The organism is Micromonospora sp. DH13 (assembly GCF_020873825.1).
In the GTDB taxonomy this organism is placed as follows: domain Bacteria; phylum Actinomycetota; class Actinomycetes; order Mycobacteriales; family Micromonosporaceae; genus Micromonospora; species Micromonospora haikouensis.
On record NZ_JAHWGR010000024.1, the window covers coordinates 1 to 57,671 of the forward strand.

The window sequence follows — 57,671 nt, forward strand, 5'->3', positions numbered from 1 at the left end:
ACCCCGCGCCGGCCGGGTGCCCGGCCAGCGCGGGGTGGCCCGGACCCGGCCGTCGGCGGTCACCAGCAGGGCGGCGTACCCGTCGAGGGCGGCCAGCCAGTCCAGGGCGTCCGGGCCCCCGGCGACGGCAGCCGTGGCGTACACGTCGGCCCACAGCAGGTCGGGGCCGACCACGGTGACGGATCGGACGGCCCCGGCGGGCCGGCCGGCGCGCGGGTCGGTGATGTGCGCGCCGCGCCGGGCGGTGCCGGAGGTGGCGACCGCCCCGGACGCCCGCTCCAGCACGTCGAGCAGGTGCCCCGGGGACTGCGGGTCCTCGACGCCGACCCGCCACGCCGGCCGGTCGGGCGCGGCGCGCAGCAGCACGTCGCCCCCGGCGTTGAGGCACACGTCGTGGTCGGCCAGGTCGGTCAGCCACCGGGCCGCCCGTTCGACCGCCCAGCCCTTGACCAGCCCGGACGGGTCGAAGCCGACGCCGCCGCGCGGCAGCGGCAGCCGCCGGGCGTCGAACCGGCCGCCGGTGCGCAGCCGGGCCAGCTCGCACAGCTCGACCACCTCCCGCACCGCCGGGTCGGCGGTGGCCGGGTCGGGCGACCGGCCGGCGAGCCGGCCGAGGACGCTGTCCGGCCGGTACGTGCTGAACGTGTCGTCGGCCGCGCGCAGCTCGGCGAAGAACGCCTCCACCCGGGCGGCGACGGCCTCGTCGCGCACCCCGGGCCCGCGCAGGTGCACGCTCACCGGCAGTCCCATCACCTGTTCCACCCAGGCCCGCCGGCCCGGCTCGGTGGTCGTGGCCATCGTGTCCACCTTCCCGTTCACAGGTGCGCCGCGTCGATGGCGGCCTGGAGGGACTCCCGGTAGCCGTCGCTGGTGACGGTGGCCCCGGAGACCGTGTCGATGTCGGCGCTCTGCGCGGCCAGGGCCGACTGCCGCAGGATCGGCACCGCGTAGTCGTTGATCTGCTGGTCCCGGTGGTTGCCGTCGGGCACCTGGAGCGCGGTGACGTCGGTGATCTTCCCGCCGGAGACGGTGATCCGGACCTGCACCGGCCCCCACCGGGTCTGCGCCACCGACCCGTCGTACCGCCCGGCGCCGGTGCCGGACGAGCCGGTGTCGGCGTCGGTGCCCGACGGGCCGGTGTCGGTGCCGGTGGTGGACGAGCCGGTGCTGGCGTCGCCGCCCGTGCCGGCGGCGATCGCGCTGCTCTCCCCGCCCACCCCCATCGTGCTGGTCTTGTAGCTGAACAGCAGCACCAGCGCCGCCACGGTGGACAGCAGCCACACGGTGATCCGTCGCATGGAAACCCCTTCGCGCCTGTCACCAGGCAAAACGTTCGTGGTGGGTGTGCTCGTCGGGCACCCCGGCGGCGCGGGTGGCGGCCCGTGCCGCGTCGACCCAGCCGTCCGGGCCGCAGAGGAAGACGTCGTGGTCGGCGATGTCGGGGGAGAGCCGGCGCAGCGCCTCGGCGTCGGTCGCCCCCTCCGCGTACGCCGGCAGCCAGGCGGGTCGCCCGGCGCGCGGGCCGACCAGGTGGTGCACCACCACCCCGCGCTCGGCCGCGAGCCGGTCCAGCTCCGCGCGGAAGGCGATCTCCTCCTCGGTACGCGCGCGGTAGAGCAGCACCGCCTGCCCCGGGGCGTACGGCAGTTCCCACAGCAGCGCCAGCAGCGGCGTGACGCCGACCCCGCAGGCGAACATCGTGATCCCGCCGCCGCGCCAGTGCTCCCCGGTCAGCCGCCCGTACGGGCCCTCCAGCAGCACCCGGGTGCCGGGGCGCAGGGCGGCCACCCGGGCGCTGCCGTCGCCGAGGTCCTTCACGGTGATCCGCATCAGGTCCCCCGACGGGGGCGCCGACAGCGAGTACGGGTGGGCCCGGGACCAGCCGGGGCCGTCGAGGAACCGCCAGGAGAAGAACTGCCCCGCCCGCACGGGCAGCCGGTGCAGGTCCCGCCCGCGCAGCCACACCGACGTCACCCCCGGCGCCTCGGGCACCACCGCCGCCACCTCGACCCGGTGTCGCAGGGAGCGCCACGCCGGCAGCCCCAGCCGGAACACCAGCACGCTGCCCAGCGCCAGCAGGTACGCCGTCCACCAGTACGCCCGCGCGACGGGTGAGGCGACGAAGTCCGCGCCGGTCCAGAGCTGGTGCGGCAGCGCCAGCGCGATCCCCAGGTACGCGTACAGGTGCAGCAGGTGCCAGGACTCGTAGCGCAACCGGCGGCGGGCCGCCCGCACCGACGTGACCACCACCAGCACCAGCAGGCCCAGCGCGGCGGTGGCCAGCAGCATCCCCGGGTACCCGGTGACCAGCAGCCAGAACTGCGTGACGACGTCCTCGCGGGCGGTGCCCGCGTACCCGATGGTGGTCAGCGCCACGTGGGCCAGCAGCAGGTGGAACGAGGCGAAGCCGGCGAGCCGGTGCCAGCGGGCGATCCGGTCCTGGCCGAAGCGCCGCTCGACCAGCGGCACCCGGGCCATCAGGACCACCTGGATCAGCATCAGGTCGGCGCTGAGCAGGCCGGTGAGCCGGCCGGCGGAGGTGAGGCCGGTGGCCACCCCGGACAGCAGCTCCTGCACCCCCCGGTCGGCCGTCCAGAGGGCGGTGACCACGAGCAGGCTGAGCGCGGCGGCGACGCCCGCCACGTCGGCCCACCAGCCGGGGGCTCCCGGCGGGACGAGGCGGGCCGGGGCCGGTCGTTCGGCGACGGCGGCGCTCATCCGTCGATCGTTTCGGTACGACTGACGTTCATGGGGTCCACCCTGCGGCGGTGACCTCGACCGGCCCCTTGTGAAACCTGTGCGCGTACTGAGAATCCCGGCGGTCAGCGGCCGGCGGCGGCAGCGCCGGTGACCACCGCGTCGGGCGCGGGCGGCACGGTCTGCCGCCCGGGCGGGGCGGCCCGGGCCGTCTCGGCCAGCACCACCCCGAGCAGCACCAGCGCGCCGCCGCCGAGCTGGGCGACGTTGAGCGCCTCGCCCGCGCCGATGACCACCCAGGCGACCGCCGCGGCGAGCACCGGCTCCACCATGCCGACGATCCCGACGCTGGTCGCGGGCAGGTGCCGCATCGCGCCGGCCACCAGCAGGTACGGCACGACCGAGCCGAGCACCACCACGTACGCGCAGAGCAGCGCGACCGGCACGCCCCCGGCGCGGCCGGTCAGCGGCTCCCAGCCGCCGGTGCCGGCGGTGACCGCGCGGGTGATCAGCCCGGCCACGGCGGACCCGCCGAACGCCCAGGTGCACAGCGACAGGGTGTCGCGGCCCTGCACGCCCCGCGCCCCGAGCACGTAGTAGCCGGCCAGGAAGACCGCCGCGCCCACGCCGGCCAGCACGCCCAGGCCGTCCAGCCGCAGCCCGCCCCACACCTCGGCCACGCAGCCCAGCCCGACGAGGCTCAGCGCCAGGCCGACCCAGAGCCGGGGACGGACCCGGTGCCGCTGGCCGAACCGGGCCCAGAGGGCGACCAGCAGCGGGGCGGAGTACTCGAACAGCAGGCCGATCCCGACCGGCAGCCGGGAGATGGCGACGAAGTAGAGCATCGGCACCAGGAAGAAGCCGGTCAGGCCGTACCCGATCAGCAGCGGCAGCTGCCGGGCGGTGACCCGCAGCCGGCGTGCCCCCGGACGCAGCGCGACGCTGAGCAGCAGCAGGATGGCGACCGCGCCCAGGGCGCGCAGCAGGGTCAGCTGCTGCGCGTTCAGGCCGGCCCGGAGCACCAGCTTGGAGACCGTGCCGTTGACGGCGAACAGGGCTCCCGAGCCGAGCACCATGGCGACACCGAGGGCGGGGCGGGGAGTCGTCACCAGCAGAGGCTAGCGTCGCCGCCTGTTTCGGCACGCCGGCCTGCCACACGTTGCGTTTTCGTCGGGCGCGGGGTGTACTGTCAGCAGTAGTTAGAACGAGTGTTCGATTGCCTCGAACGCCCGTTCCAACAACCCGGGGTGGTGTTTCGCGGCGCCGGCCCCGGGCGGTGCGGCTCCGCGGGCCGCACCTGGGTCCCGGGCAGTCGCGAGTCCGGGTCCGTCAGGCAGGAGCGTCGCCCGCCGCCCACGACCCCCGGGCGGCGGGCGACGAACCCGCCGGTATCGCCGGCCGGGTGTGGTGTGGGGAAGCGTCCACACCCGGCCGGCCCCACCCGGTGCGTCTTCCTCCGCACCACCCGACCCGGCCCGTGCCGGCGGCCCCGGCCGCCGTGCCCGGCCCCGGCCACGTGGAGGAGACAGCCCATGCCGACCAACTCGGCCCAGCCACCGACGGTGCCGGCGCACGTGCTGCCGAACCGCACCCCGGCCCAGCTCCTCGCGGTGGCCCGGCACGGGCTGGCGGAGGCCGCCCGCACCCGCCCCGACGGCCTGCGCTACGCCGCGGCCCACCTCGCCGCCCTCCGCGCCGCCGCGGCCGTGCTCGCCGCCCGCGCCCGCCCCGCGCCGGCCCGGCGACACCGCATCACCAGCGTCTGGGTCCTGCTCTGCACCGTCGCCCCCGAGCTGGACGAGTGGGCCGCCTACTTCGCCGCCGGCGCGGGCAAGCGCGCCGCCGCCGAGGCCGGCATCCCCCGGGTGGTCAGCGCCCGGCAGGCCGACGACCTGCTCCGGGCGGCCGAGCAGTTCGTGACGGTGGTGGAGACCTCCCTCGGGCTGACCCACCAGCCGGCGCTCGACGGCCTCGCCGCCTGACCGCGACCGGCGCCCACCCACCCAGCACGGCACTTCGGCACTTCGGCACGGCACTTCCGCACGGCACTTCGGCAACGACGGGCGAGGCACGACAGGGGGTAGGTCCGATGGCGGGCCGCATGGTGGTCGGTTCCGCCGCACTGGCCGGCCTGGTCCGTCCGGCGAGCGCGCCGGACCCGGCCGGGGCGCACCGGATGCTGCCGGTGGCCGCCGAGCTGACCGGCCTGCTGCCCAGCCGGGGGCTGCGTCGGGGCAGCACGATCGCGGTCGCCGCCGGCCAGCCCCGGCACAGCGGCGGCACCTCCCTGGTGCTGGCGCTGCTCGCCGAGGCGTCCCGGGCCGGCTCGTGGTGCGCCGTGGTGGGGGTGCCGACCTTCGGCGCGGGGGCCGCGGCCGAGGCCGGCATCGCCCTGGACCGGCTCGCCCTGGTGCCGCAGCCCGGGCCGGACTGGCCGACCGTCGTCGCCGCCCTGATCGACGGGGTGGACGTGGTGGTCGCCGCCGTGCCGGCCACCGTCTCCGCCTCCGTGGCCAACCGGCTGGCCGCCCGAGCGCGGCAGCGCGGCAGCGTGCTCGTCCCGTACGGCCGGTGGGACGGCGCGGACGTCACGCTGCAGGTGGTCCGGGGCGTCTGGGAAGGGCTGGGCCAGGGCCGGGGCCGGCTGCGGCGGCGCGAGGTCACCATCTGCGCCCGGGGGCGGGGCGCGGCGGCCCGGCCCAAGGAGATCAAGGTCTGGCTTCCCGGAGACGCGCTCACCCGGGTCATCCCCCGCCCACCCGTCGCGTCGGGCGGCTCCGCCACCGGCCGCTCGGCCGCCGGCCGGCTCCGCCCCGTCCCGCCGTCGTCGGTTGCGCCGCGGTCGGTCGAGTCACCGCCGTCGCCCGCCGCGTCGTCACTGTCGTCGGCCGTCCCACTGTCGTCGGCCGTCCCGCTGTCGTCGGCCGTCCCGCTGTCGTCGGCCGTCCCGCCGTCGGCGGACGCACCGCCCCGCCGGGGCACGCTCACCATGGTCGGCCCGGCGTGACCGAGGCGCCGGTGCGGACGCTGCTGCTCTGGTGCCCCGACTGGCCGGTGCTCGCCGCCGAGCTCGTCGACGGGGTGCCGGCGACCGGGGCGGTGGCCGTGCTGCACGCCAACCGGGTGGTCGCCTGCTCCGAGGCGGCCCGCGCCGAGGGCGTCCGCCGGGGCCTGCGCAAGCGGGAGGCGCAGGGGCGCTGCCCCCGGCTGACCGTCGTCGACCACGACCCGGGGCGGGACGCCCGGGCCTTCGAGCCGGTGGTCGCCGCCGTCGAGGAGTTGGCCGCCGGCGTCGAGGTGGTGCGCCCCGGCGCCTGTGCGCTGGCCGCCCGGGGCCCGGCCCGCTACCTGGGCGGCGAGGAGACGGCCGCCGAGCGGATCATCGAGCACGTCGCCCAGACCTGTGCGGTGGAGAGCCAGGTGGGCATCGCCGACGGGGTGTTCGCCGCCGGCCTGGCGGCCCGGGACGGGCGGGTGGTGCCCCCCGACGGCACCCCCGGCTTCCTGGCCTGCCTGCCGGTGGAGGCGCTCGGCCGGCCGGCCCTGGCCGACCTGCTGCGCCGGCTCGGCGTACGCACCCTGGGGGGCTTCGCCGCGCTGCCGGCCGGGGACGTGCTGGCCCGGTTCGGGTTCGACGGCGCGCTGGCCCACCGGCTCGCCGCCGGCCGGGACCACCGGCCGTTGGCCGTCCGTCGGCCCCCGGCGGACCTGGCCGTCACCGCCGACCACGACGAGCCGATCGACCGGGTCGACGCCGCCGCCTTCGCCGCCCGGGCGCTAGCCGAGCGGTTGCACGACCGGCTCGCCGCGCACGGGCTGGCCTGCACCCGGCTGGGCATCGAGGCGGTCACCGCCGACGGCCAGGAGCTGCACCGCGTGTGGCGGCACGACGGGCTGCTCACCGCGGCGGCCGTCGCCGACCGGGTGCGATGGCAGCTCGACGGCTGGCTCACCGGCAGCGCCGGCCGCCCCGGTGCCCGCCCGACCCATCCGACGGCCGGGATCATCCGGCTGCGCCTGGTGCCCGACGGGGTGCTCGCCCGGGCCGACCTGCAACCCGGGCTGTGGGGGGAGACGGGCGAGGAACGCGAGCGGGCGCACCGGGCGCTGAGCCGGGTGCAGGGCCTCCTCGGCCCCGAGGCGGTGGTCACCGCGGTGCTCGGCGGCGGCCGGTCACCGGACGACCAGGTGCGGCTGGTGCCGTGGGGCGACGAACGGCTGCCCGCCCGCCCCGGCGAGCCGATCGGCCCTGCCCGGGGCGGGGCGGCCTCGTTGGGGCGGGGCACGTCGCCGCCGTGGCCGGGTCGGCTGCCGCCGCCTTCGCCGGCCGTGGTGCTGCCCGCCCCGCTCGCCGCGACCGTCCACGACGCGGCCGGCGAGCCGGTCGGGGTCAGCGCGCGGCTCCAGCTCACCGCCACCCCGGCGCGGCTGGCCGTCGGCGCGGCCCGCCCGGTGGAGATCGTCGGCTGGGCCGGCCCGTGGCCGGTGGACGAGCGCTGGTGGTCCCCGGCGGAGGCCCGCCGCCGGGCCCGGTTCCAGGTGTGCCTGGCCGACGGGGCGGCCCTCCTGCTGGCGGTCGAGTCCGGCCAGTGGCTGGTGGAGGCGATCTATGACTGACCGCCCGGACCTTCCCGCCGCAGATCTTGGTACGTTTCGGCCCCTCCAGGGGCCGAAACGTACCAAGATCTCCGTGTCACGGGGTGCGCGGTGAGCTTTCACAATCCCGGGATGGGCTGGGGGGAGCTGGAGCGGGTGCTCTCCGGGCGGGGCGGCGAGCCGGGTCGGAGCAGAGAGCAGGGCGGCGCGGGCGGGCGGCACCTGTGGGCCGTGGACCCGCCCGTGGTGGATCCCCTCGCCGTCGACGCCGACGGGGGCGACGGCCCCGCCTGGAGCCGCCGCCGGGGCCGGTACACCCCGCCGGAGCCACCCCACCACACCGGCGGCGGGCCGGGCGGTGGCGGGCCGGGCAGCGGTGCCGTGCCGTACGCCGAGCTGCACGCGCACAGCAACTTCAGCTTCCTCGACGGGGCCAGCCACCCCGAGGAGCTGGCCGAGGAGGCGGCCCGGCTCGGGCTCACCGCGCTCGCCGTCACCGACCACGACGGCTTCTACGGCGTGGTGCGCTTCGCCGAGGCGGCCCGCGCGCTGCACCTGCCGACGGTCTTCGGCGCGGAGCTGTCCCTCGGGCTGCCCGGCCCGCAGAACGGCGAGCCCGACCCGCTCGGTGCGCACCTGCTGGTGCTCGCCCACGGCCACGAGGGATACGCGCGGCTCGCCGCCACCATCTCCCGGGCCCAGCTGCGCGGCGGCCAGAAGGGCCGCCCCGACTACGGGGAGCTGGAGGAGGTCGCCGCCGAGCTGCGCGACCACGTGCTGGTGCTCACCGGCTGCCGCAAGGGGCACGTGCCGGCCGCGCTGCTCACCGCGGGCGTCGACGCGGCGGCCCGGGAGCTGGACCGGCTCACCGCGCTGTTCGGCGCGGAGACGGTGGCGGTGGAGCTGACCGACCACGGGCACCCGGTCGACGGCGACCGCAACGACGCGCTCGCCGAGCTGGCCCGCGCCGCCGGGCTGCCCACGGTGGCCACGAACAACGTGCACTACGCCACCCCGGGCCGCCGCCGGCTGGCCACCACCCTGGCCGCCGTGCGGGCCCGGCGCAGCCTCGACGAGATCGACGGCTGGCTGCCCGCCGCCGGCACCGCCCACCTGCGCGACGGGGCGGAGATGGCGGCGCGGTTCACCGCTTACCCGGGTGCGGTGGCGCGGGCCGCCGAGTTCGGCGCGGAGCTGGCGTTCGACCTGCAACTGGTCGCGCCGAAGCTGCCGGCGTACCCGGTGCCGCCGGGGCACACCGAGATGAGCTGGCTGCGCGAGCTGACCATGGCCGGGGCCCACGAGCGGTACGGGCCGCCCGCGGCCCATCCGGAGGCGTACGCGCAGCTCGACCACGAGCTGCGGATGATCGACGAGCTGGGCTTCCCCGGCTACTTCCTGGTGGTCTACGACATCGTCGCGTTCTGCCGCGCGCAGGACATCTACTGCCAGGGCCGGGGGTCGGCGGCCAACTCGGCGGTCTGCTACGCGCTGCGGATCACCAACGTGGACGCGGTGCGGCACCGGCTGCTGTTCGAGCGGTTCCTCGCCCCGGAGCGCGACGGGCCGCCCGACATCGACGTGGACATCGAGTCCGACCGCCGGGAGGAGGTGATCCAGCACGTCTACGCCCGGTACGGCCGGGAGCACGCCGCCCAGGTCGCCAACGTCATCTCCTACCGGCCGCGTTCGGCGGTGCGGGACGTGGCGAAGGCGTTCGGCTTCTCGCCCGGCCAGCAGGACGCCTGGAGCAAGCAGATCGACCGCTGGGGCTCGGTCGCCGCGGTCGACGCCGAGGACGTCCCCGAGCAGGTCGTGGCGTACGCGAACGAGTTGCAGACGTTTCCGAGGCACCTGGGCATCCACTCCGGCGGGATGGTGATCTGCGACCGGCCGGTGATCGAGGTCTGCCCGGTGGAGTGGGGGCGGATGCCCGGCCGCAGCGTGCTGCAGTGGGACAAGGACGACTGCGCCGCCGTCGGGCTGGTCAAGTTCGACCTGCTCGGCCTCGGCATGCTCTCCGCCCTGCACTACGGCTACGACATGATCGGCGAGACCCTCGACCTGGGCGACATGACCCTCGACGACCCCGAGGTCTACGACATGCTCTGCCGGGCCGATTCGGTGGGGGTGTTCCAGGTGGAGAGCCGCGCCCAGATGGCCACCCTGCCCCGGCTGAAGCCCCGCGAGTTCTACGACCTGGTGGTGGAGGTGGCGCTGATCCGGCCCGGCCCGATCCAGGGCGGCTCGGTGCACCCGTACATCCGGCGGCGCAACGGCCAGGAACCGGTGGCGTACCCGCACCCGCTGATGCGCAACGCGCTGGAGAAGACCCTCGGCGTGCCGCTGTTCCAGGAGCAGCTGATGCAGCTCGCCATCGACCTGGCCGGCTTCGACGCGGCGGAGGCCGACCAGCTGCGCCGGGCGATGGGGGCGAAGCGGTCGGTGCAGCGGATGGCGCGGATCGCCGACCGGCTCTACGCGGGGATGGCCGAGCGGGGCATCGCCGGGGAGCTGGCCGACGACGTCTACCGCAAGCTCACCGCGTTCGCCAGCTACGGCTTCCCGGAGAGCCACGCGATGAGCTTCGCCTACCTGGTGTACGCCAGCTCCTGGCTGAAGCGCTACCACCCGGGCCCGTTCCTGGCCGCGCTGCTCAACGCCCAGCCGATGGGCTTCTACTCGCCGCAGACCCTGGTCGACGACGCGCGGCGGCACGGCGTGCAGGTGCGCCGGCCGGACGTCAACGCCAGCGGCGCGAAGGCGGTGCTGGAATCCACCCCGGAGACCCGGTGGGGGAGCGTGCCGGGCGAGCCGCCGCACGCGTGGGGGCTGGGCGGTCCGGCGGTGCGGCTCGGGCTGGGCGGCGTGCGTACCCTCGGCGATCCGGTTGCCGAGCGGATCGAGGCGGAGCGGGCGGCGCACGGGCCGTACCGCGACATGCCGGACCTGGCCCGGCGCGTGGGCCTGTCGGCCGCGCAGCTGGAGGCGCTGGCCACCGCCGACGCCTTCGCCTGCTTCGGTCTGACCCGGCGGCAGGCGCTCTGGGCCGCCGGGGCGGCCGCCCAGGACCGGCCGGGCCGGCTGCCGGGCACGGTGACCGGCGCGACCGCGCCGACGCTGCCCGGCATGGACGCGGTGGACCGCCTCGTCGCCGACGTCTGGGCGACGGGCCTGTCGCCGGAGAGCCACCCGGCCCGGTTCCTGCGCGACCGGCTCGACGCCCTCGGCGCGGTGCCGATCGCCCGGCTGGGGCGGGTGGAGCCGGGCCGGCGGATCCGCGTCGGCGGGATCGTCACCCACCGGCAGCGGCCGGCGACCGCCGGCGGGGTCACCTTCCTCAACCTGGAGGACGAGACCGGCATGCTCAACGTCACCTGCTCGCCGGGGCTGTGGCAGCGCTACCGGAAGGTGGCGCGCACCAGCGCCGCGCTGGTGGTGCGCGGCCGGTTGCAGCGGCACGAGGGGGTGACCAACCTGACCGCCGACCGGCTCGACCCGATCGAGCCGCCGGTCGCCCCGGCCTCCCGCGACTTCCGCTGACGGTGCAAGGAAGGGCACCTTGTTAACGCTTTCTGCATAGCAGGGGCCCCCTGTTAACACCGCCGGGGCTGACTAGGCTCGACCGTGTGGAGCAGACCAGTACCCGGTTCACCGGCCCGCCGTTGACCCCCCGTACCGCCGTCATCTGGTCGGTGCTCCGGGCCGAGCTGGAACGCCGCGCCGGCGACCGGCTCACCGTCCTCGACGTGGGCGGCGGCACCGGCGGCTTCGCCGTGCCGCTCGCGCAGGCCGGGCACCGGGTCACCGTGGTCGACGCCAGCCCCGACGCGCTCGCCGCGCTCACCCGCCGGGCCGCCGAGTCCGGCGTCGCCGACCGGGTGCGCGCCGTCCAGGGCGACGGCGACGCCCTCGCCGGGCTGGTCGAGCCGGCCAGCGTCGACCTGGTGCTCTGCCATTCCGTACTGGAGGTCGTCGACGACCCCGCGCCCGTGGTGGCCGCGCTGGTCACCGCGCTGCGCCCGGGCGGCGCGGCGAGCGTGCTGGTGGCCGGGCAGGCCGCCGCGGTGCTCGGCCGGGCGATGAACGGCCACCTCGACGTGGCCGCCGCCCTGGCCGCCGACCCGGCCGGCACCGCCGGCCCCCGCGACACCCTGCGCCGCCGCTACGACGCCGACCGCGCCGCCGCGCTGCTGGCCGCCGCCGGTCTCACGGTCGAGGAGATCCACGGGGTACGCGTCCTGGCCGACCTCCTCCCCGCCGCCGTCGCGGACGGCCAGCAGGCCGCCGTGGTCGAGCTGGAGCGGGCCCTGGCCGCCCGGCCGCCGTACCGGGACCTCGCGGCCCAGCTGCACCTCTTCGCCCGCCGCCCGGCATGACCGCCGCCGTCCCGCCCCCGCCCGGGGAGCCCGCGCGCAGGGCCGCCGTCCCGCCCCCGCGCCCGCCCGCCGATCCGCTGGCCCCGGTGCCGCCCCGCTACGGCGGGGCGAGCCTCGCCGACGTGCTGCCCAGCGCCCTGGCGGTGCTCGGCGTGCCCGGGGCCGTCGACCTGCTCGGCCTGACGCCGGCACTCGCCGGGGTGCGGCGGGTCGCGGTGCTGCTGGTCGACGGGCTCGGCTGGTACCAGATCCCCACCGCCGCCCCGCACGCGCCGACCCTCGCCGGGCTGGCCGCGACCGTCGGCCGCCCGCTCACCTGCGGCTTCCCGTCGACCACCCCGACCAGCCTGGTGACGCTGGGCACCGGGGCCGCGCCCGGCGCGCACGGGGTGCTCGGGTTCCGGGTGCGGGTGCCCGACACCGACCGGGTGCTCAGCCACATCGAGTGGACCGGCGACCCGGAGCCGCTGCGCTGGCAGCCCGTCGCCACCCAGCTCGAACGCGCCCGCGCCGCCGGGGTCGCGGTGACCGTGGTGAGCCGCCCCGAGTACGCCGGCAGCGGGCTCACCCTCGCCGCCAACCGGGGCGGCGACTACCGGGGCGCCGCCGACGCCGCCGCGCTGGCCACCGCGATGCTGACCGCGCTGCACGCCGGGGCCGGGCCGACCCTGGTCTCCGGCTACCACCCCGACCTGGACCGGCACGGCCACCTCTCCGGCGTCGACTCGGCGCCGTGGCGGGCCGCCGCGGCCGGGGTGGACGCGCTGCTCGCCCGGCTGGTCGACGGACTGCCGCCGGACGCCGCGCTGCTGGTCACCGCCGACCACGGCCAGCTCGACGTGCCGCCGGCCGACCGGATCGACTTCGACGCCGACGACCGGCTGCGGGCCGGGGTGCGGGTGCTCGCCGGGGAGCCCCGGGTCCGCTACCTGCACGTCGCGCCGGGCGCGGCCGAGGACGTGGTGGCCGCCTGGTCGGCCGTGCTCGGCGACGCGGCCCGGGTGCTGCGCCGCGAGGAGGCGGTGGCGACCGGCTGGTTCGGGCCGGTGCCCGAGGCGCACCTGGGCCGCATCGGCGACGTGGTGGTGGTCTGCCGGGGCACGTCCGCCGTGGTCGCCACCCGCTCGGAGCACCCCATGGACTCCCGACTGGTGGCCTACCACGGGTCGGACACGGCCGCCGAGATGACGATCCCGCTGCTGGTGGTGCGCGGCTGAGCGGGGCGGCGCGGCCCCGGGGGCCGCGGCGTGTCGTACCCGGGGGCTAGCCTGCGGGGATGGGTCGCAGTCAGTCGTTGCCGCGCGGCGGCGACCCGCGCTTCGGGCCCGACGGCGACGACTCCGGCAGCCCGATCCTGCACGTCGACATGGACGCCTTCTACGCCTCGGTCGAGGTGCGCCGCCGCCCCGAGCTGCGGGGCCGGCCCGTCGTGGTCGGCGGGGTCGGCCCGCGCGGCGTGGTCAGCGCCGCCAGCTACGAGGCCCGCCGGTACGGCGTCCGCAGCGCCATGCCGATCATGCGGGCCCGGGCGCTGTGCCCGCACGCGGTCTACCTGCCGCCCGACTTCGCGCAGTACACGGCGGCCTCCCGGGCGGTGATGCAGATCCTGCGGGACGTCACGCCGCTGGTCGAGCCGCTCTCGCTCGACGAGGCGTTCCTCGACGTGGCCGGGGCCCGCCGGTTGTTCGGGCCGCCCGCCGAGATCGCCCGCGGCATCCGCGCCCGGGTCGCCGAGGAGCAGGGGCTGACCTGCTCGGTGGGGGTCGCGCCGAGCAAGTTCGTGGCCAAGCTCGGCTCCACCCGGGCCAAGCCCGACGGGCTGCTCGTGGTGCCGGCCGACCGGGTGCTCGATTTTCTGCGCCCCCTGCCGGTCGACGCGCTGTGGGGCGTGGGGGAGCGCTCCGCCGAGACGCTGCGCCGGCTCGGGCTGGCCACCATCGGCGACCTGGCCGAGGCGCCGCGCGGCATGCTCCGCAAGGCGCTCGGCGAGGCCGCCGCGGCCCACCTGCACGAGCTGGCCTGGGGGCGCGACCCGCGCCGGGTCAGCCCCGAGCAGGTGGAGAAGTCGATCGGCGCGGAGGTGACGTTCGACGCGGACGTGGCCGACCCGCTGGAGATCCGCCGGGCCCTGCTCGCCCTCGCCGAGAAGGTCGGCGCCCGGCTGCGCCGGGCCGGGCAGGTCGGCCGCACGGTGTCGATCAAGGTACGCATGGCCGACTTCCGCACGGTCAGCCGGTCCCGCACCCTCGACGTGGCGACCGACACGGCGCGGGAGATGTTCGACACGGCGTGGGCCCTCTACACCGTCCTCGACCCCGGTGAGCGGATCCGCCTCGTCGGGGTGCGGATGGAGGGTCTCGCCCCGGCGGGCGAGACGCCGCAGCAGCTGACGCTGGGCGCTCCCGAGCGCGGCTGGCGGGAGGCGGAGGCCGTGGCGGACGCCGCCGCCGCCCGATTCGGGCGTTCCGTCATAGGTCCGGCGAGCCTGCTCGGCCGGCGCGATCCCGGGCGAAACGAAAATCCGCCCCGCCCATAGGTCGTCCCGCTTTCCGACGCGCGACCCCCCTCGTAGACTTGTCGTTAAGCAGCCGGTTGGCTGCCACGGTCTGTCGGTCCGACCGGGCCGACCAGCGTGACCGGGGAGGAGTGCCGTGCCGCTCTCGGAGCACGAGCAGCGGCTGTTCGAGCAGATCGAGCGGTCGCTTGCCGAGGACCCAAAATTCGCCTCGGCCGTGCGTGCCAGCGATCCGCGCTTCCACGCGCGGCGTCGTCTGCTCGTCGCTGCCGGCGCGATCATCGTTGGCCTGGCTCTACTGGTCTACGGTGCGGTGATCAAGACCCCGCCGCTCGCGGTGGTGGGTTTCGTCATCATGCTGGGTTCGGCGGCGTACGCGGTGCAGTCGCACCGCAAGGCGCAGTCCCCCGACCTGCACGTGGTCGGGGGGACGACCACCAGCCGACGCCGCCCGCGCGGGCGGTCCGGCCGGCGGTCGTCGTTCGTGGATCGGATGGAGGACCGGTGGCGGCAGCGCCCGGAGGGGCACCGCTGACCCGGTTCCACCGCTGATCCTCGGTCCCGCCGGCCTGGCGGGACCACGCTGATCCGGCCCGCCGACGGCGGGCCGCTGCTTCCTGCCCGCACCCGGAGCCACGGGCGCTGCTTCCGCGTGCGGAGCGCGCGTTCGGTGGCCGCTTGCGGTGGAATCACGTCGGCGTGTCGTGTGCTGGAAGCAGCCAACGTTCTCGGCTGCCGCCCGGCCAGCCCGCCGTCCGCCAGCCCGCCAGCCCGCTCGCCAGGGCCAGTCTCCGACGACGGGAACGGCGTTGCCGGACGGGGGTCAGCGGCCGGTGCGGGTGGCCAGCAGGCGGCGCGGGCTCCAGCGCAGCAGCCGGTAGCGGGCGTCGCCCGTCCTGGCCACCAGCCGGGAGGACGTGTTGCCCAGCGCGGTGCGCCAGCGCAGCAGCACCGACGGCGGCAGCACCGCCGCCAGCAGCCGCGTCCGCCGGTCGGTCCGGGTGGCGAGCGCGCCCCGGACGGCGCGTAGCGCCGGGTGCAGCTCCCCGCCCGCGAGCGGGGTGCGGGCGTACCGGGCCAGCTCCTCGGCGCGGCCCAGCAGCCGCACCGCCGTGGCGGCGGAGGCGTCCTCGCCGACGGCCTCGGTGACCAGGCGCTCGGCGGTCGCCCGCGGCGTCTCCGTCCGGTCCACCCGGACCCGGTAGTCGACCAGGGTGTCGAGCAGCTCGTCCCAGGCGGCGTGCGCGTCCGCCCGCGCCCGGTCGGGGTCCAGCACCACGGTGACGGACCGGCCCGGTTCGCCGGCCGGGCCCGCGCCGGCGTCCACCGTGGCCGGTGCGAGCGCCACCGCCGGCCGGGCGGCCCGCCGGCGGCGCAGCGCCATCCGCCGCAGCGCCGGCACGGCGAGCAGGGCCAGCAGCGCCAGCGCGCCGGCCGCCCACCACGGCCACACCGGGGCCTGCCGGGTCGGATCGTTCGCCCCGACCGCCAGGCCGGCGTCGGTGTCCTGGTCGGCGGCGTCCGGGTCGGTGGCTTCTGGCGCCGCCTCCGGGTCGTCGGGGGCGGCCGGGGCGCCCGGCTCGGTGGCCGCCGGCTCCGGCGCGTCGGTGTCCGGTGCCCACGCCGAGCGGGTCGAGCCCTGCACCCCGTACGCCGGGGTGGCGTCGAACGGCACCCAGCCCATCCCGTCGAAGTAGACCTCCGTCCAGGCGTGCAGGTTGCGGTTGGTCAGCACGTACCCCTCGTCGGTGCGGCCGGTGCCGTTGGTGAAGCCGAACGCCACCCGGGCCGGGATGCCGGCCGACCGGACCAGCCACGCCATCGCCGCCGCGTACTGCTGGCAGAAGCCGGCCTTGTTGTTGAGGAAGTCGACGATGTCCTGACCGCTGGTGCCGCCCTTCGTGGTCAGGCTGTAGGTGAAGCCGTTGTCCGCCGAGAAGTGGTCGTAGATCGCCCGGACCTTGTCGTAGTCGGTGCTGCGGCCTCGCACAAGGTCGGCGACCAGGGTGTCGACCTGCTCGACCGGTGGGGTGGCGGTCTGCTGGAGCCGGATCGGGTGGTCCGAGGGCAGCGACGGGGCCCGCCGCAGCGCCGTCGGGGTGTACGTCGACCGGACGTAGTCGAACGAGTAGCGCTTGCCGCGGGAGTTCTCCCGGTTGGAGAAGACCACCTGCTGGTTCGGGTCGTAGAGCCAGTTGCCGCTGAGCTCCTCGGTGCGCACCGGCTCGGCGTAGGCCGGCAGCAGCGGCATGTTGAGGTTCTTCGAGACCTCCACGGTGGCCCGGTATTGTGCCCGCTCGACGCCGTTGCCGGTGCCCGAGCGCTGGGTCGGGTCGGGCAGGTCCCGGGTGACGGGCCGCCCGGTCGGGTTGCGCACCCGGAAGCCGTCGGGCCGCAGCTCGTCGGCGACGCCGTAGCGCAGGTAGAACGGGTTCGGCTCGGTGGTGGTCACCGTGACCATCTCGTAGACCTCGGACTGGTTGAGCTGCCCGCTCAGCGAGGCGAAGAGGTCGATGCGGCCCGGGTTGCCGCCCTGGCCGTTGCCCGACCCGGTGCCGGTGCCTGCGCCCACGGCGTTGAGCAGGCCCCCGGTCATCCCCGGCACCGCCAGCGGCAGCGCCACCGCCAGCACCACCCCGACCACGGCGAGCCGCCGCCCGGCGGCGGCCAACGGCGAGGACTCCCACACGTCCACGTCGCGGCCGTCCCCGGTGAACCGGCGGCCGAACCGGCGCACCCGGTCGACGTTGTCGGTGACCAGCAGCCACAGGTAGCCGGCCGCGCCGACCACGAACGGCACGGCGGGGACGCTGTCGACGTAGACGGCGACGGGCACCGAGTAGATGGCCAGCATCGGCAGCCCGGCCAGCGCCGGGCGGCGCAGGCCGACGGCGAGCACGTCCACCACCACGGCCACCCCGCCGATGCCGAGCACGCTGACGAACAGCAGCGGGTCGGTGTCGGGCACCTTCACCCCGTACGAGCGCATGTCCACCACGGACGCGCTCAGCAGCTCGCCGAAGTGGGCGAACGTGCCCGGCGTCGGCAGGAACGCCACCAGCTCGGTGCCGGCGGGGAAGAGCCAGGCCAGCGCGAGCGTCAACCCGCCGAGCATGCCCAGCACCTGCCCCCACAGCGGGGCCCGGACCAGCCGGGTCAGCGCGGCCACCCCGGCGACCACGGTGACCGCGATGGCCGCCTGGATGAGCCAGGTCCAGCGCTCGAAGATGGCCGACAGCGGGGCGGCCGCCAGCAGGGTCGCGGCGGCGGCCACGAAGCCGAGGTTGCGGGTCGCGGTCACGGGGGAGCCTTTCGGGGTCATCTTCCCGCCGGGGCGGGCCGGCAGGTGCGCCCGACCCGGCGGATCGTCACTTGACGCCGCCGGCCACGGTCTCGGCCAGCGCGGCCCGCAGGGCGAACCCCTGCGAGCCCCGGCCGGCCTGCGGCCACAGCGCGGGCAGCCGCGCGCCGTGGTCGACCCCGACGACCCGCCACCCGCTCTGCAGCAGGGCGAGCGCGGCGGCGCCGTGCGCGTGGTCGGCCTCGGCCCGGGCCCGGGGCGCGAGGTGGAGCCAGGTGGAGCTGTCCAGCAGGAAGCCGACGCAGGTCGCGCCGTTGCCGCGCAGGCCGGCGAGCAGCTCCGCCTCGGCGGTGCTCACCGCGCCGAACAGGCCGATGATCAGGCCGCCGTCGCCGCGCTGGCGGACCTGCCGCACCAGCGTGGTGATGTCGCCGCGCGGGTCGAGGCGGACCTCGGCGAGCTGGTCGAGCAGCAGGCCGTCCCCGGCGGCCTCGGTGGCGTCGACGTCCGCGCCGTCGCCGGTGACCAGGCGCAGCTTGTAGCCGGCCTGGCGCAGGTGCACGGCGATGCTGGCCGCCGCGGAGACCGCCCACTCGAAGCTCGCCGTGGGGCCGTCGCCCCGGTGGCCGTAGCCCCGGGTGTCCAGCACCACCGTCGCCCGGCTCTCCCAGGGCTGCTCCTCGCGGCGGACCATCAGCTCACCGGTGCGGGCCGTCGACTTCCAGTGCACCCGGCGCAGGTCGTCGCCCATCCGGTACTCCCGGGTCGCCGCGTCGTCCTCGCCGTGCACCGCCACCGACCGGGCGCGGCTGGAGCCGCTGCCCGCGTACTCGCCGGGGAGCCGGACCGAGGGCAGCGGGGTGACCTGCGGGATCACCGTGAGCTGGTCGACGCTGGGGAACGACCGGGTCAGCTCGCACAGCCCGAACGGGTCGGTGAGCCGGACCACCAGTGGGCCCACCTCGTACCGGCCGCGCACGTCCGCGCGGACCGTGTACGCCACGGAGCTGGCCTGGTGCGCGCCGAGCCGCTCCAGCACCACGCGGGGCCGGCTGCCCAGGGCGTACGGCAGCCGGTCCTCCAGCAGCAGCGTGCCGGTGGGCAGGCGGGACATGTTCTGCAACCGCAGCACCACCCGGGAGCTGGCCCCGACCGGCACCCGGTGCGGGTCCAGCGACCGGTTGCAGGCCAGCTTGTAGCGGCTGCGCCCCACGTACGCGGCGGCGAGCAACGGCAGGACGGCGAGCAGCACGGCCACCCGGAGCAGGTCCTTCTCGCCGAGGATGACGGCGGAGACCGCCGCGGCGAGCGCGGCGGCCAGGAACGAGCGGCCACGGGTGGTCAGGCCCCGGAGCCCGTCGCGCACGCTCACCGCCTCCGCGGCTCGTACGGGGCGCGGCCGTTGCCGTCGGCGGCGGGCCGGTTGTCGTACGGGGACCGCTGGCGGTCGTGCGGCAGCGGCAGCCGGTGCACCAGCTCGGCGACGATCGCGTCGGTGGTGCGCCGGGCGAGCTGCGCGTCGGCGGTCGGGATGATCCGGTGGGCGAGCACCGGCACCGCGAGCGCCTGCAGGTCGTCGGGGAGGACGTAGTCGCGCCCCTCCAGGGCGGCGACGGCGCGGGCGGTGCGCAGCAGCTGGAGGGTGGCCCGGGGCGACGCGCCCAGCCGCAGGTCGGGGGCCTCCCGGGTGGCGGTGACCAGGTCCACCGCGTACTGCTTCACGGCGTCGGCGACGTGCACCTCGCGGACGGTGGCGATGAGCCGGCGCACCGTGTCGGCGTCGGAGACCGCCCGCAGCTCCTGCAACGGGTCGGCCGCGCCGTGCCCGTCCAGCATGGCCAGCTCGGCCTCCGGCCCCGGGTAGCCCATCGCGATGCGGGCGGTGAACCGGTCGCGCTGCGCCTCGGGCAGCGGGTAGGTCCCCTCCATCTCGATCGGGTTCTGGGTCGCGATCACCATGAACGGGGTCTGCAGCTGGTAGGTGACCCCGTCGACGGTGACCTGCCGCTCCTCCATGCACTCCAGCAGGGCGGACTGGGTCTTCGGCGAGGCCCGGTTGATCTCGTCGCCGACGACGAGGTTGGCGAACACCGCGCCGGGGCGGAACTCGAAGTCGTGCGTCTCCTGGTTGTAGACGCTGACGCCGGTGACGTCGCTGGGCAGCAGGTCGGGGGTGAACTGGATGCGCCGTACCGAACAGTCGATCGACCGGGCGAGGGCCTTCGCCAGCTTGGTCTTGCCGACGCCCGGGACGTCCTCGATGAGGAGGTGGCCCTCGGCGAGCAGGACGGCCAGGGCGAGGCGGACGGTCGCCGTCTTGCCCTCGATGACCTGCTCGATGTTGGCCACGATGGCCTCGCTGGCGGCGCGGAACTCGTCGTGCGGCAGCAGACCGCCCACCTCGTCCCAGGTCTGTTGTGTCACGGGCCTCCTCCTCGTCGCCACGACGGCAGCTCTGTTAAGAGCACCTGGACCCGCCGTTGGGTTCGCGACGGGAGAGCCTCGTCTGCCGCAGAAATCTCACTGGCCTCTCAGGCTAACCATGTTTGTCGTGAACGCCGAACCCCGCAGCAAGTCGGTCGGTTACGCCCGGAATATTCGCCCGACGGGGGAAACGTATCGTCACCCACCGTGAGGGGGGTGTCCCGCGTCCCACCTTGCGGCGGCGGGCCGCGTGCCCGGCGGGCCGGCGGGGTACACTGCCCGACATGGCCGGAGTCTTCCTGCTTCTTACCGGGCCGTGCTGATGCGCTGACGCGCGACAGCACGGCGGCCCCTCCTGCGCGAGGGGCTTTTTTGTGCCCTCCGCCGGGCCGCCCGGCGAGCCGGGATCGCCGGCCGGGTCGGCGGGCCGACACCGCCGGACCCGGCCCGGCGACGCCGCGACGAAGCGAACGAGGAGAGACGATGAGTGAGGCAACTGCGGCGGGCGACATCCCCCCGTACCGGTACACCGCGGCCCTGGCCGAGGAGATCGAGCAGCGCTGGCAGGACACCTGGCAGCGGGAGGGCACCTTCCACGCCCCGAACCCGACCGGGCCGCTGGCCGACCCCGGCCACCCCCGGGCCGGCGCGAAGAAGCTGTACGTGCTGGACATGTTCCCGTACCCGTCGGGGGCGGGCCTGCACGTCGGGCACCCGCTGGGCTACATCGGCACCGACTGCTTCGCCCGCTACCAACGGATGGCCGGCCGCAACGTGCTGCACGCGATGGGCTTCGACGCGTTCGGCCTGCCCGCCGAGCAGTACGCGGTGCAGACCGGCACCCACCCCCGCACCACGACCGTGGCCAACATCGAGCGGTACAAGGCGCAGCTGCGCCGGCTGGGCCTGGCCCACGACGACCGCCGCTCGGTGGCCACCATCGACACCGACTTCTACCGCTGGACCCAGTGGATCTTCCTGCAGGTCTTCAACTCCTGGTACGACGCGGACGCCCGGAAGGCCCGGCCGGTCGCCGAGCTGATCGCCGAGTTCGCCGCGGGCGAGCGCCCGACGCCGGACGGCCGGCCGTGGGCCGAGCTGACCGACGCCGAGCGGCGGACGGTCGTCGACGGCCACCGGCTGGCGTACGTCTCGCAGGCGCCGGTGAACTGGTGCCCGGGGCTGGGCACCGTGCTGGCCAACGAGGAGGTCACCGCCGACGGCCGCTCCGACCGGGGCAACTTCCCCGTGTTCAAGCGCAACCTGAAGCAGTGGATGATGCGGATCACCGCGTACGGTGACCGGCTGCTGGAGGACCTGGACGCCCTGGACTGGCCCGAGCCGATCAAGCTGATGCAGCGCAACTGGATCGGCCGGTCCACGGGCGCGCACATCGACTTCGCCACCGACCGGGGCCCGGTGCGGGTGTTCACGACCCGTCCGGACACCATCTTCGGGGCCACCTACATGGTGCTGGCCCCCGAGCACGAGCTGGTCGACGCGCTGGTGCCGGCCGCCTGGCCGGACGGGACGAGGGACGCCTGGACCGGCGGGCACGCCAGCCCCCGGGCGGCCGTCGAGGCGTACCGCAAGGCGGCGGCGGCCAAGACCGACGTGGAGCGGCAGGCCGACACGAAGGAGAAGACCGGCGTCTTCGTCGGCGCGTACGCCACGAACCCCGTCACCGGCGGGCAGATCCCGATCTTCATCGCCGACTACGTGCTGGCCGGCTACGGCACCGGCGCGATCATGGCGGTGCCGGCGCAGGACGAGCGGGACTGGGCGTTCGCCGAGGTCTTCGAGCTGCCGATCGTGCGTACCGTGCAGCCCGCCGACGGCTTCGCCGGCACGGCGTACACCGGGGACGGGCCGGCGATCAACAGCGCCGCGCCCGAGCGCGGCCTGGACCTGAACGGCCTGGGGGTCGCCGACGCCAAGGCGGCGATCATCGCGTGGCTGGAGGCCAACGGCCACGGCGCCGGCGCGACCACCTACCGGCTGCGCGACTGGCTGTTCTCCCGCCAGCGCTACTGGGGCGAGCCGTTCCCGATCGTCTACGACGCCAGCGGCGCGGCGATCGCGCTGCCCGAGTCGATGCTGCCGGTCGAGCTGCCCGAGGTCGACGACTTCTCGCCGAAGACGTTCGACCCCGACGACGCCGACAGCAACCCGGAGACCCCGCTGTCGCGCCGCCGCGACTGGGTCGAGGTGGAGCTGGACCTGGGCGACGGGCCGCAGCGCTACACCCGCGAGACCAACGTGATGCCGCAGTGGGCCGGCTCCTGCTGGTACGAGCTGCGCTACCTGGACCCGACCAACGCCGAGCGCTTCGTCGACGCGGAGAACGAGCGGTACTGGATGGGCCCGCGCGCCGAGGGCGACTGCGGCGGCACCGACCTGTACGTCGGCGGCGCCGAGCACGCCGTGCTGCACCTGCTGTACGCCCGCTTCTGGCACAAGGTGCTGTACGACCTGGGCCACGTGTCCAGCTTCGAGCCGTTCCGCAAGCTGTTCAACCAGGGCATGATCCAGGCGTACGCGTACACCGACGCCCGGGGCTCCTACGTGCAGGCCGAGGAGGTCGTCGAGCGCGACGGCACCTGGTTCCTGGGCGAGGAGGAGGTGCGCCGCGAGTACGGCAAGATGGGCAAGTCGCTGAAGAACGTGGTGACCCCCGACGACATGTGCGCCGCGTACGGCGCGGACACCTTCCGGGTGTACGAGATGTCGATGGGCCCGCTGGAGGTGTCCCGCCCGTGGGAGACCCGGGCGGTCGTCGGGTCGTACCGGTTCCTGCAGCGGGTCTGGCGGGCCGTCGTCGACGAGCAGACCGGCGCGACGCGAGTCACCGACGACCCGGCCGACGACGCCACCCGGCGGCTGCTGCACAAGGTGGTCGACGGGGTCCGGGGCGACATGGAGGGGATCCGGTTCAACACCGCGATCGCCAAGCTGATCGAGCTGACCAACGCGCTGACCCGGCTGCCGGCCACCCCCCGCGAGGTGGCGGAGCCGCTGGTGCTGATGCTGGCCCCGTTCGCCCCGCACGTCGCCGAGGAGCTGTGGCGGCGGCTGGGCCACGACGCCTCCCTGGCGTACGCGGACTTCCCGACCGCCGACCCGGCCCTGCTGGTCGCCGAGACGGTGACGTACCCGGTGCAGATCAACGGCAAGGTGCGCGGCCGGATCGAGGTGAGCGCCGACGCGTCCGAGGACGACGTGCGGTCGGCGGCGCTGGAGGCGGTGGCGGGCGCGCTGGCCGGCAAGGAGCCCCGCAAGGTCATCGTGGTGAAGGGCCGCATGGTCTCGGTCGTCGCCTGAGGTGCAAGGAGGGGCCCCTTGTTAACGCATTCTGCATAGCAGGGGCCCCTTCCTAACGCCCCGTTGGCGGGGGTGCGGTCGCGGCGGGGGCGTCAGGCGAGGGCGTGTCAGGCGGCGGCGCGGCGGCGGCGTTCCGCGCGCCACCAGCGGTGCAGCAGCACCGCGCTGGCGATCAGGCCGAGGCTCGCGGGGGCGGCGGCGTACCAGTTGACGTCGCCGGGGGAGGTGGCCGCCGCGCCGAGCGCCGCGTAGCCGAACGCCGTCGGGGCGGAGGCGAGGACGCTGCCGGCGAGGTACGGCAGCACCCGCGCGCCGGTGGTGCCGTAGCCGTAGCTGACCAGCCCGTACCCGGAGATGGGCAGCAGCCGGACCGTGGCCACCCCCAGCACGCTCTGCCGGGCGAACCAGCCGTCGAGGCGGGCGAGCCGTCCCCGGACCCGTTCGGCGACGAACTCCCTGCCCAGCGCCCGGCCGACGGCGAAGCCGAGCGCGGCGGCCAGCAGCGCCGCGCCGAGCGCGTACGCCGCCCCTTCGAGGGGGCCGAAGATCGCGCCGACGGCGAGCGTGACGAAGGTGCGCGGCACCAGGGCGACCAGCAGCAGCGCCCCGCCGACGATCGCGGCGACCGGGGCGTATCCGCCGAGGGAGTCGGCGAGCCGGGGCAGCGCCGCCGGGTCGGGCCGGGGGAGCACCGGCAGCAGCGCCGCCAGCCCGGCGAGCAGGAGCAGCAGCAGGGCGAACCGGCGCGCCGGCGGCTGCCCGAGCAGCCGCCGGGCGGCGGCGAGCAGCCGGCGCGGGGCCCGGGTCATGCGCGGCCGGGCCGCGGCAGCCGCCGGGCGGCCCGGATCATGCCCGGGCGGCGGCCACCGCGGCGCGGCGCTCGGCGCGGAGCCGGTCGGCCCAGGTGTCGTCCAGCGGCGGGAGCTGGTGCGCGCCGGTCGCCCAGCGCAGCAGCAGGTCGGCCAGGGCCGGGTTGCGGGCCAGGGCCGGCCCGTGCGAATACGTGCCGAGCAGCTTGCCCCGCCACGCGCCCTCGGTCGCGCCGTCGTTGCCGACCCCGGCGGTGACCCGGGCCAGCGGGGACACGCCCGGCCCGAGGTGGGTGCGCCCGCCATGGTTCTCGAAGCCGGTGAGCGCCGGCACCCCGAGCCGGGGGTCGATGTCGCCGGCCAGCTCGCCGACGGCCCGCGACGGGCCCCGGTCGGAGGAGAGATCGAGCAGCTCCAGCCCGGCGCACTGGACGCCCTTGGCGAAGAACGAGGTGCCGAGGAGCTGGTAGCCGGCGCAGACGCCGAACACCACCGACCCCTGGGCGACGGCGCGGTGCAGGCCGCCGTCGGCCCGCAGCCGCTGCGCGCCGAGCGCCTGCGGGCCGTCCTCGCCGCCGCCGATGAGGTAGATGTCGGCGGTGGCGGGCAGCGCCTGGTCGGAGCGGACCTCCAGCACCTCCACGGGCATGCCGCGCTGCTGGGCCCGGCGGGCCAGGATCAGCATGTTGCCCCGGTCGCCGTAGGTGGACAGCAGGTCGGGGTAGATCCAGACGATACGCAGGCTCTCAGTTGACACGGTCCAGCTCCGCTCGGATGTCCTGGAAGGCGGTGTAGTTGGCGATGACCTCCAGCCGGCCCGGCGGGACCGCCCGGACCGCCTCGCCGAACGTGCGGACGTGCTGGAAGGGCACGCCGTTGACGTCGAGGCGGACCGCCAGGTCGTACGCCCGGTCGCCGGTGATCAGCACCTGCCGGCCGCGCAGCGGAGCGAAGTCGACGTCGAAGAGCCAGGAGGTGTCCAGCCCGTCGGGGTCCCGGGCGTTGATGGAGAGCAGCGTCGGCGCGAAGTCGGCCATGTCGAACGCCTCCAGCCAGCTCGCCGGGTTCTTCGCCAGCAGCAGCCGGATGTTGCGCCCGTCGCGGTCCACCTGGGCGTAGCGGCCGGCGATGGAGGTGACCGCGCCGAGCCGGGAGACCGCGTCGACCGGGCGGACGCCGAACTCGGCGGCGACGGCGAGGGCGGTGGCGGCGTTGCCGAGGTTGACCTTGCCGGGGAGCTGGAGCACCACCTTGTGCCAGGCGCCGGTCGGGTCGAGCACCCCGTCGTCCTCGACGGCCCACTGCGGATCGGGCCGGCGCAGCGGGCAGCCGCTGCACCACCACTGGTCGCCGTTGCGCGCGATGGTGTGCCCGCACTCGGGGCAGACCCACGAGTCGTCGTGCCAGCGCTGGCCGGCGCTGAACCAGGTGACGTGTGGCGGCCGGATGCCCCGGGCCGGGTCGCCGGGCGGGGTGGCCGCCCACACGACCATCGGGTCGTCGGCGTTGGCGACCACCCGCACGTCGGGGTGGTTGACCAGCGCCGCACGCCAGAGCTGCGCCATCATGGCGACTTCCTTGGCGCGGTCGAGCTGGTCGCGGGAGAGGTTGAGCAGCGCCACCACGTGCGGCTCGGTGGCCTCCAGGACCTGGGCCAGGTAGTGCTCGTCGACCTCCAGCACCGCGTACGGAGTGCTGCCGGCCTTGGCCAGCGCCGAGGTGTGGCCGGTGGGCATGTTGGCGCCGAAGGAGTTGGTGGCGACCCGGCCGAGGACGCCGACCGCCGCCGTTGTCAGTCGGGTGGTGGTGGTCTTGCCGTTGGTGCCGGAGACGAGCGCGATGGCGCGCCCCGCCGAGAGGTGGGCGAGCAGGTCGGGGTCGATCTTCAGGCCGATCCAGCCGCCGATCACCGAACCGTCGCCACGACCCGCGGCCCGGGACAGCGCCGCGGCGGTCCGCGACACGGAGCTGGCCACCTTTGCCCGCAGGGGCATCTTCGCGTCCGTCACGCGAGCGAGGTTACCGGACCGCCGCCCCCGCCAGATCGCCGCCGACGGCGAACCGTTCGGCCGGGCCACCCGGGCGGACGGCCGGAGCGCGGTCGACCGGATGGAGTCGATCTATGTCGGGTAGTGGACGCCGGGGTGGGGGCGCCGCGGCCCTCCACTTCGCTCCACCCCTTCTGACGTGCTGTTTTGTCGCCGACGGCGACGCGCCGCGCGGGCGATTCTGGTTGCAGGTGGAGGGAAGTGGAGTAGAGTGGGGACCAATGGTGAGGCCGGGAGGGCCCACCGGCCCGGGGGGAGCGGCGCCGCGAACGCCGCTGCAAGGGCGAGGGGGTTGGGCCGATGTTCCTCGGCACCCACACCCCGCGCCTGGACGACAAGGGCCGGTTGATCCTTCCGGCGAAGTTCCGGGATGAGCTGGCGGGGGGTGTCGTGATCACCAAAGGGCAGGATCGCTGTCTCTACGTCTTCCCGATGCCCGAGTTCCAGCGCATCGCCGACCAGTTGCGCGCGCAACCCATGACGAACAAGGCGGCCCGCGCCTACAGCCGGGTCTTCTTCGCCAGCGCGCACGACGAGGTCCCGGACAAGCAGGGGCGGGTCACCGTCCCGGCGCACCTGCGGGCGTACGCCGGGCTCGACCGTGACCTGGTGGTCATCGGCGCGAGCACGCGGGTGGAGGTCTGGGACAAGGCGGCCTGGGAGGCCTACCTCGCCGACAGCGAAGACGACTTCGCCGACATCGAGGAGGGGGTGCTGCCCGGCGGTCTGTAGGGCGTGACGACGCCCGACGTACTGCGAGATCTCCAGCCGCTTTCGAGTTCCTGGCACCCCTTCCCCGGTGCCAGGCGCACGATCTCCCGGAGGGCCGCGGCCTCCGGTGGGCGGGAGCGGATGGGGATCTGGCGGTACGACGGAGGCGTCGTCCGACGACAGGCGCGGAGAGAAACGGACGGTTCAACCGGTGGGGGTCGACATGGGGGAGCTTCGCGGCACGCACGTGCCGGTGCTGCTCGAGCGGTGTCTCGAGTTGCTGGCCCCCGCGCTGGACAGGGGCGACCGCACGATCCACGTCGACGCCACGCTGGGCCTGGCCGGTCACGCCGAGGCGGTGCTGCAACGGCATCCGCGCACGGTGCTGATCGGGCTGGACCGGGACACCGAGGCCCTCGCCCACGCGCGGGTCCGGCTGGCCCGGTTCGCCGACCGGGTCCACCTCGAGCACGCCGTCTACGACGAGCTGCCCGAGGTGCTGGCCCGGCTGGGTTACCCGGCGATCGACGGCGTCCTGTTCGACCTGGGCGTCTCCTCGCTCCAGTTGGACGCGCCCGACCGCGGGTTCGCCTACGCACAGGACGCGCCGCTGGACATGCGGATGGACCAGACCCGGGGGGTGACCGCCGAAGAGGTGGTCAACACCTACTCCCACCCGGATCTGGCCCGGGTGCTGCGGGTGTACGGGGAGGAGAAGTTCGCCCCGAGGATCGCCTCGGCGATCCTGCGGGAGCGGGAGCGGGCCCCGATCACCTCGTCGGCGCGGTTGGCGGAACTGGTCAGGGAGAGCATTCCCGCACCGGCCCGACGAACCGGGGGACACCCGGCCAAGAGAACGTTTCAGGCTTTACGGATCGAGGTAAACAGGGAGCTGGCGGCGCTGGAGACGGCGCTGCCGGCCGCTCTCGACAAGCTCACCGTGGGCGGTCGCATGGTGGTCCTGTCCTACCACTCGCTGGAGGACAGGCTCACCAAGGCGGCCCTCACCGACCGGGTCCGCAGCAAGGGCCCGGTCGACCTCCCGGTCGAACTGCCCGGGTCGGGTCCGACGTTCCGGCTGCTTAGCCGGGGCGCGGAGCTGCCCGGGGAGGCGGAGGTCGCCGCGAACCCGCGTGCCGCGTCGGTGCGGCTGCGGGCCGCGGAACGGATCGACCCGGACGCGGAGCGACAGGGGCGGGCCGACCGCGAACGGCCCCGCCGGCGGGTCAGGGCGATGCACCAACCGGGGACCGGATCGGCGGATCCGGGGTCGACGGGCGCAGGGACGGACGAAGAGGGGGAGGGAAGAAGAAGATGAACGCTGACAAGCGCGACGGCCGGGACACCGGCGTCGGGCAGCGCGCACCGCGGTCGGGGGGCCGGATCGCGGCGCAGCGGACCACGCGGGCCGGGATGCCGGCTCCGGGGGCCGGCCGGCTCGACCGGCAGGGGGAGACTCGCGCCCGGGGGGCGCGCGAGTTCCCGACCAACGGCAGCGCCGCGTTGCGCCCGACCGAGCGGGTCAGCCCGGTCGAGCGGGCCGGCACGACCGAGCGGGCTCGTGCGGCGGCGAACCCGTCGCCGCGGCTGCGGGTCGCCCCGCCGCCGCCGGTGTCGGTGCCGCGGGCGCCGTTCGTGGCGCTGATCCTGGTGCTGGTCGTCGGCGGGGTGCTCGGCATCCTGCTGGTCAACACCAAGATCAACGAGAACTCGTTCCGGCTGGAGCGGCTCCAGCAGCAGCAGGCCAAGCTCGACGTGGACCAGCAGCAGCTGGACAAGGAGATCGCCGACGCGAAGGCGCCCGGCAACCTCACCGCCACGGCCCGCCGGCTCGGCATGGTCGAGGCGGAGGAGCCGGCGTACATCCGGCTGCCGGACGGCCGGGTGATCGGGGTGCCGCAGCCGGCCAACGGCCAGCCGTCGGTCACCAGCCAGCAGGGTGCGGGGGGCTGATCGGGGTGCCGCCGAGAGCTGAGGAACCGCGCCGGGACCCTTCGGGCTCCCGGCGCGGTTCGTCGCGGGCCACCGGCGGGCGGGGCGAGCCGCGCACCGGCGAGCCCGGCGTGCAGGGCATCTCCGACGCGCGGGCGTACACCCCCCGGGGGCGCACCGTCCGCGAGGAGCGCCAGGCGGCGGGCCGGCCGACCGCCGGGGGCGCCGAGCAGCGGCGTACCCCGCGGGGCGGCCGGGCCGGCGGCGACCCGTTCCGGCCGGCGTTGCAGGTGCTCGACGGTGGCCGGGCCGGCGGCGGTCGCGCCGGCCGCCGGGAACCCGTCCCGGCCGCGCGCGCCGCGGTGGTCCGGACCGTGCCGACCCGGGCACGGCCCGACGACGACGATGACGCGCCGCGCCCGCCGCGCCGCCGGCCCGCCGGGCGCGGCCCGCGCCGCCCTGCCCGGCCCGCCGCCGGGCGGTCGCCGCGCAAGCCCCGCAAGCCGCCCCGGCTGGCCGACCCGCGCCGCCGGCTGCGCCTGGGCACCCTGCTCGTCCTCGCGCTGTTCGCCACCATCGGCGTCCGGCTGGTCTTCCTCCAGGCGGTCGACACCCCGGCGTACGCCGGCGGCGGTCTCGCCGACCGGGTGATCCGGATCGACCTGCCCGCCCCCCGGGGCGCGATCTACGACCGCACCGGCGCCCCGCTGGCCAACAGCGTCGAGGCCCGGTACGTCTTCGCCGACCCGACCCGGGTCAGGGACCGCACGGAGACCGCGCGGGCGCTGTCGCCCCTGCTCGGCCGTCCGGCCTCCGAGCTGGCCGAGCGGATGAAGCCGCGCACCCTGGAGAACGGGAAACCCTCCCAGTTCGAATACCTGGCCCGGGGCGTCGACGTCCCTACCGCCAAGAAGATCGTGGCGCTCGACCTGTACGGCATCGGCGTGCACCGCGACGAGCGGCGCGAGGTGCCCGGCGGCGACCTGGCCGCCAACCTGATCGGCTTCACCAGCCAGGACATGGTCGGCCTGGAGGGCCTGGAGGCCCGCTACGACGACCTGCTGCGCGGCGAGATCGGCCGCCGGGTGTACGAGGCCGGCCAGGGCAAGCTCGACGCGCCGATCCCCGGCGGCTACAGCAGCACCACCCTGCCCAAGCCGGGGAGCTCCCTGCAGTTGACCATCGACCGGGACCTGCAGTTCAAGGCGCAGCAGGTGCTCAAGAGTCAGGTGGCCAAGGTGCAGGGCAGCGTCGGCGTCGCCATCGTCCTCGACGTGCCCACCGGCGAGGTGCTGGCCCAGGCCAGCCACCCCACCTACAACGCGGCGAAGCCGCAGGAGAGCGAGCCGACCGACCGGGAGGACGCGGCCACCAGCTTCGTGGTCGACCCCGGCTCCATCCACAAGGCGATCACGTTCGGCGCGGCGCTCCAGGAGGGGGTGATCACCCCCGACACGGCGCTGCCGATCCCCGACACCATCGTCCGGGGCGACACCACCTTCCGCGACACCCACCCGGCGAACGGGCGGCTGATGAGCCTGCCGGGGATGCTCGCGTACTCGTCGAACGTCGGCACCATCGAGATCGCCGACAAGCTCGGCCCGGACCGGCTGATCGACTACCAGAAGCGCTTCGGCCTCGGCCAGCCCACCGGCGAGGGCATCCCGGGGGAGGCCAGCGGCCGGCTGCTGCCCGCCCAGTCGTGGAGCGGGTCGTCGTACGGATCGGTGCCGATCGGGCACAGCGTCGACGCCACCCCGCTGCAGATGGCCGCCGCGTACGCCGCGATCGCCAACAACGGCACGTACGTCCAGCCGCACCTGATCAAGGAGGTGATCAGCGGCAAGGACGGCAGCCGTACGCCGGGCAAGGCGCCGGTCACCCGGCCGGTGCTCAGCCCGGCCAACGCGAAGGCGCTGCGCACCATGCTGGAGGCGGTCACCACCGTCGACGGGGCCACCGGGCTCGCGGCGGCGGTGCCCGGCTACCGGGTCGCCGGCAAGACCGGCACCGGCATCCGCTACGTCGACGGCAAGCAGCAGCCCGGCGAGGTCGGCTCGTTCATCGGGATGGCGCCGGCCGACAATCCGCGCTTCGTGGTGGCGGTCTTCGTGTGGAGCCCCGGCGGCGGGGGCGGGGCGGTCGCCGCGCCCGCGTTCCGCGACATCATGGGCTTCACGCTCAGCCGCAACCGGGTCCCGCCGTCCGGCGCGCCGGCGCCCAAGTTCGAGGTCTTTCCGCGCTGACCAGGCGCGGCGGGACATCATCGGTTGATGGGGACGAACCACCGGGGCGGCTGTACGGCCGGAACCGGACGACCGGGTAGGGTCTGACGCCGTGCCCGGCAATCCACGCCCCCGTACCGTGACCGGACTCCGGCTCGGCGAACTCGCCGACCGGCTCGCCGTCGAGGCCCCCGAGGGGGCCGCCGACCAGGTGGTGACCGGGGTGACCCACGCCAGCCAGGAGGTCCGCCCCGGCGACCTGTACGCGGCGCTGCCCGGCGCCCGCCGCCACGGCGCGGAGTTCGCCGCCGCCGCGGCGGCGGCCGGCGCGGTGGCCGCCCTCACCGACCCGGCAGGCGCGCCGGCCGTGGCCGCGGCGGGCCTGCCGGCGCTGGTGGTGCCCGACCCCCGCGCGGTGCTCGGCGCGCTCGCCTCCGCCGTCTACGGCGACCCCACCGCAGGCCTGACCGTCATCGGGATCACCGGCACCGCCGGCAAGACCTCCACGGCCTACCTCGTGGAGTCGGGGCTGCGCGCCGCCGGCCACGTCACGGGCCTCATCGGCACGGTGGAGACCCGGCTGGGCGACCTGGTCGTCGACAGCGTGCGCACCACCCCGGAGGCCACCGACCTGCACGCCATGCTCGCCGCCGCCCGGGAGCGCGGGGTCACCGCGCTGGTCATGGAGGTCTCCAGCCACGCCCTGGCCATGGGCCGGGTCGGCGGGGTGCGATTCGCCGTCGGCGGCTACACCAACTTCGGCTCCGACCACCTGGACTTCCACGCCGACTCGGCGGACTACTTCGCGGCGAAGGCGCAGCTGTTCGACGGGCGCTGCGCCGTCGAGGTGCTCAACCACGACGAGTCGGCGCTGCGCGCGCTGTACACCCCCGCCACGGTCAGCTACTCGGCCGCCGGCGACCCCACCGCCACCTGGTACGCCACCGATGTCGACGGCGAGGGCTACGCGCAGCGGTTCACCGCGCACGGCCCCGGCGGGCTGACCGTGCCGGCCGGGGTCGCGCTGCCCGGGCGGCACAACGTCGCCAACGCCCTGCTGGCCATCGCCGCGCTGGTCGGCGCGGGGGTGGACGCGGCCACGGCCGCCGCCGGGGTGGCCGCCTGCGGCGGGGTGCCCGGCCGGCTGGAGCTGGTCTCGGCGGCCGGGCCGGTGCGCGGCGTGGTCGACTACGCGCACAAGACCGACGCGATCGTGGCGGCCCTGGCCGCGCTGCGCGAGCTGAGCGCCGGGCGGCTGATTTGCGTCATCGGCGCCGGTGGCGACCGGGACCGCGGCAAGCGGCCGGAGATGGGCGCCGCCGCCGCCCGGGGCGCCGACGTGGTGCTGGTGACCGACGACAACCCGCGCACCGAGGAGCCGGGCGCGATCCGGGCGGAGGTGCTGGCCGGGGCGCACGCCGCCGCCACGCCGGCGCGGATCGTCGAGGTGGCCGGCCGGCGCGCGGCGATCGACGAGGCGGTCCGGCTGGCCGCCCCGGGGGACGTGGTCGCCGTGCTCGGCAAGGGGCACGAACGTGGGCAGGAGGTGGGCGGCGAGGTGTTGCCGTTCGACGACCGTACGGAGCTGGCCGACGCGCTGCGCGCCCGCTTCGGGGACCTGGCGGGCCGGCGATGATCCCGCTGACGCTGGCCGAGGTGGCCGAGGCTGTCGGCGGTCGGCTGGTCGCCGCCGACCCGGCCGCCCGGGTGACGGGCCCGGTGGAGTTCGACTCGCGCAAGGCCGGGCCGGGCGCGCTGTTCGTGGCGTTCCCCGGCGAGAAGGTGGACGGCCACGACTACGCCGCCGGTGCCGTGGCCGCCGGCGCGGTGGCGGTGCTCGGCACCCGGCAGGTGCCCGGGGTGCCCATGGTGCTCGTCGGCGACGCCCTCGACGCGATGGGCCGGCTGGCCCGCGCGGTCGTGGACCGGCTGCCCGCGCTGACCGTGATCGGGCTGACCGGTTCGTCGGGCAAGACCACCACCAAGGACCTGATCGCCCAGCTCACCGCGCGGCTCGGCCCCACGGTGGCCCCGCCCGGGTCGTTCAACAACGAGCTGGGCCACCCGTGGACGGCGCTGCAGGCCGACGCGGATACCCGCTTCCTGGTGCTGGAGAAGGGCGCCCGGGGGGTGGGGCACGTGCGCTACCTGTGCGAGGTGGTGCCGCCGCGCATCTCGGTGGTGCTCAACGTCGGCGTGGCGCACCTCGGCGAGTTCGGCTCGGTGGAGAACATCGCGCTGGCCAAGGGGGAGCTGGTCGAGTCGCTGCCCGCCGACGGGCTGGCCGTGCTCAACGCCGACGACCCGCTCGTCGACGCGATGGCCGCCCGCACCGCCGCCCGGGTGGTGCGCTACGGCGAGGCCGCGCACGCCGACGTGCGGGCCGTGGACGTGACGCTGGACGGGCGCGGGCGCGCCGCGTACACCCTGGTGACCCCGGAGGGGAGCGCGGCCGTGCGGCTCGGGCTCACCGGCCGGCACCAGGTGTCGAACTCGCTGGCCGCCGCGGCGGTGGCCCGGGAGCTGGGCATGCCGCTGGCCGAACTGGCCGCCGCGCTGGGCGAGCTGGGTCTGGTCTCCACCCGGCGGATGGACGTCTTCGAGCGCCCCGACGGCGTGACGGTGATCGACGACTCGTACAACGCGAACCCGGCGTCCACGGCGGTGGCGCTGCGGGCGCTCGCCGGGATGCGCGGCGCGGGACGGGCGGTCGCGGTGCTCGGCTACATGGCCGAGCTGGGGGAGTACGAACGACAGGGGCACCTGGAGGTCGGCCGGCTCGCGGCCGAGCTGGGTGTGGACCGGCTGCTCGTGGTGGGCGAGCCGGCGGCGCCGATCCACGAGGGCGCGACAGCGGTAGAGGACTGGGGAGGAGGATCGGTGCTGCTCACCGATCAGGCGGCGGCCGTCGAGGTGCTGCGGAGTGAACTACGGGCGGGCGACGTCGTCCTGGTGAAGGGCTCCCGGTACCGCACCTGGGAGGTGGCCGACGCGCTGCGCGCCGACGCCGCGGACGGGGGTGCCGCCGCATGAGGGCGGTGATCGTCGCCATCGGCGTGGCGTTCCTCGTCTCGCTGTTCTGCACCCCGATCGCGATCAAGGTGTTCGCCCGGCTCAAGGCCGGCCAGCCGATCCGATCGAACCTCGGGCTCGCCAGCAACGAGGGCAAGAAGGGCACGCCGACGATGGGCGGCGTGGTCTTCATCCTGGCCACGGTCATCGCGTACGTCGCCGGGCACCTCGCCCTGACCACCCTGCCGGACGCGCAGATCGCCCAGGTCGAGCCGACCATCACCGCGCTGGTCCTGCTGGGCCTGATGGTGTTCTCCGGCGCGGTCGGCTTCATCGACGACTTCCTGAAGGTCCGCAAGCGCAACAGCGGCGGGCTCAACAAGCGGGGCAAGCTGGCCGGTCAGATCCTGGTCGGCGCGGCCTTCGGCGTCGTCGCGCTCTACTTCCCCAGCAGCATGACCGACGCCAGCGGGGCGGCCACCAACACCGAGACCGTGGGCGCCACGACGCTGAGCTTCATCCGGGACATCCCCGCGCTGGACGTCACCAAGATCGGCGCGGTGGTCATCTTCATCTTCGTGGTGATGGCGGCGACCAACGGCGTGAACCTCACCGACGGCCTGGACGGCCTGGCCACCGGCGCGTCGGTGATGGTCCTCGCCGCGTACGCGCTGATCGCGTTCTGGCAGTACCGGCACTGGTGCGCCGACCCGTCGTACACGGCGAACCCGGACAACTACTGCTACACGGTGCGGGACCCGCTGGAGATCGCGCTGATCGCCGGGGCGGCGGCCGGGGCCTGCGTGGGCTTCCTGTGGTGGAACACCTCGCCGGCCCGGATCTTCATGGGCGACACCGGCGCGCTCGGCCTGGGCGGCCTGATCGCCGGCATGGCGATGTCCACCCGCACCATCCTGCTGCTGCCGATCATCGGCGGGCTCTTCGTGATCATCACGATGTCGGTGGTCATCCAGATCATCTCGTTCCGCACCACCGGCAAGCGGGTGTTCCGCATGTCGCCGCTGCAGCACCACTTCGAGCTCGCCGGGTGGAGCGAGGTCAACATCGTGGTCCGGTTCTGGATCATCGCGGGGATCGGCGTGGCCATCGCGCTCGGCCTGTTCTACAGCGACTTCCTCGCCGCGATGGGCTGATCCGCCGGCCGGGCCCGCGCGACCCGACGCGGCCGCCCGTCCCCGCGCGCCGGCGCGGCGCGCCAGGCGTTAAGAAGGGGCCCCTGCTATGCAGAATGCGTTAACAGGGGGCCCTTCCTTTCGCCCGGCGACACGCCGACCACGGCGTTCGGCCGGAACGGGCCGCTCGCATTCGCGATGATGGGCGGGTGGGGGAGGACCGAGGCACCAGCGCGACAACGACCGACACGTCCGGACGACGCGGCCCGGGGGGCGGCCGGGGGGTCGACCCGCCGGCCGCCGCGCCGGGTTTCGGCCTGGACGCCGCCGGCGGGCTGGCCGCGCTGCGCGGCCTGCTGGCCCGGCCCCTGGCCTCCTACTATCTGCTGATCTCCAGCGCCGGCCTGCTGCTGGTCATCGGCCTGACCATGGTCTTCTCGGCCACCAGCGTGAAGAACTACGCCGAGGAGGGCAACGCCTTCGCCGACGCCACCCAGCAGGCGATCTTCGCGGTGATCGGGGTGGTGGCGTTCTGGGTGTGCCAGCGGCTGCCGGCGAGCACCTACCGGTCGGTGGCCGGCACGGCGCTCGGCGTCGCCGTGGTGCTGCTGCTGGTGCTCAACCTGCTGCTCGCGCTCAACTCGTTCTTCGGGGTGAAGCGGGTGGGGCCGCTGGAGGCCAACCTGCTGTGGCTGTTCGTCGGCGGCGTCCAGCTCCAGCCCTCCGAGCTGGCGAAGTTCGCGCTGGTGCTGTGGGGGGCCGACGTGCTGGCCCGCAAGGGCGCCCGGCTCGGCTGGTGGAAGGAGCTGGCCACCCCACTGTTCCCCGTGGTAGCGCTGCTGTTCGTGCTGGTCGGCTACAACGACGTCGGCACGATGCTCTGCCTGCTTGCCCTCGTCGTCGGCCTGCTCTGGGCGGCCGGCGTGCGCACCAAGGTCTTCGCCGTGCTGTCGGTGATCGGGCTGGTCGGCATCGGGCTGCTCGTCGCCGCCGCCTCGCTGGGCGCGGGTTCGGGGGCGAAGGGGCAGGAGAACTACCGGCTGGCCCGGCTCACCACCTTCGTCAACCCGCCGCCGCCGCAGGAGTGCTTCGCCGAGCAGTGCTACCAGGTCGCCCAGGCCCGCAACGCCATCGAACACGGCGGCTGGTTCGGCGTCGGGCTGGGCAAGAGCAGCTTCAAGTTCGGTTGGCTGCCCGAGGCGCACAACGACTTCATCTTCGCCGTGCTGGCCGAGGAGCTGGGCGTGGTCGGCTGCGTCGTGCTGATCACCCTGTTCGCGGTGCTCGGCTACACCGGGCTGCGCATCGCCCGGCGGGTGGAGGATCCGTTCCGTCGGCTCGCCGCCGCCGGGGCCACCACCTGGCTGGTCGGGCAGGCGATCATCAACATCGGCGGGGTGACCGGCCTGATGCCGCTGACCGGCGTGCCGCTGCCGTTCATCTCCGACGGCGGAAGCGCCCTGGTGGTGACCATGGCGGCGATCGGGATGCTCGCCTCGTTCGCCCGCTGCGAACCCGACGCGGCCCGAGCCCTGCATGCCCGTCCGCCCGCCCGGTGGGTCCGACTACTCTGGGCCCCGTTGCCGCCGCTTCCCGGCCGGCGCCGTCGCCCGGCGCCGCCACCGGCGGACCGTGGGTCCGTACCCCGGTCGCGGGCGCGGCGCGAGGACGACCAGGCCGCATCCCGTGGCGCCCGGCCGGACCGGGCCCGGGGTGGGACGGCGAGCGAGAGGAGACGCTGATGGGTCCGCTGCGTTCGGTGGTGCTCTGCGGAGGAGGCACGGGTGGCCACATCTACCCGCTGCTCGCCTTCGCCGACTGCCTGCGCCGACACGACCCGGGCGTCCGGATCACCTGCCTCGGCACACCCAAGGGCCTGGAGAACGAGCTGATCCCGCCGGCCGGCTACGACCTGCGGCAGATCCCGGCCTACCAGCTGCCCCGGTCGGTCAACATGAGCCTGGTCCGCACCCCGGACCGGATGTGGAAGGCGGCCCGCGCGGCGGGCAAGGTGATCGACGAGGTCCGGGCCGACGTGGTCGTCGGCTTCGGCGGGTACGTCTCCGTGCCCGGCTACCTGGCCGCGTGGCGGCGCGAGCTGCCGATCGTCATCCACGAGGTGAACGTGCCGCCGGGGGTGGCCAACCGGCTCGGCATGAAGTTCACGAGCAACGTCGCGGTGGGCTTCCCGCACCAGCCGGCGCAGGCCGAGGCGCTGCGCGACGCCCGGGTGGTCGGGGTGCCGCTGCGCCGGGGCATCGCCGGGCTGGACCGGGCCGCCAACGCGGCCGCCGCCCGCGCCCACTTCGGACTCCGGCCGGACCTGCCGGTCCTCTTCGTCGCCGGCGGCTCGCAGGGCGCCCGGTCGATCAACCTCGCCGTCGCGGGCGCGGCCAAGGAGCTGGCCCGGCACGGCGTGCAGGTGCTGCACGTGATGGGCGCCCGCAACGAGCCGGTGCCGATCCCCAGTGACCTGCCGGTGCCGTACGTGACGCTGCCGTACCTGTCCCAGATGGAGATCGGCTACGCCGCCGCCGACCTGATGCTCGGCCGGGGCGGGGCGATGACCTGCGCCGAGGTCGCCGCGATCGGGCTGCCCACCGTCTACGTGCCGTACCCGCACAGCAACCAGGAGCAGAAGCGCAACGCGCTGCCCGTGGTGGAGGCCGGCGGCGGGCTGCTCGTGGACGACGCCGAGCTGACCCCGGCCTGGGTGGAACGCACGATCATCCCGCTGATCCGTGACCCGCACCGGCTCGCCGCGATGGGCGCCGCAGCGGCGGCGTACGGGCGGCGCGACGGCGACGAGGCGCTGCTGAACTTCGTCTACGAGGCGGTGGCCCGATGAGGGGCCGGGCCGTCGCGACCGGAAGGTTCCCGTCATGAACACCGCGCAGTTCACCCCGGCCGGCACGCTGACCGCCGAGGACCTGGGCCGGATCCACCTCATCGGCGTCGGCGGCGTCGGCATGAGCGGGCTGGCCCGGCTCTTCCTCACCCGGGGCCTGCCGGTCTCCGGCAGCGAGCTGCGGGAGTGGCCGTCGCTGGCCGGGATGCGGGCGCTGGGCGGGACCATCCACATGACCCACGAGCCGTCCAACCTCGACGGCGTCGACACGGTCGTCTACTCCTCGGCGATCCCGCAGGACCACGTGGAGATGGTGGAGGCGCGGCGGCGCGGGCTGCGGGTGCTGCACCGCTCCGAGGCGCTCGCGGCGGCGATGACCGGCCGGCGCACGGTGGCGATCGCCGGCACCCACGGCAAGACCACCACCACCTCGATGGTGACGATGGTGCTGCAGCAGGCCGGCGCCGATCCGTCCTTCGTGATCGGTGGGGAGATCTCCGAGGTCGGCTCCGGGGCGCACCACGGCACGGGCGAGCACTTCGTGGTCGAGGCGGACGAGAGCGACCGCTCGTTCCTCATCTACCGCCCGTACGTCTCGGTGATCACCAACATCGAGGCCGACCACCTCAACACGTACGGGGACCTGGCCACGCTGGAGGCGGCGTTCGCCGAGTTCGCCCGGCTCACCGACCCCGACGGGTTCATCGTCACCTGCGCCGACGACCCGGGCGGGCGGCGGCTGGCGCAGACGCTGCGGGCCGAGGGCCGTCGGGTGCACACGTACGGCGAGGCGGCCGACGCCGACCTGCGGCTGAGCGACGTCGTCTCCTCCGCGCAGGGGGTGCGCTACCTCGCCGAGATCGACGGGCGGTCGCTGGGCGAGTTCCGGCTGCCGGTGCCCGGGCGGCACATGGGGCTCAACAGCGCGTCGGCGGTGCTCACCGCGTACCTGCTGGGGTTGCCCGTCGAGGCGGCGGAGGCCGCGCTCGCGGCGTTCCCCGGGGTGCGGCGGCGCTTCGAGCGCAAGGGCGTCGCCGACGGCGTGCTGGTCTACGATGAGTACGCCTACCACCCGACCTCGATGACGCTGGCGATGCGGACGCTGCGCGAGGTGGCCGGCGAGGGGCGGCTGATCGTGGTGTTCCAGCCCTACCGGCTCTACCGCACCCGCGACCTGCAGGCGGAGATCGCCGCCGCGCTCGGCCTCGCCGACGAGCTGGTCCTGCTGGAGGTCTTCGGCCCCGGCGAGCTGCGCCAGCCGGGGGAGGGCTCGGCGGCACTGGTGGAGGCGGTGCCGCTGCCGGCCGACCGGAAGGTCTTCGTCGGCTCCTGGGAGGACGCGCCGGTCGAGGTGGCCCGCCGGGCGCGCCCGGGCGACGTGGTGGTGACGATGGGCGCCCCGCCGATCTCGCTGATGGGCGACGAGCTGCTGGCGGCCCTGTCGGCCCGCGCCGGTGACGCCGCCGGCGGTGCGGGCGGCTCGGCGGCCACCGCCGGATGAGCCCCGGTCCGGCGCGCGGCCGCACGGCCGGCGCGGACCCGGGCGGCGGCCGGCGGGGGCCGGTGCGGCGCTGGCAGCTGGTGCGGGCCGGCTCGGACGCGGTGCCGCCGTCGACCCGGCGGTTCATGGCCCGGGCCCGGCAGCGCCGGATGCGCGCGGCGCTGCCCTGGGCGGTGACCGCCGGGGTGCTGGCCGTGGCCGCGCTGGTGGCCTGGACGGTGCTCGGCACCGGGCTGCTCGGCGTGCGTGAGGTGCGGGTCGAGGGCGCCGAGCTGGTCACCGCCGTGGAGGTCCGCGAGGCCGCCGCCGTGCCGGACGACCAGCCGCTGGCGCGGGTCGACCTGGCCGCCGTCGCCCGGCGGATCGGCACCCTCGCCCCCGTGCAGCGGGCGACGGTCACCCGGGACTGGCCGGACGCGCTGGTGGTGCGGGTGGTGGAGCGCACCCCGGCGGCGGTGGTGCCGCAGGGCGAGCGGTTCGCCGTGGTCGACGGGTCCGGGGTGGTCTTCCGGTCGCTGCCCCGGCAGCCGGAGGGCCTGCCGGTGGTGCGGGTCGGCCAGCCGGGCCCGGCGGATCCGGGCACCCTGGCCGGGCTGGAGGTGCTGGGCGCGCTGACCCCGGAGCTGCGCGGGCAGCTGGTGGAGGTCGGCGTCGAGGGGCTGGCCCGGATCAGCCTGCGGCTGCGCGGCGACCGGACCGTCGTCTGGGGCGACGCCACCCGGGGGGCGGACAAGGCCCGGGTCGCCACGGCCCTGCTCGGTCGGAAGGCCGACACGATCGACGTGAGCGCGCCGGACGTGGTCACCTTCAAGTGACCGGCCGGTCAGCGGCCAGCCCGTGGTGGCGCCGGGTGGCGCGGGTCGGTCGGTGGCGTGGGCCGGAAGATGAGGCGTGGCCCTCTCCGGCGGCGACACGCCGGGCGGGTCCTTGGCTCCGGGCGTGGGGCCGCTTACGTTGCCCCGAAGAGGATCAGTAGTTGACATAACAGTAAGCCTCTAGTAGAGGGTGAGGGTTCACCTCTCGCCTCGTTGGGGGCCCGGCCGTGTCGGCGCTGGTCTGGCCAAGCCGTGTGGGGTCGGCCCATGCCAATCTCGAAGGGAAAGGACCGGAGATGACACCTCCGCACAACTACCTGGCGGTCATCAAGGTCGTCGGCATCGGGGGCGGCGGCGTCAACGCCGTCAACCGGATGATCGAGGTTGGGCTCAAGGGCGTCGAGTTCATCGCGATCAACACCGACGCGCAGGCGCTGCTGATGAGCGACGCCGACGTCAAGCTGGACGTGGGGCGCGAGCTGACCCGAGGGCTCGGCGCGGGCGCCAACCCCGACGTCGGCAAGAACGCCGCGGAGGACCACCGCGACGAGATCGAGGAGGTGCTCAAGGGCGCCGACATGGTCTTCGTGACCTGCGGCGAGGGTGGCGGCACCGGCACCGGCGGCGCGCCGGTGGTGGCCAACATCGCCCGCAAGCTCGGCGCGCTGACCATCGGCGTGGTCACCCGGCCGTTCTCGTTCGAGGGCAAGCGTCGCCAGGTGCAGGCCGAGGCGGGGATAGACGAGCTGCGTAACCAGTGCGACACGCTGATCGTCATCCCCAACGACCGGCTGCTGGCGCTCGGCGACCGCAACATCAGCATGATGGACGCGTTCCGCACGGCCGACCAGGTGCTCCTCTCCGGTGTCCAGGGCATCACCGACCTGATCACCACCCCGGGTCTGATCAACCTGGACTTCGCCGACGTCAAGAGCGTGATGAGCGGCGCGGGCAGCGCGCTCATGGGCATCGGCAGCGCCCGGGGCGAGAACCGCGCGGTCGAGGCGGCGGAGGCGGCCATCTCCAGCCCGCTGCTGGAGCAGAGCATGGACGGCGCGCGCGGCGTGCTGCTCTCCATCGCCGGCGGCTCCGACCTCGGCCTGTTCGAGATCAACGACGCGGCGCAACTGGTCACCGACGCGGCCCACCCGGACGCCAACATCATCTTCGGCGCGGTCATCGACGACGCCCTCGGCGACGAGGTGCGGGTCACCGTCATCGCCGCCGGGTTCGACGGCGGGACGCCGGCGTACAAGCCCGAGCCGAGCCGCAAGAGCAACCAGAACCAGCCGGCCCAGCCGACCACGCCGTCGCCGCCCCCGGCCACGATGCCGGCGCCCTCGCAGTCGCCGCGGCGGGTGCTCTTCGACGACGTGGACGTGCCGGACTTCCTCAAGAACGGATCCTGACGGCCGGAGATGACCGACGTGAACCCGACGGTGCGCCCGGAACCGGGGCACCCCGACCGCCGGGCCGAGCTGGCGGCCGGGCTGGCCCGGGTCCGGTCCCGCATCGCCGACGCCTGCGCGGCGGCGGGGCGGGACCGCGCCGAGGTGACCATGGTCGCGGTGACCAAGACCTATCCGGCCTCCGACGTGCTGGCCCTGGCCGGGCTCGGCGTGGTCGACATGGGGGAGAACCGGGACCAGGAGGCCGCCGGCAAGGCCGCCGAGGTGGCCGCCGCCGGGGCGACGCCCCGCTGGCACTTCATCGGGCAGTTGCAGCGCAACAAGTGCCGGTCGGTGGTCCGCTACGCCGACGTCGTCCAGTCGGTCGACAGCGTCCGGCTGGCCCGGGCGCTCGACGGCGCGGCCCAGGCGGGCCGGGACCGGCCCGTCGACGTGCTGGTGCAGGTCAGCATCGACGCCGACCCGGACCGGGGCGGGGCGCTGCCGGGCTCGGCCGACGCGGACGTCGGGCTCGGCCCGGTGGCCGAGGCGGTGGCCGGCGCGGTGGGGCTGCGGCTGGCCGGGCTGATGGCGGTGGCGCCGCTGGGCTGGGAGCCGGAGCGGGCGTTCGCCCGGCTCGCGGAGGTGGCGCAGGCGTTCCGCGCGGCCCATCCGGAGGCGGTCGCGCTCTCCGCCGGGATGAGCGGGGACCTGGAGGCGGCGATCCGACACGGCGCGACACATGTCCGCGTCGGCAGCGCGTTGCTCGGAATGCGTTCCACGCTGCGGTAGCCTGACCCGCGAGAGAAGCAAATTACATCAGTGTTGTTTCAGGAGCGGCGTCCCGTCGTCAGGGGGCGCGGCCCACGACCGCGAATCGTGGGCCGGGGATTGCTGTTCCGGTCCGGTGGGCAGGTTGTCCACTCGCGAGAAGCGACACGGCACGGGGGCGCGTGCCGCACGGCGGACGGAAGGGCGCGGGATGGGTGCACTGCGCAAGGCGGGGGTCTGGCTCGGTCTGGTCGAGGAGGACGACGAGCGGGCGTACGACGACGGTGGCTACGAAAAGGGTGGCTACCGGGAGTCGTCGCGCTACCGGCAGGGCCGGTACGCCGAGGAGTTCGCCGACGACGACGATGACGATGCCGACGAGCCGCCGGCGCCGCGGCCCCGGGCCGGCGAGCGGGGTCGGCTGACCGAGCGCTCCGCCACCCGTCCGCTGGACTCCGACCGGGACCGGGCGGACTCCGACCGGCCGGAGCGCGCCGAGCGGGTCGAGCGACCCGACCGGTCCAGCGTCCGGTCGATCACCCGCAGCTCCGGCGGGGAGGGCTCCGGCGCGCTCACCTACCACACGCGGGACAACCTCGCCCTGGCCCCGCAGGCCCAGCCGAGGGAGCGGGTGGCCCCGGTGGAGGAGGAGCAGCGTTACCAGATCACCACGCTGCACCCCACCACCTACCGCGAGGCCCGCACGATCGGGGAGCACTTCCGCGACGGCGTCCCGGTGATCATCAACCTCACCGAGATGGACGAGGCCGATGCCCGCCGGTTGGTCGACTTCGCCGCCGGGCTGGCCTTCGGGCTGCGCGGTACGATCGAGCGCGTGACCAACCGGGTGTTCCTGCTCTCACCGGCCAACGTCCAGGTCACCGCGGAGGACAAGGCCAAGATCGCTGAGGGTGGGTTCTTCAGCCTGAGTTAGCCCCGCCCGACCGAGGGACGTCGCCTGCTGTGTTGTCGATCCTGCTGCAAGTGCTGTACCTGATTCTGTATGTCTTCCTGATCATTCTTCTGGCCCGGTTTGTCCTCAGCGCGGTCCTCGCCTACGGGCGCCGCTGGCAGCCCGGCCGGGGAGCGACGGTGGGGCTGGAATCCGTGTGGAGCGTCACTGATCCGCCTCTCAAGGCGTTGAGGCGTGTGATCCCTCCGCTGCGAATTGGTACCGTGAGCATCGACCTGGCCTCCCTTGTGCTCCTGGTTATCCTGTTCGTGCTGATGGAGTTCGTGTTGAAGCGGCTGATCCTCGGGTGATGAAGACCCGCAGGTCCAGCCCGCTACGCGGCCGCAACTGACCCGAGGAGTTTCGATGCCGCTGACCCCGGCCGACGTCCACAACGTCGCCTTCAAAAAGCCGCCGATCGGCAAGCGGGGGTACGACGAGGAGGAGGTCGACGCCTTCCTGGACGAGGTCGAGCGTGAGCTTGCCCGTCTGATCGAGGAGAACAACGAGCTGCGCGCCCAGGTGGAGCGCGGCGGTCGCGGCGGTGCCCCCGCCGGTCCGGGCGGCGACGCCCGGCTCGCCGCGGAGCTCAACGACGTCAAGGCCCAGCTCGACCGGGTGCAGCGCGACAAGGTGGCCGCCGAGCAGGCCGCCCGGGCGATGCAGGCCGAGCTGGAGCAGGTCCGCGCCCAGGGTGGCCCGGCCGTGGCCGGCGACGGCGAGCAGCAGGCGCTGCGGGTGCTGATGATGGCCCAGCGCACCGCCGACGACCACGTCTCCGACGCCCGCCGCGAGGCCGACCAGCTGCTCTCCGAGGCCCGGTCCAAGGCCGAGGAGGTCACCCGCGAGGCGCGCGCCAAGGCCGACGCCCTGGAGCGCGACGCCCGCCAGCGGCACCAGGAGGCCATGGGCGGCCTCGACGCCAAGCGCACCGCGCTGCAGAAGCACATCGAGGAGCTCAAGCAGTTCGAGCGGGAGTACCGCACGCGGCTCAAGGCCTACCTGGAGAGCCAGCTGCGCGACCTCGACGGCCGTGGTCAGGGCCTGGAGGCCGAGATGACCCGGGCCGAGGGCGGCCGGGCCGTCGGGGGCAGCAACGGCCTCGCGGCCGCCGGCCTCGCCGGCTCGTACGGCGGCGGGCGCTCCGGCGCGCTGGAGTCCGGCCGCTGATCTTCGGTGCGGCGGCCGTCGTGGGGACGGCCGCCGACCGTGCCACCTGCATCCGACGCGGCGGGGGTGAGCCGTGATAGTCGCAAGCCTGTTGCTCATCCTCGTCGCGGTCGTGCTCCTGGTGGTCGGCCTCACCGGTGGCTCCAGCGTGCTGCTGGCCGCGTCCATCGCGGCCAGCCTGCTGGCCGCCGTCGCGTTGGTGGTGGGTGCCCGCCAGGCGGCCGCCACCCGGGCGGCAGCCGCGCGGGTCGACCCCGACCCGTCCGGGGAGCACCTGCCTCCGGCGGGCCGCGTCCCGTGGGACGCGGCCGAGCCCCCGCCCGGGCCGGACATTCCGGCCCAACGCGTTTCGTCCACGATCGGCGCCGACGACCCCGGGTGGCGGCAACCGCCCGGGTCGCCGGCCGCCGGGGCGGACCCGCCCGCCGACGCGGCGGGCGAGACCGCCACGCCCCTCGACGAGCCGCCCGCGCTCCGGGTGTCCCCGGCCGACGCGGCGCTGGTCGCCGAGCTCGACGCGGAGGTCCAGGTGGTGGACGGCCGGCCCCGCTACCACCTGTCCGACTGCCCCCACCTCTACGGCCGGGAGGCCGAGCCGCTGCCGGTGGCCGAGGCGGTGCGGCTCGGGTTCACCCCGTGCGCCCGATGCGCCCCGGACGATGTCCTCCTCGCCGACGCCCGGCCGCTCTGACGCCCGATGGACGACACGCTCACCGTCGCCGTGCGGGTCAAGCCGGGTGCCTCCCGTGCCCGCGTCGGCGGCCGGCACGACGGCCCGCTCGGGCCGGCACTGGTGATCGCCGTGAACGCCCCGCCGGTCGACGGCCGGGCGACCGAGGCGGCCCGCCGGGCCCTCGCCGACGCGCTCGGCGTCCGGCCGGCGGCCGTCGCGCTGCGGGCCGGGGCGGCGAGCCGGGACAAGCTCTTCGCGGTCGAGCGCCCGACGCCGGAGCTGACGGAGACGCTGCGCCGACTGCGCGACGGGGCCGGCCGGTGACGGCTGGCCGCACCGGGCCGGCATGACGCCCGGGTTCGATCTCGCACTGCTGCTCGGCGCCGGGGTGTTGCTGGTGGCGGTCGGCGCGGTCCGCTTCTCGACCCGCCTCGGCGTGCCCAGCCTCCTGGTCTATCTGGCCCTCGGGGTGGCCATCGGCGAGTCCGGGCTGGGCATCCGCTTCGACGACGTCGACCTGACCCGCACCCTCGGCTTCTGCGCCCTGATCGTGATCATCGCCGAGGGCGGGCTGACCGCCCGGTGGAGCACCCTGCGCCCGGTGCTGGGCCTCGCCTCGGCGCTGTCCACCGTCGGCGTGGTGGTGAGCATCCTGGTGGTCGGCCTGGCGGTGCACCTGCTGCTCGGGCTGGACTGGCGGCTGGCGATGCTCTACGGCGCGGTGCTCTCGTCCACCGACGCCGCCGCCGTCTTCGCCACGCTGCGCCGGCTGCGTCTGCCACCCCGGCTGGTCGCCACCCTGGAGGCCGAGTCGGGGATGAACGACGCCCCGGTGGTGCTGCTGGTGGTGCTGCTGTCCCGCTCGGCCACCGAGGCCGGTCACCCCTGGTGGTACGAGGTGCTGCTGCTCGGCTACGAGCTGGGCGTGGGCGCGGCCGTCGGGGTGGGCGCGGGGCTGGCCGGTCGGGCGGCGCTGCGCCGGGCGGCGCTGCCCTCGGCGGGGCTGTACCCGATCGCGGTGGTCGGCTTCACCGTCCTCGCGTACGCCGCCGGTGCGGTGCTGCACGCGTCGGGCTTCCTCGCCGTGTACGTGGCGGGGGTGCTGCTGGGCAACGCCCGACTGCCGCACCGGCAGGCGATCCTCGGCTTCGCCGACGGGCTGGCCTGGCTGGCCCAGATCGGCCTGTTCGTGCTGCTCGGGCTGCTGGTCTCGCCGGGCCGGCTGGAGGCGGCGGTGCTGCCGGCGGTGGTCGCCGGGCTGGCGCTGCTGCTGCTGGCCCGGCCGCTGTCGGTGGCGGTGTCGGCCACCCCGTTCCGCGTCGGCCCGCGCGAGCAGGCGTTCCTGTCCTGGGCGGGGCTGCGCGGGGCGGTGCCGATCGTGCTGGCGACCATCCCGCTGTCGCAGCGGGTGCCGGGGGCGGAGCAGCTCTTCGACGCGGTCTTCGTGCTGGTGGTGATCTTCACGGTGCTCCAGGCGGGCACGCTCGCCCCGGCCGCGCGCCGGCTGCGGGTCACCGCGCCCGCCGAGCCGGCGGAGATCCGGGTGGAGACCGCGCCGCTGGAGCGGATGAGGGCCGACCTGCTCCAGTTGGAGGTGCCGCCGGGCTCGCGGCTGGGCGGGGTGCACGTGGACGAGCTTCGGCTGCCGGTGGGCGCGTCGGTGACGCTGGTGCTGCGCGACGGGGTGGGCTTCGTGCCCGGCCCGGACACGCGGCTGAAGGCGGGCGACAGCCTGCTGATCGTGGCCACCGCCGGGGTGCGGGACGCCGCCGAGCGGCGGCTGCGGGCGGTGAGCCGCCGGGGCCGCCTGGCGCGGTGGTTTGGCGAGTACGGCGACGACCGCGACGACTGATCTGCTAGCGTTCCTTTTGCCCATTTGAGGGCTTTTCGGGGCGGATTAGCGGTGCGGCGGTGCGGCACGTTGTCGGACGCCTGTACGTTCCGTATTCTTGCCAACCTCCGGAGTGCGCGGCGGTCCTCGCTGCGCGCCCGTTTTGTTACCTGGGGGCGCCAGGCCGGTGACCCCTGTCCAGAGGCCGTGGCATGCCGCGGTCCCGTGGCGCGAGGGAGTGACGATGGTGAAGCCAGCCGACACCAGGACCGCCGGGCGCAAGCCGGTGGCCAGGACCACCCGCAGCGCCGCGGAGACCGAGAAGATCCGGGCGGCGCTGGCGGCCCGCCGCGACGAGCTGAGCGCCGAGTACGATCAGACGCTGAGCGAGATCACCGAGCTGCAGCGCGACCGGCTGACCGACTCGGCCGGGGACGACCAGGCCGACACCGGCACCAAGACGTTCGAGCGGGAGCAGGAGATCTCACTCGCCAACAGCATCCGGGAACGGATCACGCAGGTCGAGCGGGCCCTGGAGCGGCTCGACGAGGGCGGCTACGGCTGGTGCGAGAAGTGCGGCGACCCGATCCCGGTGGAGCGGCTCGCCGCCTTCCCGTCGGCGACCCTCTGCGTGAAGTGCAAGCAGCTGGAGGAGCGGCGCTGACCTCGCTCCCCGGCCGGTCAGGGCGGTGAGCGATCACCGCCGGGAGCGTCGATGGGGAGCAGATGACGGCTACACCGCCCGCCGGAACCGAGACCGGCACCGCCGAGCCGGGCGGAGGCAGGGCCCGACGCCGGGCGATCGTGCTCCTCGCCGGCGTCGGCCTGTTCGCCTTCCTGGCCGACCTGCTCACCAAGCACCTCGCGTTGCAGGCGCTCAGCGACCGGGAGCCGGTGAAGCTGCTCGGGGGCGCGGTCTACCTCAGCCTCACCCGCAACAGCGGGGCGGCGTGGAGCATCGGCAGCGACCATACCTGGGTCTTCCCGCTGATCACCATCGCGGTGATCGGCTGGATCGGCTGGATGGCTCTGCGGCTGCGTTCGGTGCCGTGGGCGGTCTCGCTCGGCCTGGTGCTGGGCGGGGCGCTGGGCAACCTGGCCGACCGGATCTTCCGCGCGCCCGGCCACTTCGTCGGGCACGTGGTCGACATGATCAGCCTCTTCGACCCGTACGGGCAGGTGTGGCCGGTGTTCAACCTGGCCGACAGCGCGCTGGTCTGCGGCGTGGTGCTCGCCGTGTTCCTGGAGCTGACGGGCCGCCAGCGTGACGGTTCCCGGCTCGGCCGGGACAAGCCGGCCGCCGAGGTCCCGGTCGAGCAGGGGGAGCGGGCGTGACGGCCGCGTTCGCCGCCGGCGGCGACCACCGTTCCCTGCCGGTCCCCGACGGCCTGGACGGCATGCGGCTCGACCAGGCGGTGTCCCGGCTGTTCGGGCTCTCCCGCACCGCCGCCGCGAACCTGGTCGACGGCGGGGACGCGCTGGTCGACGGCGTCGTGCGGCCGAACTCGCACAAGGTCAAGGCCGGCTCCTGGCTGGAGGTGACGCTGCCCGCCCCGGTCGCCCCGCCGACCGTCGTGCCGCAGGCGGTGCCCGGCCTCACCGTCGTGTACGCCGACGACGACATCGTGGTCGTGGACAAGCCGGTCGGCGTCGCCGCCCACCCCAGCCCCGGCTGGACCGGGCCGACCGTGATCGGCGGGCTGGCCGGGATCGGGCACCGCATCTCCACCAGCGGCGCGGCCGAGCGGCAGGGCGTGGTGCACCGGCTCGACGTGGGCACCACCGGGATCATGGTGGTGGCCAAGAGCGAGCAGGCGTACACGGCGCTGAAGCGGGCCTTCAAGTACCGCGAGGTGGAGAAGCGTTACCACGCCGTGGTGCAGGGGCACCCGGACCCGTCGCGCGGCACCATCGACGCCCCGATCGACCGGCACCCGCACCACGACTACCGGTGGGCGGTGGTCTCCGGCGGCAAGCCGAGCATCACCCACTACGACACGCTGGAGGCGTTCCCGTCGGCGAGCCTGCTCGACGTCCGGCTGGAGACGGGGCGCACCCACCAGATCCGGGTGCACTTCTCCTCGCTGCGCCACCCCTGCGTCGGTGACGTCACCTACGGCGCGGACCCGACCCTGTCGGCCCGGCTCGGGTTGGCGCGGCAGTGGCTGCACGCCCGGTCGCTGAGCTTCCAGCACCCCCGCACGGGCGACGAGGTGACCTTCGTGAGCGACTATCCCGACGACCTGGACCGGGCGCTGCGGGTCCTCCGCGACTGACCCGGTGACCAGCCGAGACCCCGGTCGGCCGGGCGGCCGCGCGGCCCGACGCCGGCCCCGCGCGCTCACCGTCGCCGCGCTGCTGTCGGTGGCGGCGGTGCTGGTCGCGGCCGGCTGGGTCGGCCGCCACGACCGGCCGGTGGGCGACCGCACGGTGGGCGAGGTGACCCGCGTCGGGGTGCCGCCCGGCGGGTCGGTCCCCGAGTACCTGCGCGCCGCCGCCGCCGAGCTCACGGCCCTGCCGTCGGGTGGGTCGCCGTCGGGCACGTACGCGCTGGTGTCGTTCGCGGACTACCTCGCGCCGGACCGGCTGGCCGACACGCTCGCCGGGGTCGCGGTGGCCGAGGTGGTGGCGCGGGCGCCGCTGCCCGGCCGGCAGACCGAGATCGTCCGACTGTCGGCCCAGCGGCTCCCGCAGGACGTGGTGGTGGGGATGGCCGGCATGGCGGGGCGCAAGGACCGCGAGGCCGCCGACCAGCGGGCCCGGGCCGCCGCCGCCGACGACGCCGAGCTGCGCCGGGCGTACGAGACCGGGGCGCTGGTCGCGGCGGGCGAGGCGGCGGCGTACCGGGCGGGGTGCGCCTGCGCCTACGCCGCCGTCGTGCGGGCCGCGCCGGACGCGCTGCGCGCCCTGGCCGCCCGGCCCGGGGTCCGCGCCGTCGACCCGGCCCCGGAGCTGCGCCGGCTGGACCGGACGGTGGTGACCCCGCCGCTGCCCGAGCAGCGCGACGTGGCCCGTCCGCCGGCCGACGCCGGCCCGACGCCGCTGGTGGGCGAAACGTCGGAAGCGGCACCGACGGCGACGGGTTCCTCACCGAACGTCGACCGGGTCGGACCCGCCGCGACCCCGTCCGGCGTCGCGACCTCCCCGGACGCGTCCGTGGGCAGCCGAACGGTGGTGGAGAAGTGACAAAGCCGAATCAGGATGTGCGCGGACCGGTGTGGTCCGAATAGGGTTTCGTTCGTAGCCTGTCAGGCGGAGATCGATGGCGCTGGGAGGGCGAGCCTTGGACGGCACGGAGACCAGCTGGGGTCGGCCGGCCGAACCAGCACCGCGGTGGCGGGCGCTGCTCGACCGGGCGCGGCTCGGCGGTCGCACCGCGGAGCAGGCCGAGGCCGACCGCCACGCCGAGGAGGCGCCGCGCGCGGCGCCCGAGCCGCTGCCCCGGCGCACGTCCGGCAACGGCTACGCCGGGCGGGCGGCGGCGATCGGCCCGCCGGGCGAGCAGTCGTACGCCGCGGAGCCCGGTTACCCGGCGGAGCCGGCGCGCGGCGGCTACCGGGCCGGGGCGAGCTACCGGGTGGACCCGGCCTACCGGATCGACCCGGCGTACCAGCCGGAGCCCCCGGGCTACCAGCAGCCGGAGCCGCCGGCCTACCCGGCCGATCCGCTGGGCTACCAGCCCGAGCCTTCCGGCTATCCGCAGGAGCCGACCTATCCGGCCGAGCCGTCGTGGCGGTCCGCCCCCGGGCGCCTCGACCCGGAGCCGGTGCGCCGCGCCGACCCGCCGCCGCCCGCCCAGTCCCGCTACTCGCTGCTCGACGGCGGCGGCTACCGCCCCGAGCCCCCGCCGGTCGAGTCGCGCTACTCGCTGCTCGACAGCGGCGGCTACCGCCCGGAGCAGGCCTACCAGCCGCCCCCGGCCGACCCGGTCTACCAGCCGCCCGTCGTGGAGCCCGCCTACCAGCCGCCCCCGGCGGAGCCGGCCTACCGGGCCGAGGCGGCCTACCCGCCCGTCGCCGAGCCGGTCTACCAGCCGCCGCCCGGGCCGCCCGCGGTGGTCGAGCGGGGCTATCCGGCCCGCATCGAGTGGCGGGCGCAGAGCGCCGAGAGCGAGCTGGAACGCGCCGCCGGGGTGCTCCGCCGCGACCTGGGCACGCCCCGGGTGCTCGCCTTCGCCAACCCCAAGGGCGGGGTGCACAAGACCACGGCCACGGTGCTGGCCGCCGCCACCGTCGGCAGCGTGCGCGGCCGGGGCGTGCTCGCCTGGGACGACAACGAGCTGCGCGGCACCCTCGGGCTGCGCGCCGGCAGCGCCCGGCACGCCCGGACGATCCGGCACCTGATCCACGACCTCGCCCAGATCGAGATCCTGGAGGGCTCCGCCCTGCTCGGCAGCCTCGACGACTACCTGCGGCACGCCGCCGACGGCTCGTACGACGTGCTGGCCGGGGAGGAGAGCCCCCGGTTCGCCCAGCGGCTCGACCAGTTCACCGTCAAGCGGGTGCTGGAGCTGCTGCGGCGCACCCACGACGTGGTCTGCGTGGACACCGGCAACAACGTGGAGAGCCCCAACTGGCGCACGGTGATGCAGGCCGCCGACCAGCTCGTGGTGACCACCGTGCCCCGGGAGGACGCCGCGTTCAGCGCCGACTGGATGCTCGACCTGCTGCACGAGGTCGGCATGGGCGAGCTGGCCGACAACGCCGTCACCCTGATCTCCTGCCCGACGCCGGGCCGCTCGCCGTTGCAGACCGACCTGGAGCGGCACTTCGCCACCCGCACCCGGGCGGTGGCCGTGGTGCCGTACGACCCGGCGCTGGAGACCGGCTCCTCGATCGAATACCACCAGCTCCAGCCGGAGACCCGGCAGGCGTGGCTGCGCGCGGCGTCGGTGATGCTGGAGCCCTTCGCCCGCTGAGCCGGCCGCGACCACGAGCCGCCGCGGCGGCCGAGCCGGCTGCGGAGGCACCGACGCCCCGGGGACGCCCCCGGTCTGTAAGGATCATCGGGTGAGCCCGGACACCTCCGACGCCGACCGCCCCGCGCCCCGTCCCGACCCGACCGCCGGGCCGGTCCCCGGGCCGCCCGCCGCCCCGGCCCCCGACCCGACCGAAGGGCTCGTCCACGGGCCCCCGGCCCACCAGCCGCCCGCCGGGCCGTTCGCCGGTCCGCCCCAGTATCCGTTCGGCGCGCCGCCGACCGGGCCGGTCCCCGCTGGCCCGGTTCCGTCCGAGCGCCGCCCGGGCCGGGTGATCGGCGTGGCGCTGGGCGCGGCGGCCGTCCTCACCGCGCTGGGCGTCCCGCTGGGGCTGCTCTGGGCGGCCGTCGCCCCCGACACCCCGGTGGTCAAGACCGCCGAGGGGGCCGTCTACGCCCAGCCGCAGCCGGAGCAGCCGATCGCCGCCGACGGCTGGTTCAGCCTGCTCGGAATCGGCTTCGGCGTGCTCGCCGCGCTGGCCCTGTGGGTGCTGCTGCGGCGCCGGCGCGGCCCCGTCGGGCTGCTCGCCGGGGCGGCCGGCGGCCTCGGCGCGGCCCTGGTGGCCTGGCAGGTCGGCCGGCGGGTCGGCCTGTCGGCGTACGAGCGGCTGCTGGCCTCCGCGCCGGACGGGCAGGCGTTCACCAAGCCCGCCGACCTGCGCGCCGGGGGCCTGCACCGGCTGTTCGATTTGCTGCCCCTGCCGTACGGCAACCTGCTGCTGCCGGCGTTCGGCGTGGCCGTGACGTACACCCTGCTGGCCGGCTGGTCGCGCTGGCCGTCGCTGCGCCCGGAGCCCGAGCCCGACCTGTCCTGGGTCTACGCCGGCCCGCCCGCCACCGGGCCGCAGGTCAGTTCGGGGTCGGCGGACTCGCCAGCTCCGACAGCGGCACCGGAACCGCCCGCACCTGGCGCAGCAGGGTCGCCTCGCGGTTGAGCAGCCGCAGCTCGGCGCGGAGCCGGGCGGCGGTGCCGTCGACCGCGAGCAGCCGCTGCCGGTCGTCGACGGTCAGCATGGCGGTCGCGGCGACCAGGTGGGACAGCACCGTCGGGTCCTCCGGCAGCTGCTCGGAGATGTCCTCCGGGTCGGGGCGGATCAGCCCGAGATATTGCCGGAACACCGAGATCACCCGGGCCGCGAGCAGGTCGGCGGCCTCGTCGGGGCCGCCCGGCTCGGGCAGCCACTCGACCTCGGCCGTCAGGTAGGGCTCCGTGGTCTCGTCGAGCTGCGCGACGCGGAACCGCCGCCGTCCCACGGTGACGATGTCGAACCCGCCGTCGTCCAGCTCGGTCACCTGCCGCAGCTCGGCGGTGCAGCCGACCTCGTGCAGCGTGACGCCGCCGACGCCGGGGACGGGCCGCCCGGGCGTGCCGGGGGCGACCTCCCAGCCGGCCCGGATGGCCACCACGCCGAACTCCCGGGGGGCGCCCTCGGGCAGGCCCGTCAGGTGGCGCACCAGGGCCCGGTAGCGCTCCTCGAAGATGTGCAGCGGCAGCACCAGGCCGGGGAAGAGCACCGTCCCGAGGGGGAAGATCGGCAACCGCGCAGTCACGGGACCGAGCCTAGCCCGCCCGCGCCGTCCCGGCGGGGCCCGTCCCGCCCCGGAGGACCCGCCCGCCCCCGGCGGGGCCGCCCCCGGGCCCGTCGCGCCCCGCCCGGCGGCCGGCGTGGCTCGGCTCACCGTCCCGGCGTGCGGGCGGCGCGGGCCGCCGCCGGCCCGGCCGCCTAGACTCGCAGGCGTGTTGAATCGGATCGACCTGCGCGGCGGCGTCCGTGACCCCCGCCGCCTGCTGCCCCGTGCCCAGCTCGACGTCTCCGTGGCGGTCGAGCGGATCCGCCCCCTCGTGGAGGCGGTCCGCGATCATGGGTACCCGGCGATCCGCGAGGCGAGCGAGCGCTTCGACGGGGTCTCGCCGGAGCGGCTGCGGGTGCCGGCCGAGGCGATCGCCGAGGCCGAGGGGACGCTCGACCCCCAGGTCCGCGCCGCCCTGCTGGAGTCGATCAGCCGGGCCCGCAAGGTCCACGCCGACCAGCGCCGCGTCGACCACACCACCCAGGTGGTGCCCGGCGGCACCGTCACCGAGCGCTGGGTCCCCGTCGAGCGAGTCGGCCTGTACGTCCCCGGCGGCCTGGCGATGTACCCGTCGACCGTGGTGATGAACGTGGTCCCCGCCCAGGCGGCCGGCGTCCGGTCGCTCGTCGTGGCCAGCCCGCCGCAGCAGGAGAACGGCGGCCTGCCCGACGCCCGGGTCCTCGCGGCCTGCGCGCTGCTCGGCGTCGACGAGGTCTACGCCGTCGGCGGCGCCCAGGCGGTGGCGATGCTGGCCTACGGCGCGACGGTCGACCCCGACGGCGCGCAGCGCTGCGACCCCGTCGACATGATCACCGGGCCGGGCAACATCTGGGTCACCGCCGCGAAGCGGCTGCTGCGCGGCGTGGTCGGCATCGACGCCGAGGCCGGCCCCACCGAGATCGCGATCCTCGCCGACGACACCGCCGACCCGGCGCACGTCGCCGCCGACCTGATCAGCCAGGCCGAGCACGACCCCCTCGCGGCCAGCGTGCTGGTCACCTGCTCGGTCGCGCTGGCCGACGCCGTCGAGGCCGAGCTGGCCCGGCAGGTGCCGGCGACGAAGCACGCCGACCGGGTCACCACCGCGCTGACCGGCGAGCAGAGCGGCGTGGTGCTGGTCGACGACCTGGCGGACGGCCTGCGGGTGGTCGACGCGTACGCCGCCGAGCACCTGGAGATCCAGACCGAGAACGCCCGCGAGTGGGCGCTGCGGGTCCGCAACGCCGGGGCGATCTTCGTCGGCGCGTGGTCGCCGGTGTCGCTCGGCGACTACTGCGCCGGCTCCAACCACGTGCTGCCCACCGGCGGCTGCGCCCGGCACTCCTCCGGCCTGTCCGTGCAGTCCTTCCTGCGCGGCATCCACCTGGTGGAATACACCCGCGACGCGCTGCGTGAGGTGGCCCCGCACGTGGTGACCCTGGCCGGCGTCGAGGACCTGCCGGCCCACGGCCAGGCGGTCAGCGTCCGCTTCCCCGGGAGCGCCTCGTGACGACCCTCGACGAGCTGCCGATCCGTGACGACCTGCGGGGCCTGACGCCCTACGGCGCCCCGCAGCTCGACGTGCCGGTGCGGCTGAACACCAACGAGAACTCGTACCCGGTGCCCGAGGCGGTGGCCGACGCGATCGGCAAGGCCCTCGCCGCCGAGCTGCGCGACCTCAACCGCTATCCCGACCGCGACGCCGTGGCGCTGCGCGCCGACCTGGCGGCCTACGTGGGGCACGGGCTCACCGTCGGGCAGGTGTGGGCGGCCAACGGCTCCAACGAGATCCAGCAGCAGCTCCTGCAGGCGTTCGGCGGGCCGGGGCGCACGGCGCTCGGCTTCACGCCGGCGTACTCGATGCACCCGCTGCTGGCGCTCGGCGCCGGCACCCGGTGGGTGCCGGCGCAGCGCGGGGTCGACTTCGGGCTGACCGCCGACGAGGCGGTCGCCCAGGTCCGGGCGCACCGTCCCGACGTGGTGTTCCTCTGCTCGCCGAACAACCCGACGGGCACGGCGCTGGACCCGGCGGTGGTCGCCGCCGTCCTCGACGCCGCGCCCGGCATGGTGGTGGTCGACGAGGCGTACGCCGAGTTCGCCCGCCCCGGCACGGTCAGCGCCCTCGCGGTGCTGCCCGGCCACCCGAGGCTGGTGGTGACCCGCACGATGAGCAAGGCGTTCGGGTTCGCCGGCGGCCGGCTGGGCTACCTCGCGGCCGACCCGGCCGTGGTGGCGGCGGTGCAGCTCGTGCGGCTGCCCTACCACCTGTCGGCGCTCACCCAGGCCGCCGCCCGCGCGGCCCTGGCGCACCGCGACGCCCTGCTGGCCACGGTCGAGGCGATCATGGGGCAGCGGGACCGGATCGTCGCCGAGCTGCGCGCCCGGGGCCTGCGGGTCGCCGACAGCGACGCCAACTTCGTCCTGTTCCAGGTGGGCGGCGACCAGGCGGTGGCCTGGCGCGCCCTGCTGGAGCAGGGGGTGCTCGTGCGCGACGTCGGGCTGCCCGGCTGGCTGCGGGTCACCGCCGGCACCCCCGCCGAGACCGACGCCTTCCTCACCGCGATGGAGAGTTTGTGATGAGCCGCACCGCCCGGGTCGAGCGGATCACCAAGGAGACCAAGGTGCTCGTCGAGATCGACCTCGACGGCACCGGCCGGGCCGAGATCGGCACCGGGGTCGGCTTCTACGACCACATGCTGCACCAGATCGCCCGGCACGGCGGCTTCGACCTGACCGTGCGCACCGTCGGTGACCTGGAGATCGACGCCCACCACACGATGGAGGACACGGCGCTCGCCCTGGGCGCCGCGTTCGACCAGGCGCTGGGCGACAAGGCCGGCATCCGGCGGTACGGCTCGGCGACCGTCCCGATGGACGAGGTCCTCGTCCGGGCCGCCGTCGACCTGTCGGGCCGCCCGTACGTGGTGCACGACGAGCCGGCGCTGGCCCCGTACATCGGGCCGGTCTACCCGACCAGCATGACCCGGCACATCTGGGAGTCCTTCGGTCAGGCGGCCCGGATCACCCTGCACGTGGACGTGCTGCGCGCGGCCCGCCCCGGCGGCCACCCCGACGCCCACCACGTGGTGGAGGCCCAGTTCAAGGCGGTCTCCCGCGCCCTGCGCGAGGCCACCGCGCTCGACCCCCGGTCGGCCGGCGCGATCCCCAGCACGAAGGGCGCGTTGTAGCCGTGGGCGGGGTGCTGCCGACCCTGCTGCTGATCCTCGCCGGGGTGCTGGTCGGCGGGGCGGTCTCGCTGCACCGCCAGGGCGCGACGCGCGGCGCGGTGGTGGTCACCGCGGTGCTCGCGGTGCTGGCCACGGCCGGTGGGGTGCTCTGGCTGCTGCCCGGGGAGGGCTGATGGGCGATCTGGTCAAGCGGGTCGTGGTGCTCGACTACGGCTCGGGCAACCTGCGTTCGGCCGAGCGGGCCCTGGCCCGGGCCGGCGCCGACGTCACCGTCACCGCCGACCTGGCCGCCGCCGCCGACGCCGACGGCCTGGTGGTGCCGGGCGTGGGCGCGTACGCCGCCTGCATGGCCGGGATCGAGGCGCTCGGCGCGGGCCCGGTCATCGCCGAGCGGGTCGCCGCCGGCCGGCCCGTGCTGGGCATCTGCGTGGGCATGCAGGTGCTCTTCGAGCACGGCGACGAGCACGGCGTGGTCACCAAGGGGCTCGGGCTGCTGCCGGGCGCGGTGACCCGGCTGCCCGCCGCCCGGCTGCCGCACATGGGCTGGAACACGGTGCGACCTCCGGCGTCGTCGGTGCTCTTCGCGGGCCTGCCCGCCGACAGCCGCTTCTACTTCGTCCACTCCTACGGGGTGGTCGACGCGGGCGCGCTGGCGGCGTCGGGCGCGGCGGTGACCACCGCCCACCACGAGGCGGACTTCGTGGCGGCGGTGGAGCGGGGTGCGCTCTCGGCCGCCCAGTTCCACCCGGAGAAGTCGGCCGACTCCGGCGCGGCGCTGCTGCGCAACTGGCTCGGCACCGTGCCCGCCGGTGGCTGAGCGGGGCCCGCGCGGCCGGGGCACCGGGCCGGGGGGCGCGGCGTGAGCAAGGAGCGTGCCCGCCGCCGGGCGGCCCGCGAGGCCCA

The 57,671-nt window shown here is 75.5% G+C and carries 50 protein-coding genes and 1 pseudogene (1 of these 51 running past the window's edge); 40 read left to right on the forward strand and 11 right to left on the reverse strand.

Annotation, left to right across the window (positions count from 1 at the left end):
- The 4 genes from LPA42_RS21625 to LPA42_RS21640 form a co-directional block, all read right to left on the reverse strand.
- A partial coding sequence (locus LPA42_RS21625; protein WP_228986820.1) for an FAD:protein FMN transferase occupies nt 1-798 on the reverse strand: 798 nt, incomplete at its 3' end.
- Nucleotides 799-815: 17 nt separating this feature from the next.
- On the reverse strand, nt 816-1,298 hold the full coding sequence (locus tag LPA42_RS21630) for an FMN-binding protein (RefSeq protein ID WP_077939035.1): 483 nt from the start codon (nt 1,296-1,298) through the stop codon (nt 816-818).
- Nucleotides 1,299-1,317: 19 nt separating this feature from the next.
- Complete coding sequence (locus tag LPA42_RS21635) at nt 1,318-2,718, reverse strand: ferric reductase-like transmembrane domain-containing protein (protein WP_077939036.1); 1,401 nt, start codon at nt 2,716-2,718, stop codon at nt 1,318-1,320.
- 104 nt (nt 2,719-2,822) lie between these two features.
- Nucleotides 2,823-3,806, reverse strand: coding sequence for a DMT family transporter (locus LPA42_RS21640; protein ID WP_144082718.1), 984 nt, complete (start codon nt 3,804-3,806; stop codon nt 2,823-2,825).
- 423 nt (nt 3,807-4,229) lie between these two features.
- Between LPA42_RS21640 and LPA42_RS21645 the strand changes: the two genes are divergently transcribed.
- The 8 genes and pseudogenes from LPA42_RS21645 (at nt 4,230) to LPA42_RS21680 (ending at nt 14,722) form a co-directional block, all read left to right on the forward strand.
- A complete protein-coding gene (locus LPA42_RS21645; protein WP_077939038.1) occupies nt 4,230-4,679 on the forward strand; it encodes an SAV_6107 family HEPN domain-containing protein in 450 nt (149 codons plus the stop codon).
- A 107-nt stretch (nt 4,680-4,786) separates the two neighbouring features.
- Nucleotides 4,787-5,539: pseudogene (locus LPA42_RS21650) on the forward strand (hypothetical protein); the annotation flags it as partial.
- Between the two features lie 161 nt (nt 5,540-5,700).
- Nucleotides 5,701-7,314, forward strand: a complete 1,614-nt coding sequence (locus LPA42_RS21655; protein WP_077939039.1) for a DNA polymerase Y family protein — start codon at nt 5,701-5,703, stop codon at nt 7,312-7,314.
- 90 nt (nt 7,315-7,404) lie between these two features.
- The gene (locus LPA42_RS21660; protein ID WP_077939040.1) at nt 7,405-10,836 is read left to right on the forward strand and encodes an error-prone DNA polymerase; all 3,432 of its coding nucleotides are present in this window, start codon (nt 7,405-7,407) and stop codon (nt 10,834-10,836) included.
- 68 nt (nt 10,837-10,904) lie between these two features.
- A complete protein-coding gene (locus LPA42_RS21665; protein WP_077939041.1) occupies nt 10,905-11,672 on the forward strand; it encodes a methyltransferase domain-containing protein in 768 nt (255 codons plus the stop codon).
- Entirely contained in the window at nt 11,669-12,889 is a 1,221-nt protein-coding gene (locus LPA42_RS21670; protein WP_228986822.1) for an alkaline phosphatase family protein, read from the forward strand. Before LPA42_RS21665 ends, LPA42_RS21670 begins: the two co-directional genes overlap by 4 nt.
- A gap of 59 nt (nt 12,890-12,948) precedes the next feature.
- Nucleotides 12,949-14,208, forward strand: coding sequence for a DNA polymerase IV (locus LPA42_RS21675; protein ID WP_077939047.1), 1,260 nt, complete (start codon nt 12,949-12,951; stop codon nt 14,206-14,208).
- Between the two features lie 115 nt (nt 14,209-14,323).
- Nucleotides 14,324-14,722 (forward strand): DUF3040 domain-containing protein, encoded by a 399-nt coding sequence (locus LPA42_RS21680; RefSeq protein WP_043967266.1) that lies wholly within the window; start codon nt 14,324-14,326, stop codon nt 14,720-14,722.
- A 288-nt stretch (nt 14,723-15,010) separates the two neighbouring features.
- On the opposite strand, the gene LPA42_RS21685 is transcribed toward LPA42_RS21680, so the two are convergent.
- The 3 genes from LPA42_RS21685 to LPA42_RS21695 all read right to left on the reverse strand — a co-directional run bounded on the left by LPA42_RS21685 (nt 15,011) and on the right by LPA42_RS21695 (nt 19,912).
- On the reverse strand, nt 15,011-17,488 hold the full coding sequence (locus tag LPA42_RS21685; RefSeq protein WP_077939048.1) for a DUF3488 and transglutaminase-like domain-containing protein: 2,478 nt from the start codon (nt 17,486-17,488) through the stop codon (nt 15,011-15,013).
- Nucleotides 17,489-17,555: 67 nt separating this feature from the next.
- Nucleotides 17,556-18,854 carry a DUF58 domain-containing protein gene (locus LPA42_RS21690; RefSeq protein WP_043969305.1) on the reverse strand — a complete coding sequence of 433 codons (1,299 nt, stop codon included), beginning with the start codon at nt 18,852-18,854 and terminating at the stop codon, nt 17,556-17,558.
- Nucleotides 18,855-18,856: 2 nt separating this feature from the next.
- Nucleotides 18,857-19,912, reverse strand: coding sequence for a MoxR family ATPase (locus tag LPA42_RS21695; protein WP_077939049.1), 1,056 nt, complete (start codon nt 19,910-19,912; stop codon nt 18,857-18,859).
- A 483-nt stretch (nt 19,913-20,395) separates the two neighbouring features.
- Here LPA42_RS21695 and leuS point away from each other — a divergent pair, with 483 nt between their 5' ends.
- Nucleotides 20,396-23,233: a leucine--tRNA ligase gene (gene leuS / locus LPA42_RS21700; RefSeq protein WP_077939050.1), complete on the forward strand. Its 2,838-nt coding sequence runs from the start codon at nt 20,396-20,398 to the stop codon at nt 23,231-23,233.
- A 107-nt stretch (nt 23,234-23,340) separates the two neighbouring features.
- On the opposite strand, the gene LPA42_RS21705 is transcribed toward leuS, so the two are convergent.
- The 3 genes from LPA42_RS21705 to LPA42_RS21715 are packed head-to-tail and all read right to left on the reverse strand — an operon-like array spanning nt 23,341 to nt 26,036.
- A complete protein-coding gene (locus LPA42_RS21705) occupies nt 23,341-24,042 on the reverse strand; it encodes a TVP38/TMEM64 family protein (protein ID WP_077939051.1) in 702 nt (233 codons plus the stop codon).
- 37 nt (nt 24,043-24,079) lie between these two features.
- A complete protein-coding gene (locus LPA42_RS21710) occupies nt 24,080-24,799 on the reverse strand; it encodes a type 1 glutamine amidotransferase (protein WP_043967285.1) in 720 nt (239 codons plus the stop codon).
- On the reverse strand, nt 24,789-26,036 hold the full coding sequence (locus LPA42_RS21715; protein WP_043967287.1) for a MurT ligase domain-containing protein: 1,248 nt from the start codon (nt 26,034-26,036) through the stop codon (nt 24,789-24,791). The genes LPA42_RS21710 and LPA42_RS21715 overlap by 11 nt, the downstream gene beginning before the upstream one ends.
- A 354-nt stretch (nt 26,037-26,390) precedes the next feature.
- Between LPA42_RS21715 and mraZ the strand changes: the two genes are divergently transcribed.
- The 25 genes from mraZ to LPA42_RS21840 all read left to right on the forward strand — a co-directional run bounded on the left by mraZ (nt 26,391) and on the right by LPA42_RS21840 (nt 52,964).
- Nucleotides 26,391-26,822 carry a division/cell wall cluster transcriptional repressor MraZ gene (gene mraZ / locus LPA42_RS21720; RefSeq protein ID WP_043967289.1) on the forward strand — a complete coding sequence of 144 codons (432 nt, stop codon included), beginning with the start codon at nt 26,391-26,393 and terminating at the stop codon, nt 26,820-26,822.
- A 202-nt stretch (nt 26,823-27,024) separates the two neighbouring features.
- Entirely contained in the window at nt 27,025-28,119 is a 1,095-nt protein-coding gene (gene rsmH / locus LPA42_RS21725; protein ID WP_077939067.1) for a 16S rRNA (cytosine(1402)-N(4))-methyltransferase RsmH, read from the forward strand.
- Nucleotides 28,116-28,754: a hypothetical protein gene (locus LPA42_RS21730; protein ID WP_077939052.1), complete on the forward strand. Its 639-nt coding sequence runs from the start codon at nt 28,116-28,118 to the stop codon at nt 28,752-28,754. The genes rsmH and LPA42_RS21730 overlap by 4 nt, the downstream gene beginning before the upstream one ends.
- A 5-nt stretch (nt 28,755-28,759) precedes the next feature.
- Nucleotides 28,760-30,979 (forward strand): penicillin-binding protein 2, encoded by a 2,220-nt coding sequence (locus tag LPA42_RS21735; protein WP_077939053.1) that lies wholly within the window; start codon nt 28,760-28,762, stop codon nt 30,977-30,979.
- Nucleotides 30,980-31,070: 91 nt separating this feature from the next.
- Complete coding sequence (locus tag LPA42_RS21740) at nt 31,071-32,594, forward strand: UDP-N-acetylmuramoyl-L-alanyl-D-glutamate--2,6-diaminopimelate ligase (protein WP_077939054.1); 1,524 nt, start codon at nt 31,071-31,073, stop codon at nt 32,592-32,594.
- Nucleotides 32,591-33,991, forward strand: a complete 1,401-nt coding sequence (murF, locus tag LPA42_RS21745) for a UDP-N-acetylmuramoyl-tripeptide--D-alanyl-D-alanine ligase (protein WP_077939055.1) — start codon at nt 32,591-32,593, stop codon at nt 33,989-33,991. Before LPA42_RS21740 ends, murF begins: the two co-directional genes overlap by 4 nt.
- Nucleotides 33,988-35,124: a phospho-N-acetylmuramoyl-pentapeptide-transferase gene (mraY, locus tag LPA42_RS21750; protein WP_043967300.1), complete on the forward strand. Its 1,137-nt coding sequence runs from the start codon at nt 33,988-33,990 to the stop codon at nt 35,122-35,124. The genes murF and mraY overlap by 4 nt, the downstream gene beginning before the upstream one ends.
- Nucleotides 35,125-35,438: 314 nt before the next feature.
- Nucleotides 35,439-36,845 carry an FtsW/RodA/SpoVE family cell cycle protein gene (locus tag LPA42_RS21755; RefSeq protein ID WP_228986830.1) on the forward strand — a complete coding sequence of 469 codons (1,407 nt, stop codon included), beginning with the start codon at nt 35,439-35,441 and terminating at the stop codon, nt 36,843-36,845.
- Complete coding sequence (murG, locus tag LPA42_RS21760) at nt 36,845-37,951, forward strand: undecaprenyldiphospho-muramoylpentapeptide beta-N-acetylglucosaminyltransferase (RefSeq protein ID WP_043967301.1); 1,107 nt, start codon at nt 36,845-36,847, stop codon at nt 37,949-37,951. The genes LPA42_RS21755 and murG overlap by 1 nt, the downstream gene beginning before the upstream one ends.
- 34 nt (nt 37,952-37,985) lie before the next feature.
- On the forward strand, nt 37,986-39,452 hold the full coding sequence (gene murC / locus LPA42_RS21765; protein ID WP_077939056.1) for a UDP-N-acetylmuramate--L-alanine ligase: 1,467 nt from the start codon (nt 37,986-37,988) through the stop codon (nt 39,450-39,452).
- The gene (locus LPA42_RS21770; RefSeq protein WP_077939057.1) at nt 39,449-40,267 is read left to right on the forward strand and encodes a cell division protein FtsQ/DivIB; all 819 of its coding nucleotides are present in this window, start codon (nt 39,449-39,451) and stop codon (nt 40,265-40,267) included. The genes murC and LPA42_RS21770 overlap by 4 nt, the downstream gene beginning before the upstream one ends.
- A gap of 296 nt (nt 40,268-40,563) precedes the next feature.
- The gene (ftsZ, locus tag LPA42_RS21775; protein ID WP_077939058.1) at nt 40,564-41,676 is read left to right on the forward strand and encodes a cell division protein FtsZ; all 1,113 of its coding nucleotides are present in this window, start codon (nt 40,564-40,566) and stop codon (nt 41,674-41,676) included.
- Nucleotides 41,677-41,685: 9 nt separating this feature from the next.
- Entirely contained in the window at nt 41,686-42,447 is a 762-nt protein-coding gene (locus LPA42_RS21780) for a YggS family pyridoxal phosphate-dependent enzyme (RefSeq protein ID WP_077939059.1), read from the forward strand.
- Between the two features lie 190 nt (nt 42,448-42,637).
- Nucleotides 42,638-43,360 carry a cell division protein SepF gene (locus LPA42_RS21785; protein ID WP_043967310.1) on the forward strand — a complete coding sequence of 241 codons (723 nt, stop codon included), beginning with the start codon at nt 42,638-42,640 and terminating at the stop codon, nt 43,358-43,360.
- 29 nt (nt 43,361-43,389) lie between these two features.
- Complete coding sequence (locus tag LPA42_RS21790) at nt 43,390-43,689, forward strand: YggT family protein (RefSeq protein WP_043967312.1); 300 nt, start codon at nt 43,390-43,392, stop codon at nt 43,687-43,689.
- A gap of 55 nt (nt 43,690-43,744) precedes the next feature.
- Complete coding sequence (locus LPA42_RS21795) at nt 43,745-44,548, forward strand: DivIVA domain-containing protein (RefSeq protein ID WP_043967314.1); 804 nt, start codon at nt 43,745-43,747, stop codon at nt 44,546-44,548.
- Between the two features lie 73 nt (nt 44,549-44,621).
- Nucleotides 44,622-45,239, forward strand: a complete 618-nt coding sequence (locus LPA42_RS21800; protein ID WP_077939060.1) for a hypothetical protein — start codon at nt 44,622-44,624, stop codon at nt 45,237-45,239.
- 6 nt (nt 45,240-45,245) lie between these two features.
- A complete protein-coding gene (locus tag LPA42_RS21805; protein ID WP_077939061.1) occupies nt 45,246-45,545 on the forward strand; it encodes a DUF167 domain-containing protein in 300 nt (99 codons plus the stop codon).
- 22 nt (nt 45,546-45,567) lie between these two features.
- Nucleotides 45,568-47,073 (forward strand): potassium/proton antiporter, encoded by a 1,506-nt coding sequence (locus LPA42_RS21810; RefSeq protein WP_077939062.1) that lies wholly within the window; start codon nt 45,568-45,570, stop codon nt 47,071-47,073.
- Between the two features lie 223 nt (nt 47,074-47,296).
- On the forward strand, nt 47,297-47,716 hold the full coding sequence (locus LPA42_RS21815; RefSeq protein WP_043969309.1) for a TraR/DksA family transcriptional regulator: 420 nt from the start codon (nt 47,297-47,299) through the stop codon (nt 47,714-47,716).
- A 62-nt stretch (nt 47,717-47,778) separates the two neighbouring features.
- The gene (gene lspA / locus LPA42_RS21820) at nt 47,779-48,387 is read left to right on the forward strand and encodes a signal peptidase II (RefSeq protein WP_043967322.1); all 609 of its coding nucleotides are present in this window, start codon (nt 47,779-47,781) and stop codon (nt 48,385-48,387) included.
- Nucleotides 48,384-49,328 carry an RluA family pseudouridine synthase gene (locus LPA42_RS21825; protein ID WP_077939063.1) on the forward strand — a complete coding sequence of 315 codons (945 nt, stop codon included), beginning with the start codon at nt 48,384-48,386 and terminating at the stop codon, nt 49,326-49,328. Before lspA ends, LPA42_RS21825 begins: the two co-directional genes overlap by 4 nt.
- 4 nt (nt 49,329-49,332) lie before the next feature.
- Nucleotides 49,333-50,238: a hypothetical protein gene (locus LPA42_RS21830; protein ID WP_077939064.1), complete on the forward strand. Its 906-nt coding sequence runs from the start codon at nt 49,333-49,335 to the stop codon at nt 50,236-50,238.
- Nucleotides 50,239-50,314: 76 nt separating this feature from the next.
- Nucleotides 50,315-51,970, forward strand: a complete 1,656-nt coding sequence (locus LPA42_RS21835; RefSeq protein WP_077939065.1) for an AAA family ATPase — start codon at nt 50,315-50,317, stop codon at nt 51,968-51,970.
- 91 nt (nt 51,971-52,061) lie between these two features.
- On the forward strand, nt 52,062-52,964 hold the full coding sequence (locus LPA42_RS21840; RefSeq protein ID WP_308291157.1) for a DUF2567 domain-containing protein: 903 nt from the start codon (nt 52,062-52,064) through the stop codon (nt 52,962-52,964).
- Here the strand turns inward: LPA42_RS21840 and LPA42_RS21845 are convergent.
- On the reverse strand, nt 52,879-53,580 hold the full coding sequence (locus tag LPA42_RS21845) for an LON peptidase substrate-binding domain-containing protein (RefSeq protein ID WP_077939069.1): 702 nt from the start codon (nt 53,578-53,580) through the stop codon (nt 52,879-52,881). The two genes, LPA42_RS21840 and LPA42_RS21845, sit on opposite strands and share 86 nt — an antisense overlap.
- A 187-nt stretch (nt 53,581-53,767) precedes the next feature.
- Here LPA42_RS21845 and hisD point away from each other — a divergent pair, with 187 nt between their 5' ends.
- The 6 genes in view from hisD to LPA42_RS21875 are tightly spaced (at most 42 nt apart) and all read left to right on the forward strand, a layout consistent with a single transcriptional unit that may run on beyond the window.
- On the forward strand, nt 53,768-55,090 hold the full coding sequence (gene hisD, locus LPA42_RS21850; RefSeq protein WP_077939070.1) for a histidinol dehydrogenase: 1,323 nt from the start codon (nt 53,768-53,770) through the stop codon (nt 55,088-55,090).
- Nucleotides 55,087-56,157 (forward strand): histidinol-phosphate transaminase, encoded by a 1,071-nt coding sequence (locus tag LPA42_RS21855; RefSeq protein ID WP_077939071.1) that lies wholly within the window; start codon nt 55,087-55,089, stop codon nt 56,155-56,157. Before hisD ends, LPA42_RS21855 begins: the two co-directional genes overlap by 4 nt.
- Nucleotides 56,157-56,768, forward strand: a complete 612-nt coding sequence (gene hisB / locus LPA42_RS21860; RefSeq protein WP_043967336.1) for an imidazoleglycerol-phosphate dehydratase HisB — start codon at nt 56,157-56,159, stop codon at nt 56,766-56,768. The genes LPA42_RS21855 and hisB overlap by 1 nt, the downstream gene beginning before the upstream one ends.
- Before the next feature lie 2 nt (nt 56,769-56,770).
- Entirely contained in the window at nt 56,771-56,941 is a 171-nt protein-coding gene (locus tag LPA42_RS21865) for a hypothetical protein (protein ID WP_176734836.1), read from the forward strand.
- Nucleotides 56,941-57,585: an imidazole glycerol phosphate synthase subunit HisH gene (gene hisH / locus LPA42_RS21870; RefSeq protein ID WP_077939072.1), complete on the forward strand. Its 645-nt coding sequence runs from the start codon at nt 56,941-56,943 to the stop codon at nt 57,583-57,585. Before LPA42_RS21865 ends, hisH begins: the two co-directional genes overlap by 1 nt.
- A 42-nt stretch (nt 57,586-57,627) precedes the next feature.
- Nucleotides 57,628-57,671 carry the 5' end (the start) of a hypothetical protein gene (locus tag LPA42_RS21875; RefSeq protein ID WP_043967338.1) on the forward strand. 280 nt of this gene lie beyond the right edge of the window, so the window shows 44 of its 324 coding nt (coding positions 1-44); its start codon is at nt 57,628-57,630; its stop codon lies beyond the right edge, outside the window.

Excerpts from the sequence above, each read along its gene's own strand:
- LPA42_RS21715 (WP_043967287.1), bottom strand. The coding sequence starts at position 26,036 with ATGCCCCTGCGGGCAAAGGTGGCCAGCTCCGTGTCGCGGACCGCCGCG.
- rsmH (WP_077939067.1), top strand. The coding sequence starts at position 27,025 with ATGGGGGAGCTTCGCGGCACGCACGTGCCGGTGCTGCTCGAGCGGTGT.
- murF (WP_077939055.1), top strand. The coding sequence starts at position 32,591 with ATGATCCCGCTGACGCTGGCCGAGGTGGCCGAGGCTGTCGGCGGTCGG.
- LPA42_RS21645 (WP_077939038.1), top strand. The coding sequence starts at position 4,230 with ATGCCGACCAACTCGGCCCAGCCACCGACGGTGCCGGCGCACGTGCTG.
- ftsZ (WP_077939058.1), top strand. The coding sequence starts at position 40,564 with ATGACACCTCCGCACAACTACCTGGCGGTCATCAAGGTCGTCGGCATC.
- LPA42_RS21815 (WP_043969309.1), top strand. The coding sequence starts at position 47,297 with ATGGTGAAGCCAGCCGACACCAGGACCGCCGGGCGCAAGCCGGTGGCC.
- LPA42_RS21670 (WP_228986822.1), top strand. The coding sequence starts at position 11,669 with ATGACCGCCGCCGTCCCGCCCCCGCCCGGGGAGCCCGCGCGCAGGGCC.
- murG (WP_043967301.1), top strand. The coding sequence starts at position 36,845 with ATGGGTCCGCTGCGTTCGGTGGTGCTCTGCGGAGGAGGCACGGGTGGC.
- LPA42_RS21675 (WP_077939047.1), top strand. The coding sequence starts at position 12,949 with ATGGGTCGCAGTCAGTCGTTGCCGCGCGGCGGCGACCCGCGCTTCGGG.
- LPA42_RS21805 (WP_077939061.1), top strand. The coding sequence starts at position 45,246 with ATGGACGACACGCTCACCGTCGCCGTGCGGGTCAAGCCGGGTGCCTCC.
- LPA42_RS21780 (WP_077939059.1), top strand. The coding sequence starts at position 41,686 with ATGACCGACGTGAACCCGACGGTGCGCCCGGAACCGGGGCACCCCGAC.
- hisH (WP_077939072.1), top strand. The coding sequence starts at position 56,941 with ATGGGCGATCTGGTCAAGCGGGTCGTGGTGCTCGACTACGGCTCGGGC.
- murC (WP_077939056.1), top strand. The coding sequence starts at position 37,986 with ATGAACACCGCGCAGTTCACCCCGGCCGGCACGCTGACCGCCGAGGAC.
- LPA42_RS21835 (WP_077939065.1), top strand. The coding sequence starts at position 50,315 with ATGGCGCTGGGAGGGCGAGCCTTGGACGGCACGGAGACCAGCTGGGGT.
- LPA42_RS21630 (WP_077939035.1), bottom strand. The coding sequence starts at position 1,298 with ATGCGACGGATCACCGTGTGGCTGCTGTCCACCGTGGCGGCGCTGGTG.
- lspA (WP_043967322.1), top strand. The coding sequence starts at position 47,779 with ATGACGGCTACACCGCCCGCCGGAACCGAGACCGGCACCGCCGAGCCG.
- LPA42_RS21810 (WP_077939062.1), top strand. The coding sequence starts at position 45,568 with ATGACGCCCGGGTTCGATCTCGCACTGCTGCTCGGCGCCGGGGTGTTG.
- LPA42_RS21795 (WP_043967314.1), top strand. The coding sequence starts at position 43,745 with ATGCCGCTGACCCCGGCCGACGTCCACAACGTCGCCTTCAAAAAGCCG.
- LPA42_RS21705 (WP_077939051.1), bottom strand. The coding sequence starts at position 24,042 with ATGACCCGGGCCCCGCGCCGGCTGCTCGCCGCCGCCCGGCGGCTGCTC.
- LPA42_RS21770 (WP_077939057.1), top strand. The coding sequence starts at position 39,449 with ATGAGCCCCGGTCCGGCGCGCGGCCGCACGGCCGGCGCGGACCCGGGC.
- LPA42_RS21730 (WP_077939052.1), top strand. The coding sequence starts at position 28,116 with ATGAACGCTGACAAGCGCGACGGCCGGGACACCGGCGTCGGGCAGCGC.
- hisB (WP_043967336.1), top strand. The coding sequence starts at position 56,157 with ATGAGCCGCACCGCCCGGGTCGAGCGGATCACCAAGGAGACCAAGGTG.
- LPA42_RS21635 (WP_077939036.1), bottom strand. The coding sequence starts at position 2,718 with ATGAGCGCCGCCGTCGCCGAACGACCGGCCCCGGCCCGCCTCGTCCCG.
- leuS (WP_077939050.1), top strand. The coding sequence starts at position 20,396 with ATGAGTGAGGCAACTGCGGCGGGCGACATCCCCCCGTACCGGTACACC.
- mraY (WP_043967300.1), top strand. The coding sequence starts at position 33,988 with ATGAGGGCGGTGATCGTCGCCATCGGCGTGGCGTTCCTCGTCTCGCTG.
- LPA42_RS21785 (WP_043967310.1), top strand. The coding sequence starts at position 42,638 with ATGGGTGCACTGCGCAAGGCGGGGGTCTGGCTCGGTCTGGTCGAGGAG.
- mraZ (WP_043967289.1), top strand. The coding sequence starts at position 26,391 with ATGTTCCTCGGCACCCACACCCCGCGCCTGGACGACAAGGGCCGGTTG.